This is a genomic window from Streptomyces sp. NPDC001941 (genome assembly GCF_040296945.1).
Classification (GTDB): domain Bacteria; phylum Actinomycetota; class Actinomycetes; order Streptomycetales; family Streptomycetaceae; genus Streptomyces.
In genome coordinates, this window is sequence record NZ_JBEOYE010000049.1 from 1 (window position 1) to 56,165 (window position 56,165).

Consider the following 56,165-nt stretch of genomic DNA (forward strand, 5'->3'; position numbering starts at 1 on the left):
GAACAGCTCCCACAACTCGTCCGGCACCAGCCGTTCAACGATCCCCACCATGACCGACACCCTATCCGCAAAGGCCAAATGAGATGATCTCTAAGCCCGGCGACCAGGGTGCGGACGAAGTTGGGCCGGTTGCTCGTGATGGACTCGGCGCGGTCGATCATCAGGTGCAGGGCCATCTCTTCCGCCGTGCACCGGGGCGTGAGATCCATTTCGGGTTGCTGGCCGAGGTCGCCGGCCAGGTCGTCGAACGTGCGCGCCATCTGCCTGCGCCACTGGGTGTCGCGTCGCAGAGTGATCGGGGGGAGCATGCCGAACACGCCGCCCGCGCCGCGCTGCAGCGGCTCATCGCCCAGGGCGGCGACTTCCTGCCAGGCCAGGGTGGACAGTTCCTCGCCCGCCAGGCGCAGCACGGCCCGGGTGCGGGCAGTGAGGGGGCTTTCGTAGGTGTCCTCGTCCCAGGCGTCGTCTGCGTCGTCGTCCTGGTCGAGGTTCCAGTGGGGGTGCTGAATGCGGGTGGCCAGGCGTGAGCGGGCGTGTGCGGCGGCTTGTTCGGCGGCGGCGAGGCATGTGTCGATATCTGCAGGCCGCTGTCGCCAAACGCGTCGGCGGCCAGGTCCGTGGCGGCCTGGGACAGCAGGTGCTCGCAGGTGTCGGCGTCGGGGCTGGTGGCGTGCGGGACGATGACCGTATAGCCGTTGTCGCTCAGGCGGTCGATGACGTCGGCGACGACCACCGTGAGAGCTGTGCGGTCAACCAGGTCGTCGTGGATGCGGAGTTGGTCCAGGACCAGCAGGTTTCCGGGCTGTTCGACGGCGGCCTCGAAGTCGCGGGTGCTGTGGCCGTCGGGGGTGAGGAGTGCGCGGGCGGCGTGGGCGCAGAGGCCGCCGTGATCGGTCATTCGCTCGGCCAGGTTGTCGGCGCCGTAGTACTGGCAGCGTGCCGCGCGCAGGCTGCCCACTTCCCGTTCTGCGTCCAGGATGCGGATGTGCCAGTCCTGCAGGCCTTGTTCCAGGTCGGCGAGGCGATGGCGGTGGACCAGCTCGAGGGTCAGGCTGGCCAGCGTGGGGCGGATGTCGGCAGAGGCGTTCATGGCTGGGGCGAGTCCTCCCGGCCGCGTTATCGCAGCCCATGTGTGGGGCTTGCGGTGGGTCGTGGCGGCACCCTCAACACCATGCTACAGAGCGAAAATCCACCGAACTTACCACATGTCGAGAATGGTGGAACGGGTCTGGTGTGCGCACCCGTGAATGAGCAGCGGGCGGTAGCCGATTGCCATCAGAACGGAAGCTCTTCGCCGTCGCCCCAGAGGTGGGTTGGGGGCGGCAATGTGGCTGCGGGGACGGTCTCTTGCGGATCGCAGACCATGAACGCGTCGCGTCCCGTGCTGAGGCCAGTGGTGTCCTCGCCCCAGGCTTGGAGTGTCTCGATCGCCCGTTCGCGGTACTGCCAGAGCTCGCTGACCGCCAGCGGATCCCGCAGCAGGGGCACCAGCATGGTCCGATGCTGGTCCAGCCTGCGGTCGTCCAGCAGCGGAATGCAGGCAGCGATGGCCGCTTCACGCACGTGCCGGTCAGGATCGTCGAGGAAGGCTGCGACGGCGTAGTAGAGCAAGGGCCGGACCTGGCAGGTCTGCACGAAGGGAGGGTAGTCCTGCGGTGGGAAGCCCATGCGGCGGCTGACCGCGGCGGCCTCGTCACCGGCCGCGTCGGCGACCGATCCCAGCCAGCCCAGCAGCGCGGCCCGCACCGGGCCGGGGAAGTCCTGGTGCTGCTTGTCGTAGCACCAGCCGGCCCGCGAGTCGGCGAGTATCGCGGCCACGTAGAGCGCGGCAGGGACCGTCACGCCATACAGCGTGTTCTGGTGGTGCACGACGTGGTGCAGGTACTCCAAGGCCTCCGTCCTGACGCGCTGGTCGGCATCGAGGAGTCTGGTGAGCATGCGGGGCGTATCCCCGGCCGGTCCCCACGCGTGTTCCAGGGCACCCCAGTCGGTACCTGTCAGCACTTCGGCAGGATCCGGCAGATCTGCGGGTTCGCCCACGGCATCGTTCGTCATCTGCGGATTGTGGCAGGGCAGGCCGCAGCCGGCAGCAGGGGCTGTAGACCACCACGATCTGTGGGGGTCGGGGCCCGCTCGCGTGAAAGGGCGCGGGGGCCGTCATCCGTCTCAGATCCCTCCGGCCCGCGCTGCCTGACCGGCCGAAAAGCAGAGGACCTCCGAGCCTCGTGCACGCTATGGTCTGGGTCCCTGACCTGCCATAACAGGAGGGTGGTGCAATGTGAACCCGTTGTGCTTCCTCGACGTCGACGGCCCTCTCAATCCGTGGCTGGCCAAACCCGAGAGGCGCCCCGCCGGCTACACCACCCACCGGATGCTCCCGCCGAGCTGGATCGCCCAGCACCCGGGAAAGCCCCGGGCCTACGTCAAGCCCCTGCGGGTCTGGCTGCGCCCCGACCACGGGCCCGCCCTCCTCGGCCTGGGCATGGACCTGGTGTGGGCCACGACCTGGATGGGCGAGGCCCGCACCTTCATCGCCCCCGTCCTGGGCCTGCCCGACCTGCCCTACGTCGACTTCGGCGACACGGCCCAGACCCCGCCGGGCGACGGCCTGCACTGGAAGACCAGGCCGCTGCTGGCCTACGCGGGCGAGCGGCCCTTCTGCTGGGTCGACGACGAGCTCACCGACCGCGACCGCGCCTACGTCGCCGCGCACCACCGAGCTTCCCTGATGCTTGAGCGAGTTCAAGCACCAGGAGAGGCAGCAGTTGAACACGTGGCATGTGGTGCGGGTACCGGATCCAGGCGGGTGGGGAACGTCCGCGTCTGAGGGGGTTCTGGGGGTACGGGACCTGCCGAAGGCAGTGGCCCAGATCGGTCTTAAGCCGGGGGATCCGGTTTTCGTGAGACCGAACGGCATGGTCGATGCGAGTCTTCTGGATTTCGTCCGGTCTCACTCGTTCCGGAGTCTGGAACGTGAGTCCAAGCGGAATTACTCGACGGATATACGGCTGTTGCTGGACTTCCTGTCGTCGAGGAATGTCGAGTGGCGACGGGCAACGCAGCAGGATCTGGACGATTTCCGGGACTGGCGCTGTGACGCACCGGAGAACCCGGGGCGGATCAGTGGGGCGAAGTGGAACCGTGAGGCGGCGGCCTTCACGAAGCTGTTCGAGTGGGGGAAGGTCTACCCGCTGCCGGTGGATGTCTCGCGGCGCGGGGACCGGGCGGCGGACTCGGTGAGTTCGCGGGTCTCGTGGTTGACGCCGCGGACCTGGGGCTTGTGGTCGGATGTGGGCCTGCGCGGTCACAGCCGCAGCGGGATTCCCGGGCCGGAGTGGGACTCGCGGACGGAGATGCGGAACACCAGCTTCGTGCAGTTGACGCTGTCGTCGGCCCTGCGGCGCCAGGAGAGCGGATCGCTGCTGGTCTTCGAACTGCCGGACCGACGTCTTCGGCACGGCCGGTACTGCCACGGGCGGATCGCGGGGGCGGTGACGCGGTCGAAGAACAGCCGCGTGTTCTACGCGTCGGTGGATGCGGTCGGCCAGGCCGAGGCTTACGTCGAGTCCGAACGGGCCTGGGCTGTCAAAAGGGCCCAGGCGGCGGGACGTTACGAGCGACTGCCGCAGATGAGGCTGGTCACGCGTGTGACGGGCGGGCTGAAGCCGAAGGTTGAATGGGTCGACCGGAACGGCGTAATCGGTGAGAGAGAGCTGAGCCGGCTGGGTTGGTTGGAACGGCAGTCGTTGTTCCTGGAGGGGCCGGAGGGGCCGGAGCCCGCGTATCTTTGGCTGACCGAGCAGGGGCTGCCGATGGTGCCCAGCGGGTGGAACGCGGTGTTCAGGGCGGCGAATCAGCGATGCGAGCGCGTCCTGCTCTCGGAGAAGGAGCGGTCGGTCACCCGGGATTTGCGCCTGGCGGAGGTGCGGGGAAAGAGTCCGTACGCCACCCCGCACTCGGCCCGGCACTCGGCGGCGCTCTACTTGTTGATCGTGCTGAACCAGCTGATGGAAACGCGTTTTGGGCTGTCGAGGGCCGAGCGACGGGACTTCGCCTTGCTGTTCGGTGATCCGTGGTGGCTGGTGAAGACGATCCTCGGGCACGCGGACGTGGAGACGACGAAGCGGCACTACCTCGCGCCCGTGGCTCACCTGCAGTTGGAGTCGATCCTGGCGATGGCGGACACAGCCGACGACCGGGAAGGACCGGTCGAGGATCTGGACGGCGTCTTCGCCCGGCTGGCTCAGGAGACCGCGGGGATCCAGGACATCGACGCCCTCGTCGAGGGGGTGGCGTCGTGAGCGGGCGGGGACGCACGGCGGTCCTGCCGCCGGCCGCTCACCGGGCCGAGCCCGCGCTCGCGCCCGACGGGCTCAGGGTGACGGTCACCAACAAGGCGGGATACAAGAAGGAGTTCGACTTCTCGACGCTGTCGACGTCCAGGGCGATGCAGCACTCGCTCGCTGTCGTGTTCGCTGCCCAGTCCCGCGGCTGGACCAGCCACCTGACTGCCCGGAACTTCTGGACGAAGATCGAATTGTTCGTGGGCTTCCTCGCCAAGCTGGACCGTCCGCCGGGCGACCTGGACGGTCTGACCGCGGCCATGCTCCGCAGCTGGCGGAACGAGCACATCGGCAGCAACACCGGCAAGAGCACCCTGCGGGTGATCCGCACCTTGCTCCGGTGCGATCCCCGGGTGGTCAACGGGCCAGCGGCGGAGGAACTTGCCCGGCGCATCCCTCAGGTCAAGCCCGGCGGGCAGTCCTACGAGGAGGCCGAGTGGAACAGGGTGATGCAGACCGCTCAACGCCAGTTCCGGGCGGCGTGGTTGCGGATCTGCGAGAACACACGCCTGCTGAACGAGTGGCGGGCAGGCACCGTCGTTGACGGCAGCCGGGAATGGCGCATCGGCCAGCTCCTTGATCACTTGGCTCGCACCGGCGATGCTCACCGCACCCTCCACCCCAGCGGGCAGACCTCGGTGACGAGCTACCGGCTGCTGGGCGGCACCAACGCGGAAAAGACGTGGGGCCGACTGTTCTTGACCCGCAACGAGCTCGCCTCTCTGGCGGTCCTACTGACCGGCCGGTTCGGATGGAACCTGTCCGTCTTCGACCGCTTGCCGGCGCCGACCACAGCGCCTTCGGCCGGAGAGACGTCCTCGGTCACCTATCAAGTGCAGGTCGAGAAGCGGCGGGCGGGCAACGGATGGTGGTTCTCCACCGAGAACATCACGGACTCCGGAGCCGACTCGGCAGGACGGCTGATCACCCAGGCGCTTCAGGCGACCGCACCCGCACGGAAGCTGGCTGGTCAACTCGCACCGGGAACCGCTCTGTTGATGGTCGCTCGCGACTATCGGCTCAAACCGGTGCACTCGGACCTGGACCGGCCCGCGCCGGTGGGCCCCTTGGTCTTCGGTGTTTCCACCGGCATGGGCAGAACCTGGGCCCGCGCTCATGGGCTGCCGGGATCGCCGTTCCGGCGCTCTCGCCGGACCACGGTGACCTCCGGGGGGCGTCCCCTGCAACACACCCAGGGCACCCACGAGAGCGTCTACGTGCTGCCTGACGCCCGGGTCCAGCGCGAGTCCCGTGAGGTGTTTGAAGCCGGCGCCCGCGAGGCCCTGGAACAGGCCCGCGCCGCTTTCAACGGGAAGATCACAAGCCAGCCGGACCCTGCCCACCAGGAGACCGCGACGGTGGACTGCCAGGACGAGGAGAGCAGTCCCTGGCCAGCCCCCGGAGGCGGTTGCGAAGCGGACTTCCTGCTCTGCCTGGCCTGCACGAACGCTCACGTCCACCCCGGCCACCATCCTCGGCTCTCCCACCTGCACCAGCAGATCGTGAGCCTGCGGTCCGTCCTGGACGACGGCGCCTTCCACGACCGCTGGAACGATGACCTGGCACGGCTGGAGGACTTGCGGGACAAGATCGGCCCGGCCGCTTGGTCCGCGGCCCTGGACCGCGTCACCGACACCGACCGCACCCTCGTCCAGCTCCTGGTGAAGAAAGACTTGATCCCGTGACCAGCCTCGCCGTTGAGAACGATCCGTACATCCTGCCCCTTTCCGGCCCGGACACTCCCGTGGTACTGCCCCAGTGGATCCGCGCCGGCAACACGCACCCGAACGCTCGCTACAGCGACCCCGTCTGGCCCATGGGCCCCCTCATCGACAACCCCGGCATCGACCGGGTCAAGATCCATTGGAAACACTGCCCGGTGCCTCTGCTCGGTCAGGTGAAACGGGTGGCCTGGACGATGATCAACGGCCAGCTCAGGCCCACCTACCTGCAAAACCAAGGGGTTTCGGCCCGTTCCCGGTCATCGGCCGTGGATATGAAGGACGCTTCCTACGAGTGGATGCGGCTGGCTCGCTGGCTGCACGACTGTCGCCTCACCAGTCTCGGCAGCTGCACCGAGGACGTGTGGCGGGCCTACATCGCCGAGCGCTGGCACAACGGGGTGAGCCGCGGCCGCGCGGAGAAGATCTGCTCATGGTTGACGCACCTGTGGGCGTTCGACCAGCTCAGTGCCCAACCCGCGGGCATCGCCCGGCCTCCGTGGGATGTTGAGGGGGTTGATGACTTTCTCCCCGCGGCCGACGGCTCGGCGCACGGGGAAAACAGCACCGAGCCGCTGGACCCGCAGGTCCTCGGCCCATTGCTGGTCTGGGCGATTCGGTTCGTCGACGACTTCGCCGAAGACATTCTGGCCGCCTGGGCAGAAAGGCAGCGCTTGTTCTCGGTGGCCGCGGCCGCCAAGGCCACCTTGGAAAGCCAGGCAGCCCTTGAGGATCTTCTGCTGCGGATGCGGTCGGGTGAGGGCTTGCCGTCCATCCGATGGCAGGGACAGCAACGAGTGGCCCGCACCTATATTTCCGCCCTCACCGGTGCCAGTTCTTCCCAGCTCGGCGAGTTCGTCCAGCAACACCAGTTGTCGGCCCTGGTTGTCGAACAACCAGGGCCGTGTCCTTTGGATGTGCCGGTGGCAGGGCGGATCGGCGCGAGTCCGTGGCGGGAGTGCTTTGAGTTCGACGAGCCCCGGGAGCTGATGCGGCATCTCGGCACGGCCGCGGCGGTGATTTGTCTCTACCTGACCGGCATGCGGCCGCAAGAGGTTCAGGGCCTGCGGTCCGGGTGCTGCCCTGATCCGGAGCCTCGCGCCGACGGGACACCCGGGCGACATCTGATCCGCAGCCATCACTACAAGAACGTCACCGACGACGACGGCAACCACATCTCCGCAGGTGAAGAGCGTGAGGTTCCCTGGGTCGCCATCGTCCCCGTCGTCAACGCTATCCGCGTTCTTGAACGGATGGTCCCCGAGGGCGAGTTCCTTTTCAGCTCCGCTCACCACGACTTCATGGCGCAGCGCCACCACCGCGGAGTGCTGAAGAATGGCGCCCTGAACAGACGGATCAAGGACTTCGTGGCCTGGGCAAACCGCGAAGCAGCGGCACGAGACCTGCCCGATCAGGCCATCCCCGAGGACCCGCACGGAGCGATCGGGATGGCCCGGTTCAGGCGGAGTCTCGCCTGGCACATCGCCCGCCGCCCTGGGGGCCTGGTCGCGCTCGCGATCCAATACGGACACATGCGCACGGTCCTGGACGCCCGGGTCTCCAGCGGATATGGCTCTCGCAGTCGCCGCGGTATTCACTCCGTCCTCGACGTCGAGACCGCCCTCGCGGCGGCCGACACCGCCGCGAGGCTCCGCGACCGGATCGCGGCCGGGGAGAAGATTTCTGGGCCAGCCAGCCGCCGAGCCGTGACGGCCGCAGCAACAACTCCCCGCTTCGAGGGCCGGATCGTCCCCAAGAACTTCGCGAAGAAGGCCGCCGCATTTCTCGCCCGGGACGGCGCCGTCCTGTTTGACAACCCCGATGGGCTGTTGATCTGCGCGTTCAAGCACGACAAAGCACTTTGCGAGCCCGGTCCGCGAGAGACTGCTCCACGGCAGTACGACTGCCGACCCGGCTGCGGGAACGCCATCCGCACCGACACCCACGCCCGCCTCCTCCGCGCACGCGCAGACGAGATCGACGAACTCGCTGCCGCAGCACCCGGGCCACTTGGCCGGCGTCTCAGGGCCAATGCCGACAGGCTCCGCGACGCCGCCACCACCCACGAGACGACCGGACAACCCGCCGAGGCCATCGCATGACCCCTTCCCGCAAGCACGACGACGAGCGCACCCGCATCCGCAAGGCCATGGACCGGCTGTTGAACGGGCAGCCCTCTGCCTCCGACGGAGGTCTCACTGTCGTCGCTCTCGCCGCCGAGGCCAATGTCCATCGCATGGCCCTCATGAAGCGGCATGCAGATTTGAAGAACGACTTCTACGAACGCGTCCGCGTCGAGACCCAGCAGGTCCCAGAGCCAGAAAAGCGGCTGCGCGAGACCGTCACCAAACTCAAGAAGACCATCGCCAATCAGAGACAAGAGATCGAAGAACTACGGCAGCTGGTGACGAACCTGACGATGGCCAGTGCCGTTCTCCTCCAGGAGCAAAACAGTCCTGCAGAACCCAGCCCCACCCCCGACAACGTCATCGCCTTGCACCCGCCCACCGCCCCATGACCTCCTCCAGAGCCCCCCGCAAGAATCCCCCAACCTGAACACATGAACTTGACAGGGAACCGCGCCCCGGCACTGCTGCACCATGTCGATCCCCGGCGCGGCCTGCGCGAGGACGACTTCGCGATACTCGCCGACTTCGCCCGCAGCACGCCCATCCGCTGATCCCGGGCATCGCTCTGAACGAATACGGCCTAACGCGACGCGATGCCCCTCAGGACCTCTACCATCCGAGTGTCAGGTGATCGAGATGAACATCATCCCTATGTGTCTGGCGCTGCAGGTGATTCGCGACGGCGATGGCCTGTGGGATACGAGAACAATCGACCTAGAGCTTGGAAGGCGCGGCGCCTGCATCGAGGGATCAGTTCTCCCCGGTCTCCGCCAGCTTGCGGAGCGGCTATTGATTCAGGAAGACAGCAGTGAGCCCCGCGGAACGGGTCCACGCTGGCGCTTGACTGCATTGGGTGCCGCATGGCTTGAATCCAATACAGGAGATGGTGATTGATCATCGAGACTGCGTAAGCCGATTCTCCCGCTGGCCCGCGCATTCATGGAAGTGAATGCGCGGGGATAGCACCTGTCCGATATTGAGTGTTATTCCGACACCTGACGGCAGCGTCAGGGGCCGCAGAGGGGCGAGACGTCTCCGTCGTGTGACAGACCGCCTTCCGGGCCGTGGAGTGCGACGCTGGACGTGTTGGTGGCTTGAGGTTGGCGGCGGAGGCGGGGTGTAGACGGTGGCGGCGATGCCGAAGTGGGCATTTGAGCTCTTGATCGCGCAGAAGTTGACCGGGCTGTGATCAGCGAGTCCCGGATCCCGACTGTGCGGCAGACCTCGGGACCGCATCAATCCTCCGCCCGCGGCCCATCGGCATCCCGCCACGCACGGCAAAGACGCGCACAGAAAAGCCGGTCACGGCCACCGTCAACCATCAGCTGGGCCCGGAACCGGACAAGGCTGTCGGTGGGCGAGTTGTCCAGAGTTTCTTTACCTGATCAAGGCGGTCCGCTGGCGCGGCCCGCGCGCGCTCCGGACCGGCGGGGCCGCCGCCCGCTCCTGTCTCCGCCCCGCTGGCGGCGGCCCCGCCGGTCCGGGCGCGCAACAGCCAGCGCAGCCGCTTCACCACCGGCGTCCCGGCCTCCGACGCCCTGCGCCCACGGTGTGACCCGGACACTCCGGAGCTGGACAAGGATGCCGAAGACGAGGAGCGAGGGGCGCCGCAACCGACCTGTCGGACCGTTCGTTGGGGATGCAGAGACCCTGCGCAGATGCCCGGGGCTGAGAGGAGAAGAGTCACCATGGCCCGCACGAAGGTCCGGCCGGTCAGGACGAGTTGGGGCGGCGGGCGAAGCGTCAAGGGGCAGTCAGGGGGCGGCATGGGGCCGGGACGCGAGCTACTGGCGCGCGGCACTCCCGTGTGATTCGCCGATTCCCCACCCGCGCGGGGCGCCCGGGCCCTCCATTATCCGCAGCCCGGCAACGAAGCCTGTCGGAACGGACTTGGAGCAGAAACGAGGCAGCTGAGCAGCCTCTAGCTCATGCTGCTTTCGACCGCGTCGCGGACGTCGGGATCAGGGTCGTGCGCCAGGCTCGTCAGTACGTCTGCGACGCCGGGGGTTGCCCTTAACTAGCTGATGCCTTCTGATGTTGATCCAGGCGAACTTGGGGAGGTTATTCGTACTCCTTGGAAACGAACTGCCCTGTCGAGTTCATCAAGCTTTCTCATTTTCCCGGATCGAGTCGGAAGGGTTGAGGGACGTCAATCCAGGTGCCGTTTCGTGCCGCAATCAGAGAGATTAGATTCCTAACCGCCGCGACTTCTCCATGACCTTCGACGAAAGGCGTCACAATAGGTGCTGTTGTCATGATGCAACTCCCGGCAGAAGTTGATCATTCCGCAGTAGCCCGCCAGGGGTGTACTGGTGTTGCCTCAGAGCCAATGAGCCAGCCGCGTCCAGCTCTCCGATACGGGTTTCTCCGGCGATCGACCGAACGGCGCGAATCTCGCTCAGGGTGAAGTCATTTCGGTCGAGGAGGTCGGGGCTGTGGCTGGCGACGATCACTTGACGCCGTTCGCTGGCGTCTCGGAGGGCGTCAAGGAGAACGCCCGCTGCGGCCGGATGCAATGCGCTCTCGGGCTCCTCAATTCCCACAGTGCTGAGTGTTGAGCCTGTTCCGGCAAAAAGGGAAACGAGTACGCCGAGAGCGCGGAGGGTTCCGTCGGAAACAGATTGAGCTTGGAAACGCCATGGATTCCTTGCGCCCGGTACATCCTGGCTAAATACGAGCGTCTCCCAGTTGCCCAGCTCAGATCGTGAAACGCTACGCATTCCGGGGACAATATTTTGCAAGTATCCCTCGATTCTGGATTTATCCTCCTGACCTTGCTTGCTGCGCTGGAGACGGTGAAGGACGCTAGCGATGTTTACTCCGTCGCGATGCAGAAAGTCACCAGCATCTGGAGTCTGCGGCTTCCTTATTACGTCAGGGTTGAGGCTGAAAACGCCGATTCCGACCAGGCCATCAAAGACTGGTCGAAATACTTCAAGTCCTGCCGCCGATACGAGGTACAGACGTTGCTCGCTCGCTGGCGGCATTACGGGTTCGCTTTGTTCTACTAGCTTCCCATTCGATACGTTAAATCGGGCTACTTCTGATTCTGCGGTCTCGATCTTGTGAGGAGAGTTCCATACTGTGCAGTACTCGTTGGAGATCCTGTAGCCAAGCCCTTTAACGGCTCCGACTTTGAATCCATATTCACCAGTGAAGTCCGGGGACTTGAATTTAAGATCGATTGAGAAATGTGTCGGGTGTCCCGTGGAGCGACGTCGAACCCCGGACACTCCTCCCCGTGTTCGTAGGGCTTGGTCGAGGGAGGTCTGCAGAGACTCAGAAACCAGGCGGAGGGCATCCAGGAAGTTGCTCTTGCCTGAACCGTTTGGCCCGACGAGCAAGAGAAGCCGTCCGAGGTCAACGTTGGCCGTCGCGATGCTTCTGTAGTGCCGTAGGCGGACGTTGGTGAGTGCGAAGAAGCTGTCCTGCATGTAGTCAGTCTTGCATCGCGTTGGTAGAGGAGACGAGTACCTGCTCAGAATCAGCCGTAGGCGACATTCCGCAACACAAGCGCCCGGCGGGCCGGCAGGGCGCGCGGCGCCGGGGCCCGGGCGCCGGGCGGGAGATGGGGCGTGGTGACGGGCAGGGGAAGGCACCTGTGTGAGCGCCTCCCGCACCCTCTGACGCGGCAGCCGAAGCACGTGCGCGGGCGGACGCCGTGCACGTCCGGCCGGTACCGCCAACCCGCCACCTGCGGCGCACTGCGGAACCAGTGCGCCCCGCGTTCGAGCTGACGACGTCCCGGTGCTTCGCCTCGCCGTCCCAGCTCCGGCACACCGCCCAGCCCGACCCGCCCAGCTCCCAGCTGAAGTGCAGGCTTCCCGAAACCGCCATCGTGTTTCTCCCTCGTGGTTCTTGAGGGACCGTACAGTCGCGCGACGGCCGGGTACTCGTGGCGCATGCGCACCCGGCCGGCCGAACGACCGCTGGGCTGGGCTGACGAGCACAGCAGCGCCGCAGGGAGTCGTCTGGTCCCTCGACGGATTCAGCGAGCGGGACGAGTTCTCGCGCACGAGCCGCCCGATCAGCCAGAACCAGATCCGCCGACCGCGCGAAGTCACCACCCCCGAGAAGACAACCCTGGCGACAGTACGGGCGTGGGAAGGCGTGCGTGGTAGCGTCGCTCTCTTCTCCGGCCCGTCCGGACGGAGTCCTGGCAGGCACCTCATGATCGACCCGACTCAGCAGCTCAAGCACGCGCTCGCCGCCATGGACTTGGCCTTCGCCCCGCTCGGCGGTCCGTCCAACTTCGTGGGCGGCTGCACCCACTGCTACATCCCCGCCGACCTCGAATCCCTGGCCGGTCCCGTTCACCAGGTTCTCGACGAGCTGGTCGTCTCCGTCGCGCACAAGACGCCCGACCACTGGGACGACTTCCCCCACCTCTACCGGCGGCTGACGCCCCGGATCATTCGCCTGCTGACCGCGAACGAGCTCGACCACAGCCTGGTCGCCTCCCGCCTGCTCGCCGCCGGCTGGCAGGCCTGGCCCGCTCCAGAGCGCACAGCCCTGGACGGGTTCTGGCGGGCCTGGTGGCGCTCCGCCCTGCACATCCACCCCGGTACCGGCCACGTCTGCGACGTCCTGGAGGTGCTCGCGGTCACCTCGGGCACGCTCGCCCCCTGGCTGGACATGTGGGCGCGGACCCGTACCCGGGCGGCGGACCTGCACCTCGCCGATGCGCTGGAGCACTGGCTCATCGAGGACGAACTGGCAAACCTGCGGCTCGGCTTCTACGAGGAACTGCACGCCTCACCCCAACTGCTGCCCTGGCTGCTGTCCCTGGAGCCGGGCCGCATCAGCGCCGCCCAGCAGAGCGCGGTCGAACAGCTCACGTACGGCTGAACCGGCCCACAGAGGGGCCAGCCCACACCTGGGCCGCCGCCTGGCCCTGGCACGCGTCCCAGCAGGAGCCTCTGGCGCTCGGCGTCGGGGACGTGCTGGTCGTGGTCGCCGAAGCCGTCCTCCTCCTCTTCCGTCACTGCTAGCAGGTGTTGTGTTCACGCACGGGGTGGCATGGTTCCAGCCAAAGATCTCTGGGGTTCGAGCCGTGCGCATGCCGCGGTGTCCGGACGTCGTGGTTCCCGCTGTAGGCATGTGCAGTTCACTCAAGGACGGCGAACAGCCACCGCTGATCTACCATCAACGCCCGCGGGGGACATGGTGAAACTCACGAACAGGTACGGGGCGGAGCGTCAGCTCCGACTATCGCAAGTACAGCCGAGACTGTTCGAAGATCAACGCACGAGTCCTGTGCGTCGGCATGGGTGGAGAGTCGTGAAGGGATCGCGGAGCATCGCCACCATGGCTGTCGTCGGCCTGGCGGTCGCAGTTCTCACCGCGTGCAGCGGCGCCCCTTCACCCGAGTCCACCACCCAGGGTGCCAAGGACGAACGGGGCGCGGTCGATGCGTACATCGCCGCGCTGAACGCCGTTGACTCCGCCGGGCTCGCCGCCCTTGCCCCTCCGGGGAACGACGCGACAGCGGACGTCGCGTCACGGCTCAAGAGCCGGGGCGGTCGGGTACTCAAGGTGACGGAGGTCAAGATCGAGCATGGCTTCGGGCCCGACGTCGCTTCCGCGGAGGTGCACGTCACTGACAAGGCCGGAGTCAAGTCGCAGGAGTACCTGACCCTTTCACGGTTCGACGACGGATGGCACGTCACTCTGGGCAGCAACCCCAACGTCACGAAGAAGCCGAGCAGCTCCACGCAGAGGCCCTGAACACGGCAGGCTCGCAAAGAGCCTGATCACGACGTCGACCGGTCGCCGTCCGAGCCGCCGGGATCGGGCGACGCGGCCCGGAGCCAGACCTGCGAGGAACGCCTGGAAGTCCGCGGCCAGCGGGAGTTCCGTACCGTCGTCCACGTCGAACCACGTCACGGACGATTCGCCGCGCTTCCCGCACTCCGGGTATTCCAGGGCGATCCAGCAGTGCCCCTCACCAGACAGCAGCACCGGAGGAGACGGAAAGACCCCACTCGTCGACCAGATACGCCGTGTCCAGCAACGACACCTGGCCGTCGCGGCGGCCGATGCCCAGCATCTCGGTGAAGGGAACGTGGTTCTCCCTCCATGACGTCGACACATCGGTCGGGAACGCGTGCACCCGCAGGACCGACAGCAACGAAGCGGGCAGATGCACACCGAGCTCACGCTCGGCGTCCTCGATCACCACGTCGGTCAACAGCGGCTGGACCCCGTACGACCCCTGCCCCTAAAAGGCCGCCTTGGCCTTATCGAACGTCGCCACGGAGATCACCAGGAGACCGACCGGGATGGCCACCCGGGCCAGGGCGGTGGTGAGCGCGTCATCGACTCGCATGCCGCCAGTGTGGGGAGCCGTGCGACGATGGCCGAGCGGCACAAGGCTGCGGGCTGCTCTGTGCCGGGGCCTGCCGGGCATGGGGAACGTGAGCGGCGAAGGGTGGAACGGCCTGTGGGCGATGCACAGCGTCTGCGCAGCGCGGCGCAGCGAGTGATCGACCTCGTCCACGATGACGACCTGATCTACCTGGACGCTCTGCCCTACCGGGTGCAGATCGAGCTGAGTACGCCGCTGGCGATGATGGGCGAGGTCTTGGAGGAGGGCGGCTCCGACGGAGAGCTCAGGCGGGCCGTGGACATCCTGCACAGCGCGGCTGCCCTGGTACGTGCCGAACTGCCTGAGGAGCTGGCCGGTCTGCTGGAAGAGCTCCGCTTCGCCGGACGGGCAGCGCGATCGTGACGCGGTACTGCTGAAGGGGCGCTCCCGACGGTCCGTGCCGTCGTCTCCGTCTCAGGGAACGCCCGGTCCGCGGCCTTCTTGTTCGCGGGATGACACGTCGTACATGGCTCTGAGCTGCGGCTACGCTGGCGGGATGGATCAACGCGACGAGATCGCCGTGCTGGAGTGGTGGGCCAACCCCTCCACCTGCGTGGCGCGGATCCTGGTCAGGACGTCGGCTACCGCGACCGCGGGTGAGTGGATCGCCCACCTCATGCCCTCCCCGGGTTCTGGTGACCGCGCGAGGCTGGACCCTCTGATCGAGGCCGACCCCTGCTGCACCCTCCGCTTCGACACCTCAGTCGTCCTCGTGGAAGCACACGCGGTGGTCGGGAAGGCGTCGTCGCCGTCGGGATACTGCGGGCCCGTCAAGTGCACGGGAGGAAGGCAGGGTCGATGCCCAGCGTGGTGACGCCCTCGCGTACCGACTGGTCGAAGCCCTTGATCGCGGCCGCGAGGACATCCCAGGTGACGGGCGAGGTCCAAAAGGCGGGGGTGAGGCGGGAGCCGACCCGCCAGCCCTGGCCGGAACCCGTAATGCGGATCAGTCCCGTACCCGCCTGCATCGAGTCGAGCGCGAACCCTTCCCGGGCGCTGGCCGGGTTCTGGAACCAGAGGGCCACGTGGTAGGCCAGCTCGGCGACGGGGAACGCCTCCTGGGACCACACCACCCTCCCCTGCTCCCAGATCGACAACTCGGCCTCGATGTCGAGGAGAAGCACCTCCAGGGGCGCCTCTTCTGGGGCGAGACCACGCCGTGGCAGGTCCGACAGTGCGAAGTTACGGCAAACGAACCGCACCCCTCATCCTCCATGAAATCCAGGCCCGGTACATGCGCGGGCCATCCACATTCAGGCAACCCGACCAAATTATACGTAAGCACTCGAAGCGGATGAAATAGCCGTCAGGAGTGCGTTCCTCAGGGCGTGGCGGGTCGACGAAGTGCCCGCGCTGTTGCCGGAGCGGGTCAGAGGCCGGCCGGGTGGGACGAGTGCCAGGCGGTGTCGGTTTCCACACGAGCTGCTGCGCCAGGCCGCGGATCCGGCCCAGGCCTGGTGTTCCACACGCCGGGGCTCAGCGCGCAGCCCGGTTCTTCGCCATCTGCCGCTCGCGCGCGAACATCAGCTCATCGCGCTGGGCGGCATGCGTTACGGCCCGGAAGCGTGCGCTGCCCATCGCGAACAGCAGGCTCCCCAGCGTGGCCAGGGGCATGCCGATCAGCGTCGTCGCCAGCAGGCCGGGCAGGGAGCGGGCCTCGCTGCAGGACTTGCCGTTGTCGTATGCGTACGCGGCCGTGGACCCGTCGAAGAGGGCGGGCGAGTCGCACTCGAGCGTGTAGCGGCCCGAGTGCACCTCGAAGGGCACGAAGAGCAGCCACGCCACCCTGGCCCACAGCCCCAGGGCGATGAGGAGCAGTACGCATCCCACGATGCGGAAACGGTCGGCGCGACGACGCTCCGTCCGGTCGTGCGTCACGATCACGCTCGCGTCCACGGTCGCGCACTCCCCTTCACGTACGAGCCCGTCGTACCGGCCCGCCCTCCCTTGAACCACCTCGAGCGGTGGATCGCCTCCCGAGAACCTATCAAGCACCCACGATCAGTCGGCCTGCACGCCCGTGCCGCAAGGCAAGACCGGCGGGCAGCGGAGGTTCACGGGCGTGTGGCGCGCCGGGTTCGTGCCTCGGTGATGATCCAGCCGGTCGTCAGGGCCAGTCCCGCACCGCCTGCGAGTGCGGCCAGTGCCATGGTCGGGAAGACGTCGTCCCCGCCGGGATAGTGCTGCCCGCAGCGGCGGACGGTGTCCGGATCGGTGGCCGCGGCTTCCAGGCAGAGCCGTGTGCCCCGCTCGACGCCGGTGCCCGCGGTCTGGCGTATATCCCATGTCGCGTAGGAGCGGCCGTCGACGGTGTACTGCAGGTGTACCTTCACTCCGCCCTTGACTTGCACCACCCGTGCCACGACGGCCTGGACGGTGACGGGGGCGGCATCGATGCGCGCCGCTCCCCGGATGTCGCCGGCGATGCGCAGGCTGGCCCACAAGGTCAGCGCGAGCAGCGCGCACGCGATTCCTGCCGGCGCCCAGCGTCGGGCACGGCCATTCACAGATCCCCCGGTCATGCCTCCAGTGTGCCCGGCCGCCCCGGCAAGCCGTCTCCCGGGCCTTGCTGTTGGTCCGGCTTGTGCTCATGCGGGCTTCGGGGTGGTTCCGGTGCGGCGGGCGAAGGCCGTCAGGCCCGGCAGGTCCGGGCGCCGGGTAGCGACGGTCGTGGTCAGGGCCCGTACGGAGGGGCGGCGGGCGTCCTGCGGCGCGGCCTGCTCGAGGTGTTGCAGCTGGGCGAAGGCGGCAGGAACATCGCCGGCAGCGAGGTAGGCGCGGGCGGTGTCGGTGGCGGCCCGGGCCCGGCGCTCCGCCGTCGGCAAGGCCGCGGCGTTGAGGCGCTCCGCGCAGGCGAGCGCGCGGTCGGCGTCGCCCAGAGTGCGTTCGATGCCGATCCGGTAGAGCAGGACCTGCGCCGGGGACAGCTCCAGGCGGGCACTGCGTACGGGGGCGGACCAGGCGTCGGTGAGGCGTGCCAGGTGAGCCGCGTGCTCGGCGGCCAGCGCGGCGAACTCCCGCGCTGTGGTGGGCTGGTCGGCTGCGGCGGCGGTGTAGGCGGCGGTCAGTGCGAGCATGCCGTGCGCGTTGAGGACGGCCGGGGACCGTGGGGTGGCTTGGAGGGTGTGGTGTGCGTCGGCGAGCAGGTGCAGGGCCTGGCTGGTGTGCCCGGTGCGCCGCAGGGGTGTCGCGGCGGCCCGGACCGCGGCCGCGAAGAGCGCCGGACTGCCGCAGGCGCGCGCGGCGGTCATCGCACGCTCGGCGTGGGCGGCCGCCGCGGGCAGGTCGGCGTCTTTGACCGCGAGTTGGGAGGCGAGGACCCAGACGGCCGCTGCCCGGCCAGCCGCGCCTGGTCCTGAGTCTGCCGTCTCCTGCGCGCAGGAGAGCAGGCCGGGCAGCGCCTGGCGCAGGCGCCCGTACTGGCCGGCGGCGTACAGGCGACGCGCGGCTGTGACCTCGGTGTCCGTGAGTCCCTGGCCCAGCCCGTCCCAGCTGCGGGCTTGGACGGGCACCGCCGCTGCCGCGATCCATGCCGCTCCCGCGCCCAGGCTCATGGTCAGCACTGTCCTGCGTTCCACCGGTCACCGTCCCGCCTCGTCGCCCGCCTTCGGCCACACCCCGAGAACACCGGGGCCCCGCTCGACGACGGTAGGGCCGCGCTTCGGCTGCTGCCAGGGCGCACGCCCGCCCGGCGCACGCCCTGGCGGCGCGGGTCCTCCCGCTCACTACCCCCTTGCGCATCTGCGCGCGGCTGACTGGGGCGGGGCCGAGTTACGGCGTGTTGGACCGGGCACCGCGGATATTGGCCACCTGGTGCGTGGGCACAGATCAGGACTTGCGGGCGCTTGCAGGGGTAACAAGCCGACGGCTAGCTTCCACGAGAATCCCCGGTAAGGCCGCCCCGGCCTTCTCACCACGCGCCACCCACCCTTTGTAGGAGTCCACGCCATGCCCGAGCCTGGTCAGGTCTACCGCAGTCTGAGCACACGCCACCACCCGTGCGACGGGCCCACCCGGATCAAGATCGTCGGAAATCCCGGCACGGTCCCCGGCGGGGGCATCCCCTTCGGCACGGTCCAGGTCGTCACCCTCACCACCGACGGCCGGGAGACCCGTAAGCGCGCCGTCTCCCTCGCCCAGCTCCACGACAGCCCCACCGCCGCTGACGGGCAGCCCCGGCGCACCGGCTGGGTCCTGGAGACTCCCTGAGCGCTCCGCTCGTACGCAGCCCCAGTCGACGGCGATGACGGGTCCGGTCAGGCGCGATGCTCGCCCCGCGTGTCGCCGCCCTGGGTCTCATGAGCCCCGCGCCTCGGTCCCGGCGTGCGCACCCGTCCGCTGCTGCGGTGTCGGAATCTGGCCGCATTCCGGTGTGTGGGCGACGGTCGCCGACTGCGGCCTCTAGGCTGCCGGAGGTGAGCAGCGTCGAGGCCAAGAAGCCACCTCGGGCTCCGGTCACGCCCACCCCTCGCGGCCGGCCGCCGGGTCCAGTCACCCCGGACAAGAACCCTCCCCTGCCTCCCAATCCGCCCGCTCCTCCCCTACCGGACGAGACGTGATCGGGCGCATCACCTGGCAGGAACTCCCCCCGGCAGCCCTCTCCGCTGTGCGCGCGAAGATCGAAGTAGCTTTCGCTTCTGAGGACGTTGAGCACTCCGCGGCGGCTGGGCTGGCCACACTCCTCACGCTCGATTCAGGCGGAGCCGTGTTCGTCAAAGGACAGCGCGCGCGTGCCACGCCTGCGGCGGACACCGTCGACTGCGAGGGCGAGGACTGGTGGGGCCCCGACTGGTCGCCTGTCAACGAGCTCGACCTCGAGCAGGCGGTGAACCCTCACCTGCCCCGCAGTGCTCCCCGGGTGCTGTGGCGCGTGGACGTTGCGGGCTGGAGTCTGCTGGCCTTCCAGGGGCTGCCGGGCCGGAACGCGGACTACACCCCCGGATCGCCCGACCTCGCGCCGGTAGCCGACGCGCTCGCCGAACTGGGCAAACTTTCCGCTCCAGGGGGCGTGCGACTGCCCACGGCCTGGGACCGGTGGGGCTACTACTGCGACGACACCGACCAGGAACTCCTCACCGGGGCTCGCCTGCTGCACACCGATCCCGCCTCCACCAACGTCCTCGTCGACGCGGAACGCGCCTGCCTGATCGACTGGTCCTGGGCGGCCAGCGGCCCGACCTGGATCGACGCGACGCTGTGGGGCATGCGGCTGATCTCCACCGGCGGACACTCGGCCGAGGAAGCGGGCACATGGGCATCCCGCATCCCGGGCTGGAGCACTGCCGACCCGCGCGCCGTGGCAGTCTTCGCCCGAGCCGAGGCACGCCGCTGGCGTGATCTCGCCGCCGAGCGTGTGGAGACTGCGGACTCCATCGCACGGTGCGCCACCGCGTGGGCTGACTTCCTCGCTGCGCGCAGTCCCGGGGGATGACCTGGAAGGCGGGTCCCGGTCAGGGAGCGGCGAGTCGACTAGCGCTGCCGCGCGGGTTCCGGGGTGGGTCGGCTGCTACAGAATGCTCCACTGAAACGATCGGTCACCACGTTGGAGACCTTCAATGCGCCGTTCGATCTCGGTGAGAGAAGCCGGGGCGTGTGTCGGGACTTTCCGGGCGTTCGTCGAGATCATCCGGAGTTCACGGATGCTGGTGAGGGTCTGGTATCCGGGCCAGGTGGTCACGTCCCAGCCGTAGGCTTCAGCGAAGGCGGCATAGTGGCCTTCGCCGTATCCGAAGCGCCGGCAGTGAACCTCGACGGTCACCAGGTCCCATTCCGGTTGCCCGAGGGCGACCGTGTCCCAGTCACACAGAACGACATCTTGGTCGGCAGTGTGGAGAGCATTGCGATGCTGAGGGTCGCCTTGAATGACCCCCGGGGCGAGAAAGAATTCTACTTCCGCGAGTTCCTGGGCGAGCTGGTCTGCTTGGGCGGTAAGGAATTCGAGAGTCCCGTCCGGCAGGCAGGTGATTGCCTTGATGGATCTGCGGATGGCTGAGAGGTTGTCGTGGGCGGGCAGGTCTATGGGCGGTACCGGCAGCGTATGGAGCGCGTACAGGGGCTTGGCGAGCTCGGCTGCGGTGATCGCTGCCGCTGTCTGTGGAAGGTAGGTCCAGAAGCTGACGGCGTGACCGTCGATCGAGACGGGCTGCTGGACCGGGTGAAGCGGTGCGGTGGGGAAGCCGGTGTCCATCAGCCATCGTACGAAGGCCACGGTGCGTGCGACCTCCTCGGCCCGTGGCCCCTTCCGGGCGACCTTGACCACGACGTGTTCGTCTTCCAGCAGAATGACCGCATTGGTGTGGCCGCGCAGCAGGCGGGCGTGTGCAGGGCTGAGGCCCACCGTCTGGCACGCCTGGTGAAGGATCCGGGACAGCTCGTACTCGTCGAACCCGCCGGGGGTCGGCGCCGCGTGTGTCATGAGGTCAAGGCTCGCCGACAGGATGCGTGTTGTCACATCTGGCCGGTGGGGAGCGCGAGGAGCTCGCGCAGCTGAAGGGCGGCGGGCTGGCGGTGGAGTCCTGGGGGCAGGGCGTTGATGACCTCTTGGGCGCGCTCACGCACGATAGGTGTCAGGTGCTGGGGTGGGACGTTGAGTAGCGTGGCGCCGGCCAGCTGGCACGCTTCGGCGGGGCTGCGGTCGTGGACGAAGCAGATCGCGGCTTCCAGGGCGAGCAGGGCGGGGTCGATCCCGGTCCGTGTCGGGTAGAGACGCAGGGCCGCTTGCTGAGCGGCTCGTGCCTGGGCTGTTCTCCCGAGTGCGGTGAGGGTGCCGCTCTCGTAGAGGCGCAGGCGGCGCTCGGGGAAGGCCCAGGCGTCGTTGTCGCTGAGTCCGGCGGTGCCGCGGTGTTCGAACGCGGCGGCCGCGAGCCTCAGCGCGTTGGTGGCACCTTCGGCGTCGCCGAGCTTGGCCAGCGCGCGGGCCTCGGCGGCCGAGGCGAAAGCTGCTGTGGCGCCGGGGCGCCCGCGGCACAGGGTTCGTGCTTCACGGGCCAGCGCCACGGCTGCTTCCAGCGGCCCGTAGTAGAAAGGCAGCATGGCGGCCTGGGCCCGTACTCGTGCCCGCAGTTCTCGGTTTCCGCTGTCGTCGGCGGCGCCGCGTGCGGTCGCGTACCAGGACTGAGAGCGGACCAGGTGTCCCATCTTCATCAGGGCATCGGCGATGAGAGTGGCGAGCATCGCGGTCAGCTCGGAGAGGCGGACCTGCACAGCTGCGGGTTGCCGCTGCGCGGCCAGGTTCTGGACCTCGCCAAGATGCTCCAGGAGGACTCGGAGCATGGGGTCCGGCGCGGTGTAGACGTACTGCTGGCGGGCCCAGAGGATCTGCTCGTCGAGCATGTCGAGCTGGGTGGGACTCACGGTGCCCGATGCGAGCGTGCGGTCTACCGCACGACGGGCGTCATCCAGCACGTCCAGCGCCGAAGCCCCAGACGTGGGTGTGCCCGTGGACGATGCTGGAGCCAGCCGGTGGGCCGGGAGAGCAGCGGTGTCGTGCGCGCCGGCCTCGGCGGTGCTGAGGCCGAGTTCGGTCGGCGAACACTGGTAGAAGGTGCACAGCAGCGTGCTCGCCTTCGCTCGCGGCGTCCTGCCGGTCTCCCAGTGGCCCAGCTGGTCGCCGTCGACCCGAGGCCCTGCAGGCCGCTGCTGGCCCAAGGCGGTCAGGGCAGCAGCAGCCTCCCGCAACGTGATGCCCCGGGCCATGCGCGCCGCACGCAGTTTCGACACCAAGCAGTGCTCATGGATGAGTTGCGCGATCTCATTCACCGTCTGCCCTTGACGCAAGGCCTGCTGGCGTAACTGCCGTGCGCAAGAGGGCCGGTGCGCCTCGTATGCCATCAGGGCTCCTCTCCCCAAAGTGCTCAAGACGAGCGTAATGACGAACTGGGGGTGGTGCCTGAAATCAGCAACTTCGGCATCTTCGCAGTGACGGAAACAGTCACTCAACCCGGCGCCAGTCACTGTTTCGCCAGTCACTGTTGTCTGCCCGGGCCGTGCCGGTGAGTCTCCTCCTGGTCAGCATGCAGCGCTCCGCAGGTTCGGACTCGCACGAGCGGCGCATCACCTACCTCTGCTGCGGCACCCTCACCCCGGTTGTCACCCCACCGCCCTGAGCGGAATGCTCGTCTGATCACGCCAGGAGTCTTGATGATCATTGCCTTGGGAGGTCACCCGCTCGCCGGGAAGACCAGCCTGGCGCGCGAACTTGCTGTGGCACTGCCGGGAATCCATCTCGACAAAGCCGCACTCAAGAGTGTCCTGTTCCCCACGCGGCATGACGCCTCCCCCGAACAGCGAGATCGCCTCTACGAATGGATGCTCCAAGCGGCCGTCTGGCACTTGGAGACCGACCCCCGTGGCGCAGTCGTACTCGACGCCCGCACCTTGGTCCTGCCCCGCGACGTCGACGCTCTGCGTCGCTTCGCCGCAGGCATCGACCAGGATCTCCACGTCGTCGAATGCATCCGCTCAGGCATCGAGTGCGAACCATCTGGTTCCTTACGGATCCCCACGCTCACCCACGTACCCGGCGCGGACACCACGCCCAGCGAACCTCACGGTTCCATCTCCGGACCCAAGATCGTAGTAGACACGCGTCAGCCTCTGGGCACCGCCGTTCGGCATGTGCTGGAACGGATTCGCGGCCTGCGCATACCTGGCGACCAACGTCCTGAAACGCTCCGCCGCTCGAACTCTGCTTGCAGGAGCGGAACATGAAGACCGAGCGCCAAGGCGCCTCAGGAACGCACGTCAGCCGAGGCCCAGTAGTCGGGCAGCATCTCTTCGACCCAACCTGGGACGCGTACCGGGCCCTGGGGCCCCATCTGCGGGAACCACGGCGCCAGGACAAGGACCGGAGTGCCGCAAACTCCGGCGAGGTCATGGAGGTTTCTGGTCGCTCACACGTGGCTGGAGTGTGGAGCGCGGGCGGAAGGGGTGACGTCATGCACATGAAGGCACAGCGGGCAGCCACCACCGCACCTCGCGGCTGCACTGCATCATCCGTACCCCGCAGTACCGCGCTTTCGGCGCGCAGGGCACGCTCCGCGGACCCTCTCACCGGCCAGGGATTACGCGGCCATCTCCGCCCGCAGCTGCCTCAGGGCATCGCTGGCAGCGTCCCGCGTAGTGGGCAAAGAGTCGCCGACTGCCCGCACGATCCGCTGGAGCTGGTGTGGCAGGCGCTGGGCGCGCGCCTGCGTGGTGGCGTGGTGGAACTGCTCGGCTGCTCCGCTGGTGTCCCCCGCGAGCAGGCGGATGCGGCCGGTGGTGATGAGTTCGATGACGCGCCATTGCGGGGCGACGCTCGTCGTGAGGGCCGGGGCGTTGTGCTCGGCCCGCTGTATGGCGGCTCGCGTGCGCCCGGTGCCGATGAGTCCCCGCAGCTCGATCTCGTACAACGCGACAGGGTTGACGAGGCTGGTGTGCTCGACGACGTCGAGCAGTCTCGTGGCCTCCCGGATCGTGCGGTCGAACAGTCCCTCGTCTCCGAGGGCTCCGGCAGCTCGTGCGAGCAGCGGCAGGACTGCCGCCCTGGATTCACGGTTCGGCGCCAGTGCGGCAGCCTGCACGAGGCGGCTGACGGCCGCGCCGGTAGGTCCAGCCTTGCGCAGTTCGTTGCCGTGCATGCGCAGGGCGGTGGTTCTCAGGGCGTCGTCGGTGAAGAAGGTTGCCGCCGGCAGGCTCTTCGCTGTCCAGTGGGCTGCGGTGGCCAGGCGTTCTTCGGGCAGGACGTTGCCCAGGGCGGTTCCCAGTCCGAGCTGGGCGTCCGCCAGGAGGCGCAGTGCCTCGCGTTCGGTGTGGCCGGCTTGGGTTCGGGCTTCGAGGCGTGCGACCAGTGGCCACAGTTCGGCGACGGCTTCGGAGGCGTGGCCGGACTGCCGGGCGATCTCGGCCAGGCGCACGGTGGACTGGCCGAACTGGATCAGAGCGCGGAAGTCAGTGTCGGCCGGGTCCGTGACGCCCAGCACGTGCGCGGGAAGGGCGAGCTGGGCGGCGATGTGGCGCAGGGCGTGAGCGTCGGTGAGCCTGCGTTTGCCGAGTTCGAGGGCGGAGATGTAGGTCTTGTCGTAGCCCAGGAGTGTGCCGGTCTCGCTCTGGTTGTGTCCGTGCACGCGCCGGTGGTAGCGCAGGATGCGGCCCAGGTCGCGGGTGGCGAGCACGGTCTGCGCCTCCGGCGTTGCCCACCGCCATGCGGCGTGCCGGGGCGAGGGCCGCTGCGGGGCGGCTGTGCCGTCATCGGGCTGGGTCATCGCTCACGCCCGGTGCGCCGCTGTGTAGACCGCGGCGATGGATCGTTTGTAGCCCTGCGGCATGGTCAGGCCGGCGATCTCGGCTTCGTCGAAGAGGCCTACGCGAGCGTGTTCGTGGCTGATGACCGGGGTCTGGTGCGGGGTGAGGACCGTGCAGTCGTAGGTGACGATCAGTACGCGGCGGCCGGGCAGCGGCTCGTAGATCCAGGTGTCAAGTGGCTGTCCTGCCTTAATCGTCCAGCCGGTCTCCTCCAGGACCTCGCGTTCCACCGCCTGGCGCGGATCCTCATCGGCCGGGTGCGATCCGCTGGGCGGTCCGATCTCCAGCCTGCCGCCCGGCAGTTCCCACTCGCCACGTTCGTTGTGCAGCAGCAGGACCCGCTGACGACTGTCCAGGGCGACTGCCTTGACGGAGACGGGCCACAGCGACGGCTTGTAGGACATGCAGATTCCCGGGGGTTGTTCGGTGGAACGGGCCCTCGCAACGTACCGGCCCTCCCCCGCCATCCGTCACAGATTCCCGAAATGCCCGAGTCGACAATCTGTCGCTTTACCGGCGGCCGCCGCGATCCGACCCTGTGGGAAAACCGACCTGCCAAGGGAGCGCACCGATGCTGACCCGCGCGGACACACACTGGTTCACCGCTTTCCGCGCAAGCTCCCTAGGTCGGACGAGCCCGATCATGGCCCAAGTCGCCGAACGCGGACTCGTCACGGTCGACGGGCTCGTCTCGCGCGCAGCGGTACGGGCGTTCGCCCGGCGGATCATGGCGCTCACGCCGCACCCCGACAGCGACCGCGACGGCCTGACGACCATCCAGAACATTGGTGCGCCCTCCCGGCAGCCCGGGATGGCCGGTCTGGGGACCGGCGAGCTTGTGGCCCACACCGAGCGGTCCAGCATTCCCCGTCCGCCGCAGCTGATGCTTCTTGTCTGCCTGCGCCCCGCCGCCAGCGGAGGAGAGGTCCGCCTGACCGACGGCCGCGCGGTCACCGAGCACCTGGCTGCTCTCGCCCCCGAAGCACTTGAGGCAATGGCGCTGCGGGGTACCGCCTACTACGGCGACGGCGGCGGCCACCCCTCGCAGGTTTTCACCCCCGGCTCGAACGGACGCACGCTGCTGCGGTTCCGCCAGGACGAACTGAGCCGCTTCAGCCCCCTGGTCGACCGGTACCTGCCCGCTCTGCGCGAAGCAATCGCCGTCCACCAGCAGACCGCCCGGCTCACGGCCGGACAGGGCTACCTCCTGGACAACACCCGCTTCCTCCATGCCCGCACCGCATTCACGGGCGACCGGCTGTGCCTCAGGGCACTGGGCGAGCCCCTCACCCCGGCCCCCGCCGGAATACCCGCGCTCCGCAGCTGATCAACGCATCCACCTCAGCCCCGCGGCGGCCACGCCCGCCAACGCCGGACGCCACCGGCACCTCTTGAGCTATCCCCGCCCTCGTACCTGCAGAAAGAAACCACGATGACGCCCCCAGCATCTCCCCCCTGTTCAGGGGACTGCGTGAGGCCTGCCCTGCCCCTCCCAGGCCGGATCCCTGCGCCCCCGTTACGAGACCAGCGAGCAACGCCCCACGACTCAGGGACGCGCGTCAGCGTTGTTCCAGTAGTCGGGCAGCATGTCCTCGACCCAACGTGGGACGTGTACCGGGCCCTGGGGTCCCATCTGCGGGAACCAGGGCGCCAGGACAAGGACGGGACTGCCGTCGACGGCGTCGAGGTCGGTGACGTGGACATCTCGGCCGTCGACGTGCAGCAGGCGGGGGTGGGAGATGCCGACCTGGTCGGGCCTGCGGTGGTTGCGGTGGACGAATGTCCCCGTGGCCGGCCAGGCCGCGTTTCCGCGGGGGCTGCGGGCGTGCAGTTCGATGTCCGCAGGGTTGGCCAGGTGCATCTTCCACACGACCTGCACGTGCGAGAACTCCTCCAGCCCTTGCAGGGATTCGAGCGGGTAGTCGGGGTTCAGGCGGATGATCGAGGTGACGCCGCCCTGGTAGTCGTCGTGGACGCTGGTGTGGCCTCCGACGACCGTGCCGATCTGCGGCAGCTCGAACAGCATGCTCATCCTCCCCGGTCCTGTGACGCCCTGGTGACGCCGCGCGGGATCTCACCCTATGGCGGACAGCATCTCCTGGGCGCGGTGGGTGAGTTCGGTGACCTGGTGTCCGCCGCGCTGGCGGACCGGCGAGAGGTCGCGTTGCATGCGGTGGATGACGTCGCGGGCGCGGCCGGAGTGGACGCCGCTCATGGCGTCCAGGGCCTGGTTCCAGGTTCCGCAGGCCTCATCGAGGCGTCCTTGGCGGACCTGGACGGCGGCGAGGTAGCCCAGGGTGACGCTGTGGGTGCGGGTGTAGAGCTGGCGGCGGCGGGTGGCCACGGAGCGCTGGAAGTGGTGTTCGGCGTCCTTGGGGCTGCCGAGGTCACGCAGGGCGCAGGCGGTCTCGTGGGCGAGGGAGGCTTCGGCGAAGAAGGCGACCCGCTCGGGATGGTCGGTGCCCGCGCGGTTCAGGTCGCGTTCGGCGCGGCTGATGGCGGTGAGGGTGGCGGGGCGGTCGCCGGTGGCGGCCAGGGCGCGGGCGTGGACGATGCCCAGGAGTGCCTTCTCGCGCCAGGTTGCTTTGCCGTAGCGGGTGGGGTCCATGGAGGCGGTGGCGAGGTCGAGGGCGTGGCGGGGGTGGCCGAGGTCGACGGCCTGGTGGGCCATGGCGCGCAGGATGTGTCCGGCCAGTGGGCCGTCGCCTGCTTCGGCGGCGAGTTTGGTGGCGAGGGTGAAGTAACGCTGTGCGGTGCGGTGCTGGGAGGCGTCGAAGGCGGTCCAGCCGGCGAGGTAGGTCATCTCGGCGACGGCCGTGTGCAGGTCGCGGCGGGTGGTGTCGTCGGGGAAGCGGGCGTGAAGGAGCGGGGCTGCTTCGAGGGTGAGGTGGGCGACGAGGGCGGAGCGTCCGGCGGCGCCGCCGCGCTGCTGGTCGCGGGCGGAGTGGAAGGCGGTGAGCTGGCGCAGGTCGTCGATGTCGGCGCCGGTGACCGTGCGGCCACTGGCCGCGGGGCGGTTGCGGGCAGCGGCCCGGGTCTGGTTCCACCAGGCAGGGGCGGGCAGGGTGAGGGCGGCGACGGAGTAGGCGGCGCCGGTGAGCATCGTGCGGCGGTGCAGCATGTCGAGATCGTCTCTTCCCAGCGAGCCCAGCATGGTCAACGTGTCGGCGTTCCAGTCGGACGAGCCACTCGGCGTCTCCCCCGGTTCGAGTCCGATGTCGGCCGGTGTGATCGGGCGGCCGAGCTTGCGGGAGAGCGTCTCGCAGAGGATATGCGGCGCCCGGCCGCTGGGGCGTGTGCCCGCGATCCACATGGCGACGTGCGAGCGGCTGATCGCTCCCAGCTCGTGTGCCGCCATCTCTTGGGCGACGCGGCCGATGGCGGCGGCGAGTTTGGGCTGGGACCAGCCCGTCTCCGCCAGCAGCGCGGCAAGCCGTTCGTTGCGTGTTCGAGCCATCGCCGGTCCCTCACCAGAAAACGATCTTTGACGCCTTTGACGGGGTTCCCCGCACCCGGTCACTACCTGTCAGCAACCGTACGCGGTTGTCTCAACGTAGCCCGAACACAGCCCAGTTCGCACCCGCGCGTCAGCGCTCCGCCCTCGCCCACTTCCCGCCGGGCGCCGTCGGCGCCGTGTGGAGGCCCGTCCATGTGCCAGCAGAAGGTGACAACGATGACACCCCCAGCAGCACCCGCTCCCGAGACCACGTGCCGGATGGTGATCGCGATGCAGGCCACCCGGGCAGCCGTCCCCTGCGCACGCCAGACCCTGCGCGCCGGCCTGCGCCATTGGGCCCTGCCCCGGGACCTGACGGCAGATGTCCTCCTGGCCGCGAGCGAGGTCCTGGCCAACGCGGTCGTCCACGGCTGCGCGCTGGCAGGCCCCGCGAGCGAGGTGACGCTGACCGCGTCACGCGTGGGGCGGAGCGTACGCGTGGAAGTCCACGATCCCTCCCCCGTACTCCCGCTCGCCAAGCCGGTCCGGGTCGGCGACGACGCTGAGGAGGGCCGGGGGCTGGCCCTGGTGAGCGCGTTCACCGACCGCTGGGGCGTGAAGCTGGATGCGGACCGGGCGGGCAAGACGGTCTGGCTCGAGGCCGACCTACCCGCACCTGCGGCCACCGCTGCCGCCTCCGCTTCAGTGCCGTCGGCTGGACAGTCGGGGGGCCTGCGGTGAAGGCCACCGGCAAGGACGTCTACCGGCTCGCCGACGGGCGGCGGGTCCCGTACGTGACGTGCTGGTCAGCGGAGAAGGTGCTGCCCGGGCGGATCGTTCGCCATCCGCGCCGCGCCGGGATCGCCTACCCGGACGAGGTGCGTACCGACCGGGATATCGAGCGGGCCCTGTGGGTGCGCCAGGGCCTGGGGCGTGGCGGGGGCGAGCCGGTGATGGCTGGTGTGCATCCCCTGCGCCAGCGGCAGTGCATGGCGGACAACGCCTGCCAGGTGTGCGGTCATCCGGCCGTGCTCGATCAGCGGGGCTATGTGTTCTTGATGCGCTCGCCGTCCGGTGTGCCGGTGCGGGAGGGGGAGAGGACGGTGGCGCCGCCGGTGTGCGCGGGGTGTGTGCCGGAGGCGGTGCGGGACTGTCCGCCCCTGGCGCGCGGGTTCGTCGCCGCTCACGTCGGCTCCTACGAGTTCTGGGGCATCGCCGGGATCATCCACGACCCCCATACCCTGAGCCCGCTCCCCCACGATGTGGCCGAGCCGCTGCCGCAGGTGGCGTTCGAGGACCCCCGCTTCTGCTGGACGCTGGCCGCACGGGTCGTGGTGAGCCTGCGGGACGTGACCCCGCTCAGCGTCGAGGACCTGCTGTCCCTGTGCGCTGACCAGCCCCCGCGCACCGCATCGCCGGTCGACGAGGCGCTTGCGGCGCACCCGGCATTCAACGCCCCGCTGGACGACCCGCTCGCAGGGCCCCAGGCCGAGGCTCTGCTGGCCGACGCCATCTTCGGCCCCGGCACCGCACAGGTAATCGCCACACGTTCCGGGTCTTCGCGCGCCGCGGACCACTGCTCCGCGTCCACGCCCGAGGACATCGCATGACGCAGTACGGCCGTGTACAGGCCGCTCCCGCTCACCAGGCCCCGGGGCCCGCGTGCGCCACCGCGGCCGCCGCGGTGCCCGACCCGCTGGCGTGCCCCTGCCCCGCGCCGTGGCAGGACCGCCGGGTCGGCGTGGAGGTGTCCGTGCGGCCGGCGTCGTGGGCGGGGGAAGGCGTGGACCGGTACCTGCAGCTCCTGGCCGTCCCCGCTCTGGCGGGCCAGGGCGTGAGCGTGGTGGTCGGCGGGCAGCGGTTCCTGGCGGTCCCGGTCGGCGGCCCGCGCCGTGGCGGCGACCTGCCGGTCGCGTCCTGGCGCGAGGCGCGGGCGGTGGCCCGTGCGCTGCGCGGCCGCGACGGGTTTCCCCGGGTGCGGGTGCGCTACGCCTGGTACCGGGATACCTGCCACCTCGTGTCCTGGGGCGCCTGGCCCCCGCGGCGCTTCGACGACCACACGGCGCGGGGCCTGCACTACGGCTACCACCCCGACGTCATCAACGCGTTCGCTCCCCACCGCTCCCCCCGCTGACTCTGCTTCGGCCGCTGGGCCGTGACCCCGCCCGGCCCCTCGCGCAGCCGACCGTTCAACCCGCCCCCTCCTACAGGGGCCTTCAGGAGACCTTCTCGATGATCGCCTTACCAAGTCCCGCGGTGTTCCCGCCCGCCCCGCTGCAGCCCAGCGAGCACCCACACCCCGCACCCGTGCATGCCCACAACGCCGACGTGGTCCGGGCTCCTGCCGCGCTCGGGAAGATCGCGCTGAACCTGGTGTTCAGGGTTGGCCAGTTGGGTCCGGTGCTGTACTGCGCCGACGACCAGGTCCTGCTCATCCCCGTGCCGCACCGCACCGCACACTGGTGGTACGCCCCGCACTCGCAGTGCCGCCCCGGGCCCGCCTGGTGGTGCGACGACCTTCACGCCCCCCGGATCTCCCACCGGCCGTGCACCGGCCGCATCTGGATGCTGCACCAGCGCCAGGGCACCGAGGCGCTGACGGATCCGCGCGCGTTGTTCGACGCGCTGAGCTCGTCCCGGGCCACCTCCACCACCCCGACCCACCCTGTCGCGCAACTGCTGGCGGTGAGCGCATGACCGCCACCGCGATCCCCGCGCCCAGCATGGCCACGGCCTCCCCACCGGGCTGGGCGGCCAGCCGGACGGACGTGCCCCGCGGCCACCGCGTGTACGACTACCTGCTGGGCGGCAAGGACCACCTCACCCCCGACCGGGTCCTGGGCGAGCAGCTGCTGGGCGCCGCGCCGTGGCTGGCCACCGCCGCGCGCATCAACCGCGCTCACGGCGTGCGCGCCGTCCAGGAGATGTCCGGGTGGGGGATCGGTCAGTTCGTGGACCTGGGCTGTGGTCTGCCCTCCCCCGCGCACCTGCGCCTGCCCGCCCTCCTGGACGGCGTTGCAGTGGCGGGCGTCGGCGAGGACGCGCGGGTGGTGCATGTCGACGCCGACCCGGTCGTCATGGCCACCGCGCGCGCCCTGCTGCGCACCCCACACGGCACCAGCGCCTTCCTGCACGCCGACCTCACGACGGCCGCCGCGCTCATAGCGGGTCTGGCTACGGTCACCATCGAACGGGACCCTCGCCGTCCGGTGTTGGACCTGAGCCGTCCGGTCGGCGTGCTGCTGCACGACGTGCTGCCTTACCTGTCCGACGCACATGCCGCGGCCCTCATGGAGCGGCTGCGGGCCTGGCTGCCGTCGGGCAGTGTCCTGTCGGTCACCCACGCCACCGGCGACTTCGCCCCGCGCACCTCCCAGATCCTCGCCCGGCGCATGGCTGAGGCGGGCCTGCCCTACTTCCCCCGCTCTCGAGCCGCCATTAGGGCGCTGACGGGCTGGGAGCCGGTGACGCCGGGGCTGGTACCGACCGCGCGCTGGTCGCAGCAGGACGGCATTCGCGCGCTACCGGAGGCGGTCTCGGGCGCGTATGCCGTCTTCGCCGCGCAGCCTGGCCGTTCTCACCCTGGCAGGAGCGAGGATGCCTGAGTACCCGCCGTCCGTATCCCCCCGGCGTGCGCGCCGACGTCCTCCGGTCGTCGTAAACCAGTGGCTTGCGGCCGTTCCCGTGCTGGCCGCGTCCGGCACCATCAGCGCGGCCTGGGCCCTGCACGCCGACGGCCTGGTGCCGCTGACGATCTCCGTGCCCGCGGCCATCCTGGCCGCGGTCGGCGCCACCGTCAGCGCCCACCAGCACACATCTCTGTACCACCGGCGCGCCCATGAGCACCGGGCCCGGTCCGAGCGCGCGCTGCGCGAACTGGTCGCCCATGCCCGGCAGATGCGCCATGCCATGGACGCCACCGCCCAGCGCGTCGCCCACGGCGACCTGACCCCCGCACCACCCGCATCATCCTGGACCTCGCCACCCGTGGACGGCTTCGACGAGGTGCACCGGCTGCTGGCGACGACGACCGCCGAGATCAGCCGGGTCCTGGTGGACCGGGCACGCCAGCAGCAGGCGCAGCGGGCCACCGCGCATCTGCACGATGAACTGCTGCGCGTGGTGGCCTACCGCCAGCTGCCCTTGATGCAGGCCACTCTGGGACGGCTGAGCCGGGTGGAAGACCTGGTGGAGGACCCGGACCTGCTGTCCGAGCTGTACAAGATCGACCATTTGATCATGCAGGCGCTGCGGCGGGCGGAGGGGTATGCGCGGCTGGGCGGGCAGAAGTCCGCGCCCTGGAAGCAGGAGCCGCTGTCGGTGGTGACGGCCCTGAGGTCCGCGGAACAGGAATGCGAGCAGTACACGCGGGTGGTGGTGGCACCGGACTGCGACCACCTGGCATTCCACGGGCATGTGGCCCGCGATCTGGTGCACCTGCTGGCCGAACTGATCGAGAATGCCACCCAGTTCTCCCCGCAGACCACCCGGGTGCAGGTCAAGGCCACCCAGATCGCGGAAGGCCTGCACATCCTGGTCAGTGACCAGGGCCTGTCGATCCCCGACGCGAAGCTGCACCGGCTCAACGCCCACCTGGCGGCTCCCGGCGAGGAGCTGCTGCGGGAGGGGCTGCGCACCGGGCAGATCGGCCTGCTGGTCGTCGCCGTCATCGCCCGCCGCCTGCGGATCCGCGTGCAGCTGCACTCCACCCCGCACCACGGCAATCAGGCGCACGTCGTCGTCCCGCAGGCCCTGCTCACCCCGAGCAGAGCAGAAGAACCCCTCGCGCCCGTGCCCGGCGTGCCGTTGACGTCACCTCTGGGCCCGGGCCAGCTTCCCGGCCCGATGGGCGCGCCTCGGGCAACAGCGAGGCCACAGCCAGGGTCAGGGTCACCACAGGGCCCCGTCCGCGCGGCGCCTGCGGGCCCGTACGAGCAGCCGGCACCGCACCCGGTCCCGGTCCCGCGGGTGGACCCGTCGCTGCCCGCGCTGCCCCGGCGTGTGCGTACCTCCCCGGCGGCGGCCGCCCCGGCACGCCCCGCCCCGGCCGCTGACGGCCTGCCGCAGGGCTCGCTGATGGGCGCCTACCTCCAAGGGGTCCGCCGCGCCCAGCAGCCTCCGCCCTGACCTCCCCCTCTGTGCCCTGCGCAGGTCCCCTTCTCCCACCCCCGTTCCTTCTGACCGGAGTTGAGTGATGACGCTTCCCACCGACCCGCTGTCCACGATCAGTGACCGCCTCGAGCGGTTCGTCGCCCAGACGCCCGGCATCGTGCGCGCCGTGCTGTTCACCCCCGACGGCCTGCAGTGGCCCCCGCCGCAGGTCTGCGATGCGGACGCGGAGCGCTTCGCCGCCGCCTGCTCCATGCTCGCCTCGGTGGCCCAGAACCTGTTCCAGGACCGGTCGGGCGGGGTGCGGCAGAACGCCGTCGAGCACGACGACGGCTACCTGTTCATCATGCACACCCCGCACCAGGTGGGTGTCGGCACGCGTGCGGTAGCCCTGGCATTCGGTGTCGAGGCCAGCCGTGAGGCCGACCCCGGCACGCTGGGCGCCGTGATGAGCAAGTGGATCGCGGGGATCGCCGGGCACCTGACCGTCCAGGCCCGCGACCACACCGCCCCCGTCCGCTGACATGGCCGCGCATGCCGATCCCTCGCCTGGCGTGCCCGCGCAGCTGCGCCCCTACCTCCTGACCCGGGGCCGTACCCGGGCCACCCGTGATCTGGCCCCCACCACGCTGGTGACCGCCCGGCCCGCCGCCCAGGGGACGGATCTGGGCGTGGACGGGCCGCGGATTCAGCTGCTGTGTGCCGCGCCGACCTCGGTGGCGGAACTGGCCGGGCTCCTGGCCCAGCCGCTGCCCGTCGTCAAGATCCGGGTGGACGACCTCCTGACCGCCCATGCCCTGGTGATTACCCAGACCACCGATGTCGACCACCACCGTCTGCTGGAGGCCGTCCTTGCCGGACTTCGACGCGCCAAGTGAGCCCCGTCTCGCCCCGATGCGGGTCAAGGTCGTCGTCGCGGGCGGATTCGGCGCCGGCAAGACCACCTTCGTCGCATCCGTCAGCGAGATCGACCCCCTGACCACCGAGGAGGTGCTCACCGACCCCGGCAGCACCATCGACTCCCTTGACGGGGTGGCGGCCAAGACCACGACCACCGTGGCCCTCGACTTCGGCCGCATCACCCTGCCCAGCCCCGACCCCGCAGAGCAGCCGGTCGTGCTGATGCTGTTCGGTACCCCCGGACAGGACCGCTTCCGCCCGATGTGGGACAGCGTCGCCGACGGCGCGCACGGCGCGGTCGTCCTGGCCGACACCCGGCGCCTGGCCGACTGCTTCAACGCCATCGATTACTTCGAACGACACCAACTGCCGTTCATCGTCGCCGTCAACCGCTTCCCCGACACCGCCGCCTACCACCCGGACCAGATCCGCAGCGCACTCGCCCTGGACCCGGACCTGCCCCTGGTGGTGTGCGACGCGCGCGAGCGGGCCTCCTCACTCGACGCGCTCATCACCCTGGTCGTCCACGCCCTGCACCGCCTTCCCGCCCCGCCCGAACCCGCAGGAGCCCGCCCGTGACCCTCGCCCCGCCCCTCGACACTGCAGAGCACCTGCGGCTCCTGCACCGCCTCGGCCTCGACGCGGCCACCCCCGAACACGACGCGCACGCCGCCGAACTGCGCCACAAGGCCTGCCAGATCGACCCGGCAAGCGCCCACCGGCTCACCGCCCTGATCAACATCTTCCTGCCCGACGGGCGCCAGCACTTCATCGGCATGTCCCAGCCCGAGGACACCCAGGAACCGCTGGAACGCACCATGCAGCCCGGCTGGGGCTTCTGCAGTACCTTCCTCACCCGCCAGCTCGCCCTGGTCCTCGCCGACGTGCGGGACATGCCCCGCTCGGCCTCCAACCCGGTCGTCGCCCGCCTCGGCATCCTCACCTACTCCGGCGCCCCCCTCATCTACCGCCCCGACCACACCGGCCACGGGCTCGTCCTCGGCGCCGTCTGCTACGTCGGCCCCGCACCGATGGACGCCACCACCCGCCAGGAATCGCTCACCGTCATCAAAGCCTTCCGCGACCAGGTCATGACACGCGCCTACACCCACGCCGCCCGCGCCACGCCCTGACCCGCACCGCGTTCGCCCCCGCATGCCGACGCCCTCACCTGCCCGTGACCGCAGCCCCCTCATTGGAGGAATGAGCCGTGTCCGACCTGTTTCTCACCCCCGCCCACCACGAACTCCGCGCCCAGGTGCGTGCGTTCGCCCAGGAGCATGTCGCGCCCCGGGTCGAGGCGATGGAGGCCACTCAGGACGTCGAGGTGCCGCTCGCGCGCCTGATCGCGGAGCAGGGCTGGCTCGGCGCGACCATCGAAACCGCCTACGGCGGGATGGGCGCCGGGCACCTGGCCAAGACGCTCATCATCGAAGAGCTCTCCCGGGTCAGCGCGGCGATGGGCGCGATGGTGCAGGCCTCCCAGCTGGGCACCGCGAAGATCATCCACTACGGCAGCGACACTCAGAAGCGTCAGTGGCTGCCGAAGATAGCCGCCGGGACGTGCCTGCCGACCATCGCCGTCACCGAGCCCGGGTGCGGCAGCCACGTCGCCGGGATGACCACCACCGCCACCCGCGACGGCGACACCTACCTCCTCAACGGCGGCAAGGTGTACGTCGGCAACAGCCACATCGGCCACCTGCACGGCGTCATCGCCCGCACCGGCGACGGCCCGCGCGGTCTGACCGCGTTCCTCGTCGAACACGACACCCCCGGCCTGACCCTGCCCCCGCACGGGCGGACCCTGGGCCTGCACGGCTTCTCCTTCGGCGCGCTCCGCTTCGAGCAGTGCCGCATCCCCGCCGCCAACCGGCTCGGCACCGAAGGCCAGGGCCTGGACGTCGCGTACTCCTCCAGCCTGCTGTACGGACGGGCGAACCTGACCGCCGTCGCCCTCGGCATCCACCAGGCCATCCTGGAGGCCACCGTCGCCTTCTGCCGCGAACGTGAACGCTACGGGGCGAGCCTGGCCCGCCTGGGCACCGTGCAGGCGAAGATCGGGCAGATCCACGGCCGGCTGATCACCGCACGCACCGTCGCCTACCACGCCGCCAGCCTCCTCGACCACGGCCGGCCCTGCGACACCGAACTGATCAACGCCAAGCTCCAGAACGTCGAACTCGCCCTGGACTCGGCCCGCACCGCGATGGAACTCCACGCCGCCGCAGGCCTGTTCACCGACCGGCCCATCGAGCGGTTCCTGCGCGACGCCCACCACATCCTCGCCCCCGCCGGAACTTCTGACATCCAGGCCCTGCGCCTGGCCGAAGCCGCCCTCGGCGACGCCAAACCCCCCTACTCCGCCCGCCACATCCACCCCTTCCCCACCCCCCAGACCAGCCTCACGCCCCAGCCCGTCTGAAAGGTAGGACCAGCCCGTGCCCCGCGCACTCCTGCCCCCGCTCCCCCTGCAGCAGCAGAGGGTGGCCGCCCTGCTCCTGCAGGGTTGTTCCAACGCCCAGATAAGCGAGTACGCCTCTCTCGCTCCCGCCACCGTCACGTCCTACGTCAAAGGCATCCGGCAGCACGTGAGCGCGCCACCGCGCTGCTCGCGCGGCGTCCTGGCCCACCTGCTCCTGGCCGCCGGTTTCCTCACGCCGCCCGAGCCGCCGGTCCCCGGCATCACCCTGACCCGCGACGAGCAGCTCCTTGTGCACGCGATCGCCCGCTACAGCAAGCCCCTCGACCAGCGCGCCGCCTTCCCCGACACCAGCCGTCGCGCCTTCAGGGAACGCATCGTCGCGCTCATGGCGAAGGTCGGCGCCCGTGACCAGGGGCACCTCGTCGCCATCGTGCACGCCCTCGGCCAGCACGAGGCCGCCGCAGCCGGCAACGTCCGTGCCGCACCGAACTGACCAGCCCCACCAGCCGCACCCGGTCCTGCCCGGACGGCACCGGTCGGCCTCGTACCCCCCGCCGCTCACTCCAAGGAAGGTCCACGTGACCAGCCAGCCCGTCCTGCCCAGACTCACTGCGGCTGCGCCACCGCCGCAGATCTCCAAGTCCCACCGGCCCCTCGCCAAGGCCTACGCCCGCGGCCTGCCCCTGGCGCGCATCGCCCGCGAGGCAGGCCTGTCACGCAGCAGCCTGGCGCGCTGCCTCGCCCAGATGCGCGAGCAGATGCACTGTCCACCAGGGGCCAGCAGGGCCGTCCTCGTCCACGCCCTGCTCACCCACCAACAGGTCCCCCGCCCGTCCACACCACGACCCGACCTCATCCTCACCGTCGACGAAGTACGCCTGCTGCGCGCGATCAGCGAGCACTCCACCCACCAGAGCATCTGCAACGCAACCGGACTGAGCAGCCGGCGACGACGCAACGCGACCCGTGCCCTGCTGGCCAAGACCGGCGCCGTCGACAGCACCCACCTCGTCGTGATCGGACACGCGATGGGCATCCTGCGCCCTCAGGACGGCAGGCCCGCCGCCACGCCCCCGCCTGCCGGCGCTGCCCCGGAGAGCACCTCGTGACCCCCACGATCCTGAGCACAGCGGTGTCACCCGCCCGCAGACCGCGGCATGCTGTCGTGGCCGCACCGTTCCAGGTACGTCCGCTGGCAACGGGCGCCGAGCGTGCGGAAGCGTGCGCGCTGGTCCAGGACCGCATCCAGGACCTGGCCGCGCGCGGCATCCACCTGCCCGCCGCCCACACCTACGCGTTCCGCGACCCGTCGGCCAGCGCTATCGGACTGTACGAGGACGACCGGCTACGGGCCTGCCTCATCCTCAACCAGCAGCCCACACCAGGCCCCGGCCCCGGCCCCGGCGGGACGGCACCCTGCCTGGAGATCACCCACCTCTATACCGACCCCCAGCCCGACTCCGAACACTGGGGGCGGCTGGTCAGCTTGTGGGCGGCGGACTACGCCGCGCGCCGCCACGACCATACGGTCCGTATCACGGCCACCGCCGGGCTCCTGGACCCGCCCGAGCACACCGAGCGGCTCCTCACACACGCCCTCACCCTGGGCTGGCACCCCGGCGGAACCAGCCTCAACCCACACGCCCAGCACCAGCGCGCGCTCCACCTCACCCGGCCCGCCCAACCGCGCGCGGGCCTGAGCGCGTACATCAGGTGCCGCGTCCCCCTCGCCCTCCCGCCGGCCGCGCCCCGCACCGGCCACGCGCCATGACCGGCACCCCGCAGCCGCGCACGCTCCGCAAGCCGGAGCTGTCCGCCTCAAGCCCCGCCCGGCACGGACCGCGCCTGTCAGTGCTCAACCGCTGGCGGCTCGCCGTCCTGGCCACCAGCCTCGCCACGATCATCACGGCAGCCGAGCTTCCCCGCTGAGCTGCCAGATCATGCGGCTGCCCGTCCCGTCCTGCCCGCGCCCCGCACTGCCTTGACCCCGCAGGAGTTGATCCGATGCCCAGCAAGCCATCGCCTGCCGCCACGCTGCCGTCCCTGCCCAAACGGGACCGGATCACCGGAGCGGTCCGCGCCGCTGTGACAGAAGCCGTGGTCAACGCCTATCTGGGACCACGGCAGTTGAACGTGCAGCAGATCGCGGACGAGACGGGCCGTTCCTACTGCTTCATCTACGGCCTGCTCCGCGAAGCGGACACCCCGCTGCGCCCCAAGGGCGGCCTGCTCCCCCGCCTCCCGCAGGACACCGCCAGCGACCAGGCAACGACCCCACACGGCGCCGACGGCCGTATCAGCTCCGCGCACCAGCGCGTCGCCGCTCTTCTCCTGCTCGACTGGTCCAACCCTTCCATCGCCGCACACCTGGGCTTGCAGCTCACCACCATCAACGGACACCTCGCCGCGATGCGCCGGCGTCTGGGCTGCCCACCCCGCTCCACCCGGGCCGTCCTCGCCCACGCCCTACTCACCCACCAGCAGGTCCCGCCGCCCCGCCTCCCCCATCGGGACATCGAGCTGACCGGGCACGAACGGCGGCTCCTGCTCGCGATCGGTGAACACACCACCGCCTGCGCCATCGCCGCCACCCTCAGCCTGCCGGTGCAGGAAGTCGCCCACGCCGCTGCCGCACTGCGCACCAAGGCACAGGTGAGCTCGGACCTGGAGCTGATCGTCCGCGGCCACGCCCTGCACCTGATCGGGCCCTCGCACCAGCAAGACGACGACCACGCGGCGGATCATCCGCGTCCCCCGCCCGGAAGCGTCGCACCGCGAGGAACCGCATACGCGCCTCACCCTGTCTCCACGTCCCGCCGACACCGCACCTCAGGACCGCAGATGACAGCCGCTCCACCCACCCCAATCACCCCCCACCCACACGGAGACGTGCGCGGACCATCACCGCTGGCCACGTTCACCACGGGCGAGGCCACCAGTGCCGCCGGAACCGCGTGCACGGCTGTCGCCCTTCCCGTCATCGCCATCACCTTGCTGCACGCCACTCCGCTGCAGGTCGCGGTGCTGGGGCTGCTGGCGATGCTGCCCGCACTCGCCCTGTCCCTGCCCGCCGGGGCGATCGGCGATCGCTACCCCAAGCCCCGCATCATGGCCCTCGCCGACGTCGCCTCCGCCCTCACCGTGACCGCCGTACCCGCCTGCTGGGCGCTCGGCGCGCTGGGCATGCCGGTGCTGTATCTGACGGTGATCTTGCTGGGGGCGCTGCGGGTGCTGCACCAGGCCGCCGCCATCGCCGTCGTCCCCGAACTCGTCCCCGCCCACCGCGTCGCCCACGCCAACAGCACCGTGTCCGGGACCAGTTCGGCTACCGGCTCCGCCGGAACGTACCTGGCCGCCGTGCTCGTCAGCGTGCTCGGCGCGGCCCAGGCCCTGCTCCTCGACGCGGTCTCCTACCTCGTCGGCGCGCTGTGCGCGGCCCGCACCCGGCCGCCCCACACCTGCGCCCGCGCCGTCAAGGCACCCGTCCGCGACGGCATCGCGTTCATCTGGCAGCACCCGCTGCTGCGGCCGCTGTACGGGGCGCTGGGGCTGCATTCGTACGCGTACAGCATCATCACCACCTACGTCGCCTACCAGCTGCTCACCGTCCTGCACACGGGCAGCCTCGGGCTCGGCCTGATCATGGGCTCCGGCGCGGCAGGCGCCGTGGCGGGCGCGTTCCTCGCCCCGTGGGCGGAGCACCGCTTCGGCCTGTACGCCCTGTCCCAGGCCGCGTTCGTCCTCTACCTGCCCGCCGCAGTCCTGCTGCTTGCGGCATCGCCCGGCCCGTGGAGCGTGGCTCTCCTGTCCCTGGCGCAGGCGTTGCAGATGGTGGTGTCGGCGGCGGCCGGGCTGACGCAGCGTTCGGTGCGGCACCGGATCACACCGGCGCAGGTGCAGTCGCGGGTGCAGCAGACCGCGGTCTGGGTCGTCTCCGGCATCCGCCCGCTCGGCGTCGTCACCGCCGCACTCATCGCCACCACCCTCGACGTACGCACCGCTCTGTGGGCAGGCACGCTGCTGCTCCTTCTCCCGCCGCTGCTGCTCGCCGCCTCCCCCGTCCGCCGCCTGTCCCCCAGTGCCCCGCCGCGCTCTGCCCTGGCCTCGTGAGGAGAACCCACGATGACGATCCCAGCGCCCTACCTCGCCCGGCCTCTCACCCTGGCCGACACCACCCGGGCCGTTGACCTGGTGCGCGCCCGCTTTGACTGGGCGCGGCTGCGTCAGCTGTCCCTGCCCGACCAGGCCTACCGCCGCGCTCTGCGCGCCGGAACCGACGTCGTCGTGCTGTGCGACGGGGACGACCTGATCGGCCTGCTCCACCTCAATCACCAGCCCGAGCCCGACACGTGGTCGCGCCTCGAGCCCGGCCTGCCCACCCTGGCCGTCACCTTCGCTCTCACCCAGCCCGGGCGCGACGACCGCCCGGCACAACTGCTCACCGCGTGGGTGACGAACTACGCCTCGCTGTGCGGCTACCAGCGGGTGCGCACCCAGCTCCCCCACCGCCACGCCGCCCCCGAGCACCTGGTCGACTACCTCACCCGCACCTGCGGCTGGCAACACGTGCCCACGCCCGCCGGGGCGTCCGCCGCGCAGGCGCTGCTGGAGATCCCGGCCCGCTACCTCACCGGGCTGCACCTGCTGGTCCGCAACGACGTCCCGCTGCAGATCGCACCCCCGCCCCCGGCAGCACCATCGGGAGCCGAGGAGCACGTCCTTGCGCACGTCTCACACCAGCCCCAGCCCCCGCCCTCGCCCTACCTCCTTGGCACCCGTCAGCCGGGCGGGGCGTGCTGAGATGACCGGACTCCTCACCGACGTGCCCGTCCACGCACTCCACCTGCCCCGCCCCTGGCAGGAAGACCTCTGGATCCCCCGCTTCACGGCCTGCCAGATCACCCCGCACCAGCCCCTGGAAACGGCCCTGGCCGTCCACCGCCACCACCTCGCACGCTGGCAGCTCCTTGCCCCGCACGCCCAAGACGGCCTGGCCGGCCGGATCGAGCAGGCCTTCGCCGCGATGCTCGACCTCGCCTTCCCCGACGGACACCTCACTGCCTGCTGGAGCAGCCTCTCCTTCCACCCCATCCCGGCTGACCGGCCCGGGAAGTTCCTCTGGTGTGCTCTGGTCCTCCCCAGCGCACCAGCCCGCACTGTCCTGCCGCCCCGGCACGAGCGGCTCAGCGCGATCACCGAGTGCTGTCACTGGACCAGCCGTGGCGCTCCGCACGGCAGCGTCCTCCGCGCGCTGGTGCGCACCGACCGCGGAACCCCGTCCCGCCCGGCTGCGGACAACTGCCCCGCACAGCAGCCGGATGCGCACCAGCGTTCCGTGCCGACCGCCACGCCCGCCGCGCGACCGCTGCCCATCGTGCGAAAGGACCACCGGTCATGAGTACGTCCCCTTCCGCTCTGGTGCGGACGTGCGGAGTACGTATCCGCGTCCCCGAGACCTTGCAGCTCGCCCTGTGGGCCGCCCACGAAGAGCGCGGCATCGTCCGGCACTCGGTGCTCTGCGAGCTGGCCGAACACCTCGCGGAGCAGTGCCACGCAGGCGTCGGAAGGCTCCTTCATCATCGTCCTGACCAGGCCGTCTGGGTGCTGTGGGACGACGACCCGGACAGCGAACCGCAGTGCCTTGCCCTCAAGGACTGCGCGAACCGCGCTGACCCGCACGCCAGCCAAGACAGCTGCAACCTGTACACGGATCATCCCGGGCCGTGCGGGCACCAGCTGGACACCGTACGGCCCGACAGCCATCGCCTCGGACTCGTCGACGCGGCCCTGACCGTCCTGAAGGAACCCGACCGTCACAGCCCTCTGGCCCTCTCCCGCGCGGCCCATGACGCGGCCCTGCTGCCCTGGGACGAACTACGCGCCCGCCGCCTGTGGCCCAGGCTGTCCCCAGCCGACCAGGCGGCCGTCTATCACCACATCTCGCTGCCCGCCGGGCCCTATATCGGCCCGTTCCTCGCCCAGCGCATCGTCCAGAACGCACCGCGGATCACCGGCCTGTGGCAACCCGGAGCGGACACCCTGCGTGGAGGTGCCGAGCAGGCCGAGCAGCTCCTGGAAGCCCTGGAAAAGCTCCCGGATGAGTGGCGCAGCATGGTGCTGGGCCTGCAGCGCTACCCGAAGACCGCGTACACAGCACGGGGCCGGTGCGAGGACGGCCAGGCACGGACACCGCTGGATGTGGCCCTGTCGGCTGCCCAGCGTGACGCCGACGCCGGGCGGGCACTGCCTGCCCCCGCGGCGGACGCCTCCAGCCTCCAGGACCGCGCCGAGGACCGTCACCGGGGCGGGGAGCTGTGGCATGTCTTGCGAGAACTCCCCTACGGCTGGCAGGTCGAGGCCATCCACCGCATCCACCACGGAAAGTCCGCGCTCTCCGCGATCGGCTCCATGACCGAAGCCCTCGACCGCATCCGCAGCTACGGCATCAGCCTGGGCCGCTACGCCGCCCCAGACCTCGACCGCCGCACCCCCCGATAACCCCGCCCCGCTCGCGCACTCCCGCCAAGGACTCGGACCTCCTCATGCCTGGACCCACCTACACGGCCCTCACCACCTTCGGCGCCACCCTGGTCGACAGCGCCGTACGACAGCTCTGGCCCGACGACACGATCACCCGCCTCACGCCCGTGCCGTCGCTGAACAGCCTGCTCTACCGAGTCGACGTCGAGGACCGGCGGCTCGTGGCGAAGGTCCCCGTCATGGGCGTCCCCGTCGCCACCGCGCTGCGCGGCACCTATGGCCCTCTGGAGCAGCTGCAGTCCCGCATGCGCGCCCACCTGGCCACCACCGCCCCGCCCACCCACGCCCAGCACACCCACCTCAAGCACCTGACCGCAGCCGGACTACCCGCCGCGGGCGCGGCCGGCTATGCCCGCGGGGTGCTCTTCACCCCCGCATCCCCCGACACCGAACCACTCGCCGACCTGCTCCGCGAAGAGCCGTGCAGGGCAACGGACTTGCTGCCACGCGCCCTGGCCGCCGTCGCGCCGGTCAGCGGCGGGGCTCTGCCGCCGGTGACCGCGCCGGGCTGCCAGATCACCAACCGCCTCCTGCACGGCCTGTCCGCACAGAGCACCTGGCGCTACCACCTCCAGCGCACCGACCGCATCCCCACCAGCACCCTCGCCACCATCGAACCCGTGATCACTGCGAGCATGCGTACCCTGATCCCGCTGGTACGGGAACTGCCCGGCCGGCCGGTGCTCACCTTCGGTGCGCTGCAGCCCGACCACCTGCTCTACGACGACACCCGCGACCAGCTCACGCTGCTGAGCCCGGCCCTGCAGTGGTCGAACCCGTACGCCGACCTGGCCCGGCTGATCTCCCGCACCACCCTGCTGATCCTCACCGACTCCCCCGCCACCGCCGTCGGCCGCAAGTACGTCCTGACCGCACTGGCCCACCTCCTGGATGACCAGGCCGCCCGCCAGTCCCCGGAACGGGGCGCACAAATGCTGCGGGCCGTGCTCGCCCTGTGGGCGGCCGACACCGCCCATCACCTGGTCAGCATCCTCAGCACCCCGTCAGACCTGCCGCTCGGCGTCACCGACAGCGCCGTCGCCACGCACTGCCGGCTGATGTGCACGCTCCTGCACCGCGTGACCACCGCAGCCGCCCTCGACCCGCCCCACCCCCAGGCGGCATGGCACGACCTGTTCGCCACCCTCAACACCCTCCACTGATCGTCCACGGACACCCTCTCCCCGCTCGCCGGAGGGCACGATGCACCTCACGACCCATCCAGACTCCGTGAACCGCCCGCGTCGCCCTTCGGCCTCACGGCGGGCTCACCACCGGTGCGTGCGTGCCGGGTGCGTGATCCAGGCGCGCCGTGGCCCGCGCGTGTCCTGCTGGTGGAGGAGTGCGGGGCCTGTTCTACGCGGCGGCGTGCAGGAGTTCGGGCACGCCCTGGGCGGTGGGGAAGTCAGCGAAGGCGGGGCGCAGTTCGCGTACCAGCTGGACGCAGCGGGGTGCGTCGATGCGCTGGGCCAGGCGCAGGGCCTCCAGGGCCGCGGCTGCGGCGGCCTCCGGTTCCCGGCGGGTGAGGTGGCCCATGGCCGCGTAGGTCAGGAACACGCCGCGGGTCTTGTCGCGTGTGGCGGGCAGCAGGGCCTGGCCTTCGGCGATGAGTCGGTGTGCCTGGGTGGTGTCGCCGAGGTCCAGCAGGCAGCGACCGGAGTCCACGGCCAGGTCGGCAGGCGACATCCACGCGCACCAGGTGGGGATGTCGCCCATGTCAGCGGTGTTCAGCAGCCGCTCCGCAGCGCCCAGTGCCTGCAGGGTCGCGTGGCGTTCACCGAGCGCCGCCTGCGCGCGGGCCAGGCGCAGGTAGAGCAGCGAACTCGCGACCGGGTGGGTGGTGCGGCGCAGCGCCCGGGTGAGGATGCCCGCGGCGGTGCCCGGATCGTCGCGCCAGCCTGCCTGATAGGCCAGGTCGCTGAGGAGTGCGGCGCCCATGTCGCGGTCGGCTGTGGCGTGGGCGTTGTGCAGGCCGGCGATCCAGTAGCGGCTGGCTGCTTCGTGATGGCCGTTGTCGAACTGGATCCAGGCGCAGCTCTGGGCGAGGCTGGCGGCGAGCCGGTGCAGGCGCACGCCCAGGGGACGGGGGTAGCGGTGGGCGTCGATGAGGTCGGTGACGCGGGCCAGGTGGGCGTCGTAGAGCGGGGCGATGTGCTGGCGTTGCTCGGTGGCCAGGGCGTTGAGGCGGGCGCTGGTGTCTTCCAGCAGCGTGACGACGTCGTCGCCGACCGGCGTTCCGGGGCGCATGGGTGTGGCGGGGCTGGCGGCCGCGTCGGTTGCGGCCCAGGTGCCGGCCAGGGCGATGAGCGCGGATCCCGGGATGGCGCTGAGCAGGGTGCGACGGTCCATGGTGTTCAAAGCCTCTCGCAGGGCGGGAACGGTGCTGGCGTGTCCCAGGGGAACGACTCCTGCGTCGCTGGTGGGCAGCCAGTGCGGCCAGTTGGCCGGGTCGACCGCGGCGTCGGGTACCCCCAGGACCCGGGCGATGTACCGCTGCGATTCGGGGCTGGGCACGACGCCCTGTTCCCATTTGTGCACGCGCTGGCGGTCGACGCCCGAGCGCAGGCCCTCGGCTTGTGCCTCGGCCCGGATGAGGCGGGCCAGTTGCTCGCCCGACAGTCCCAGAGCGATGCGGGCGAGGGCCAGGGGATGGCGCTCTCGGCGAGGGTCCATGGGTCGATCCAAGCACGCGCGCGCGAGGTGAGGGGGTGGTTCGCGGGTGCGGGACTACACCGGGACTACATCCAACTCCTGTGCGAATAGGTGCCTTTGCTCGACACTCGGTCACTCAAGCGGCCGTGGCCGTTGTGCACGGCGCCGCCGGTGACACCGCAGGGTGCGCCGTCCGCCCGGTGGCCTGCGTCCCCTCGGTTGTGGATGCGGGGGTGTGCCGAGTGTGTTCACGTTCCCGGTCTGGTGGCCGGCTGCTGGAGAGGAGAGCAACATGCAGGCTTCGTTCACCGGGTGTGACGCGGTGCTGCCCGAGCCGTCGCCCGGGATCGGTGGGCCGGCGTGGCTGGTGACTCCGGGGATCTCGCCCGGGCGTTTTGCTACGGCAGTGGGCTGTGGCGCTCACGTGGTCTTGCTGGATCTTGAGGATGCGGTGCCCCCGGGATCGAAGGCCGCCGCGCGGGCTGCGGTTTTTGCGTTCGTCAGCGCGCGTGCGAGGGGTGCGGGCGGTCCCGTGCTCGGTGTGCGGATCAACGCGGTGGACAGCGCCGACGGGCAGCAGGACATCGCCGCGATGGCTGAGTGGAATGTGTGGCCGGACCTGGTGGTGGTGCCCAAGGCCGAGTCGGGCGGAGCGGTCGACGCCGTGATTCGGGCCGCGTGTGCCGCGCGGGCGGTGACGCGGGTGTGGGCTCTGATCGAGTCTCCCAGGGCGCTGGTCGCCCTGGAGGAGATCGTGAACATGCCCGGGCTCGCGGGGGTGTTGTTCGGGGCGGCCGACTATGCGGCGGCGGCCGGGTGCCGCCTGACCTCCAGGGCGTTGTGGTACCCGCGCTCGCAGCTGGTGACGGCCGCGGCCGCGGCCGGGATCGCGGCCGTGGACTCGCCCTTCTTCGCCCTCAACGATCGCGGCGGGCTGCGCCAGGACGCGGTGGAGGCGGCGGAACTGGGCTTCTGCGGCAAGGTCGCCGTTCATCCACAACAGGTTTCCGTCATCGCCGAAGCGTTTGCTCCCACGGCGCAGGAGCTGCGGGCCGCCCGCGCGGTGCTGCAGGCAGCTGATGCGGCCCACGGCAGCATCACGACCACCGGCGGCGCGATGGTGGGGCCGCCCGTGGTGGCAGCCGCCCGTGCCCTCATCCGCCGGGCCACCCCCGCCACCGACAACCGCGGCACGTCCCCTGTCCCCGCTCCGAAGGGCAACTGATGACGGACATCCAGCAACTGGCCGCAGTTCCGGCCGGATTCCGGCGCGTGCAGGGCGGCCGGATCCGCGAGGTCGTCGGCCTGGGCCTGACCGACCTCGTGCCCGGCCTGGTCATCGAGCACCGTCCGGGCAAGACCGTCACCGAAGCCGATCACGTGCAGGTCCTGGCGCTGATGGGCAATGAGGCGCCCGTCCACTGCGACACCGTCTACTGCCAGGCGGCAGGCCAGCCCCGTGTCCTGGTCTGCGGCATCCTCACGCTCACCCTCGTCCTGGGCATGACCGTCCGTACCACCAGCGGCCTGACCACCGGCAACCTCGCTCTGGACGACGTGCGCTGGAAGACACCCGTCCACATCGGCGACACCCTGTACGCGCGCAGCACCGTGCTGGCCGCCCGCCCCTCGGGCAGCCGTCCGGACCAGGGGATCGTCACCTGCCTCGTCGAGGGCGTCAACCAGCACGGCGAGCTGGTGATCACCGGCAGCCGCACGTTCTTCGTCCCCCTCGACGCCAGCGTCGTGCGTGACGCCACCGGCTACTAGCCGCACCTGGAAGCAGATATGGACGACGTGGAGTTCACCGCGGCCGACGACGGCCAGTGGAAGCAGTACCAGGCCCTGGCCACCCGTGCCTACGGCGAGACGGTGCCCGACATCGCGCTGCTGGGTGCGCACGGGGACCGGCGGGTGGCCCTGCGGGGCAGCCGGGTCGTCGCCGGGGGCCTGGGCGTGGTGGTCCCGCAGTGGTTCGGCGGGCGCGCGGTGCCCGCGGCGAGCCTGGGCTGTGGCGCTGTCGCCCCCGAGGAGCGCGGTGGCCGCCTGGCCGGCCAGCTGATGGCTCAGCGGGTGCGTGCGGTGCGGGAACAGGGCGCGGTCCTGGCCACCTTGTGGACGGCCTCCAGCCGCTATGTGCGGCGCCTGGGCTGGGAAGCTCCGGCACAGGTCCTGTCCTGGACCGTCCCCACCGCCGCCCTGCGCCGCGAGCAGGCCGCCACGGACACCCTGGAGATCACCCACGGGGACAGCGGCGCGCTGGCAGGCTTGCGTGAGCGGCTGGCCGGCCAGTGGAACGGGCCGTGGCAGCGCCCCACGTGGTGGGCCGCCTGGCAGCAGCAGGCCCACCCGGATGTGGCGACCTACGCGTTCGCCCCGCCCGGGCGGGAGGCGACCGGTGCCCTGGCGGTCGCCGTACGGCGCGCCCCGGGCGGCCGGGAGCTCGTCGTGTATGACTTCTGGGCCGCCGACGCGGCGACGTCCGATGGGATGCTCGCATTCCTGGGCGGCCACCACGGCAGGATCCCTAGTGTTCTGTTCGAACGCACGGCCCTGCCGCCCGGCCCGCTGCTGCCCCAGCGCCTGGCCCGTATCGGCGAGGCCCGGGCCCGCTCCTGGCATCCGTGGATGCTGCGTGTCCTGGACCCGGTGCGCGCCGTCGAACTGCGCGGCTGGCCCCCGCACCTGGATGACGAACTCGTCCTCGACATCGATCACGGCCATGCCGCGGCCGACGCGGACGCCGGCGGCGAGGCTGCTGGCGAGGCCGGTCGCCGGTTCACGCTGGCCATCGGCGGGGGCCGGGCCCGGCTGGATCCCGGCGGGCCCCGCGGCCGTGCTGCCGACGTCACGTTGAGCGGGGGCCAGTTCGCGGTCTGGTACGCGGGCGGCTACCGCAGCACGGCGGCCGCGGCACTGGCCGGGATCCGCGGAAACGCGGATGCCCTGGCCCGCCTGCTGGCCGCCACCACCGACCGGGAGGCCTGGCTCGCCGACTACTTCTGAGCTCCGCCGCACACCCCGGTCTCCTCCGGCGCCGTTGAACCCCACGACAGCACCCGGCCGGGGGACCGTCCGGGACAGCCTGGCCCACCGCCGTTCCTTCGCACGCACGGAGAGTTCCTGCCATGACGACCCACCAGAGCGCCAAGCCCTTTCCGCCCGTACTGCGTGACTGGGTCGCCCAGCACCTGCCCGGACTGGACTCTGGCGAGGACCGTTCCTGGCCGCGCGCCACCTCCCGGGTGTGGCGGGTCAGCGCGGGCAGCCGCAGCGCGTTCGTGAAGATCAGCCCCAGCACGGGTGACTTCGAGCGGGAAGTGGCCGCCTACGCGTTCACCGCCGCGCACCTGCACCCCAGCCAGGCACCGCGGATGCTGGCCTGCGACCCGCAGCTGCGCGCGATCCTCTCCTCTGCGCTGCCCGGACGCGTCGTGCGCGACCTGCCGCTGCAAACGGCTACCGAACTGCGCCTGCACGAGGACGCCGGGCGGCTGCTGCGCCGCTGGCACGACGCGTCCGCCCCCGCCACCAGCGCCGACCGGGCCGCCGTGCAGGCGGACATGGACGACCAGGAACGCGAGGCCGCCGACTGCGTGGAGCACGTCAGGCCCTACCTGGCAGCCGACCGGCTCGCCCTGGTCCAGGACGCCGCCAAGGAACTGAGCGGCCTGGCCCAGGCGCTGCCCCTGGTGTACCGGCACGGGGACTACGAGACCCGCAACTGGCTGTTCGACCAGGACAGCGGCCGCCACGGCGTGATCGACTTCGCGACGGCCGCGCCTGGGGTGGCCGCCTCCGAGTTCCGGTGGCTGTTCGGTGCCCTGTGGCCCAGGCGCCCGGACCTGCGTGCGGCGTACTTCACCGGCTACGGCCGCCCGCTGACCGCGGACGAGGAGCGGCTGCTGCAGCTGCTGACCGTCCGCCTGGGCGTGTCCTACCTGCGCAACGGCCTCGCCCAGGCCCGCGAGGACCTGGTGGCGCGCGGACACCTCGTCCTGGACCGGATGGCCGCCCACCGCCCCTGAGTTACCGCAGGACCCGCCCGGACTCCCGCACCCGCCCTTGCACCGCCCGCCCGCCACGGACCTGACCGCAGCGCCTTGCGCCCTCCCCCGCAGGAGACCTCGATGAACACCGTCCCGTTACGCCCGGTCATATCCCGGGTGTGGTGCAGTGTCCCGCCGTCTTTGCGGGGCGCCGTCGAGTCAGTTGCCGGCCCCGTCCGGGCTGCGGCCGAAACCGGCTGGGGCCGTAGGGCCGGACTGCGTCTGGCCCTGGACGTACCCGGCGGCCGGGTGTTCCTCAAGGCCATGCCCCGCGCCCACCGGCACGCGGGCACCCTGGACAGCGAGGCCTGCGTGGCGGGCGCCGTGGCGGCGCTGGCACCGCGGCTGCTGCACGAGGGAAGCGCCGGCGGCTGGCGGTGGCTGCTGTTCGAACACGTACCCGGCCGGACCTGTGACCTGTCTGCGGGCTCCGCGGACCGCGATGCCGCGGCGCGGGCGGTCCGGCATCTGGCCGCGCTGCCGGCTCCGCCCGGGGTGCGGCTGCGGGCCCAGACGCGGTGGGCGCACCTGGGCGCGGGTCTGGACCTGGGGCTGCTGGCCGGAGACCGGCTCGTGCACACCGATCTCAACGGCGGCAACATCCTCATCCAGGCCGGCGGCCGCGCGGTCCTGGTGGACTGGGCGCGGCCGGCCCAGGGAGCCGGGTGGCTCAGCAGCGGCTTCCTCCTGGCCCACATCATCGACGGCGGCACCCGGCCCGCCAAGGCCGAGTCCTGGGCCAGGCGAGCGCTGCCCGCCTGGGCAGGCGCCGCGCCCGAGGCCACCGACACCTTCGTGAGCGTGCTCGCCCGGCGCCGCGCCGAACAAGCGGCCACCTGCGCCCTCTCACGCCGCGCCGAGCGAGAAGGGCAACTGCGGTCCGCCCAGGCCTGGCAGCACCACCGCCTGCACACCTAGCCGCTCCCCAGCAGCCCTGCCCGCCCCGCTCCCTGCCTGCAACCGGAGGACGCATGTCCCGCACCCCCCTGCCGCGCGAGGAACCGCCCCCGGCCGATCCGGAACGTGTGCGCCTGGCCATCACCGACATCGAAGAACTGATGGCCGCCGCCTGCCGCGCAGCTCACGTCCCGGCCCCGGCGGCCCGTCAGGTGGCGGCGCACTTCCTGGAGGGCGAACTGCGCGGCAAGCCCTCGCACGGGCTGGCCAAGTTCGCCTTCGAGTCCCGCTTCTTCCCCGAGCGGCAGGCCGAGCCGGAAATCGTCCACCAGCACGGCGCGTTCACGGTCATCGACGCCCACCGCGAGATCGGACCGCTCAGCGCCTCCTTCGCCGCCCAGGTGGCCACCGACCGCGCCCGCCGCCTGGGCGTAGGCGTGGCCGGCGTCATCAACACCCAGCGCTACGGGATCCTCGCCACGTTCAGCGAACAGATAGCCGACCACGGCCTGCTCGCCATCGTGGCGAACACCTCCCGCCCCGAGGCAGTCGTGCACGGCGCCAGCGCCCCGCTCCTCGGCGTCAACCCGGTCAGCTTCGCCATCCCCACCACCGACGGCAGCATGTGCGCGGACATGTCGACCACGCTGGCACCCATGGGCGTGCTGTGGGAAGCCCGCCGCTCCGGCACGCCGCTGCCCGCCGACGCCTTCGTCGACGCCCACGGCGACTTCACCACCGACCCGGCGGCCGCGCACGCGGCGATGGTCTTCGGCGAGCACCGCGGCTTCGCCCTGTCCCTGCTCATCCAGGTCCTCACCGGGTCCCTGTTCGGCTTCCCCATGGGCACCCAGGTCGACTCGACGTGGAGCACCGGCTACGTCTTCCTCGCCCTCGACCCAGCCTTCGCAGGCCAAGGTGGCAGCTACCGGGAAGCCAACTCCCAACTCGCCACCGCCCTGTGCCCGCAAGGCGCAGGCATGCGTCTGCCCGGCCAGCGCAGTGCCGAACGCGCCCGCATGGCACGGCTTCGCGGTCACCTCGACGTGGACCGGGCCCTGCTCGGGCGGCTGCAGGCCCGCGCGGCAGGCGACTTCACCTCCGACTGACTCTCTTGCCCTTGTGGTTTCACCCCATTGGAGTGGGCGATGCGTTTTCACTGGTTCCTGCCGACCGCGAGCGACGGCCGGTCCCTGACCGTGGGCACCCGCGGCACCCACGGCCCCGAGCCCTTGGCCGGCGAACAGAAGCGGGTCAGCGCGGACCGGTTCCGCGCCCCCACCATCGGCTACCTGACACAGATCGCCCAGGCCGCCGAGGCGGCCGGCTTCGAGGCCGTTTTGACCCCCACCGGGACCTGGTGCGAAGACGCGTGGATCACCTGCGCCGCGCTCGCCCGGGAAACCGAGCGGCTGAAGTTCCTGGTCGCCTTCCGCCCCGGCCTCAGCTCCCCCACGCTGATAGCACAGCAGGCCAGCACCTTCCAGCGGCTCTCCAGGGGACGGCTCATGCTGAACGTCGTCACCGGAGGCGAACGCGAGGAGCAGGCCCGCTTCGGTGACCACCTGGACAAGGCCGAACGCTACGCGCGCACCGATGAGTTCCTCACCGTGCTGCGCGGCGCCCTGAGCGGCATGCCGCTCACCTTCAAGGGCGCCTACTACGACGTCGCCGGGGCGACGGTCCTCGCGCCGCCCGACCCGATGCCGCGCCTGTACTTCGGCGGCTCCTCTACCCCCGCCGGGCCTGTCGCGGCCCGGCACACCGACACCTACCTCACCTGGGGCGAGCCGCCCGAACAGGTCGCCAAGAAGGTCGCCTGGATCCAGGGCCTGGCCCGCCAGCAGGGCCGCACCGTGAGCTTCGGGATCCGCTTGCACATCATCACCCGTGACACCAGCGCCGAAGCGTGGACGGCCGCCGCGCGTCTCCTGGACGGTCTCGACCCCGCCCACGTGGCCCGGGTGCACAACGTCCTGGCCGCCAGCGAGTCCACCGGCCAGGCCCGCATGCAGGCGCTCACCGCACGGTTTCGCGACGGCTCCTGGAGCGCACCGGACCTGGAAGTCTCCCCGAACCTGTGGGCCGGGGTGGGGCTGCTGCGCGGCGGAGCGGGCACCGCACTGGTCGGCAGCCACAGCGAAGTCGCCGACCGGATCGCCCAGTACGCATCGCTGGGCATCGAGGAGTTCATCCTCTCCGGCTTCCCCCACCTGGAAGAGGCCTACATGGTCGGCGAAGGCCTCCTGCCCGAACTGCGCCGCCGCCAGCTCGCCCCGCCGATCAGCCGGTAATCACCACCCCTGCCGCACCGCGAAAGGAAAAGAGGGCTATGAAGAACGTGCTGGTGATCGGCGTCGGGCCGCACGCCCGCCGCTCCCATCTGCCCGCCCTGGCCGCAGGCCAGCGCCAGGGCCTGGTCGGCACCGTCAGTGCCGTGGACATCGTCACCGACAGGGGCGCCGCGCCTGAACTGGACGGCCAGGACGTTCCCGACGGCCTGACGCTCTGCCTGATCGAGCCGTTCGCCGCCGAAGTGCCTGAACTGCCGCGCCGTGTGCGCCGGGTCCTGGACGCGCTCGTGGCAAGCGCCCGTGTGGATGCGGTGGTGGTGGCCACCGAGCCCGCCTTCCACATGGTCTACGCCCGCTGGGCCCTGGAGTGCGGCCTGAGCGTCCTGGTGGACAAGCCGCTGGGCGCACGCGCGCACGCCTCCACCGACCCCGTGCAGGCCCGCGCCGCGCTGGCCGACGTCGATGACCTCCTGGAGCGCTACGCGCGGACCCGCCAGGCCCACCCGCACGTACTGGTGAGCGTGCAGGCCCAGCGCCGCTACCATCCGGCGTTCTGGCGGCTGCGCGACCTGATCGCCGACGTCGCCGAGACGACCGGCTGCCCCGTCACTGCCGTACAGTCCTTTCACAGTGATGGCCAGTGGCGCCTGCCCGACGAACTCCTCGAACTCGACTACCACGGCTACGACCGCGGCTACGGCAAGTGCGCCCACAGCGGCTACCACTTCTTCGACATCGTCCCCTGGCTGATGGCCGCCGCCGACGCCAGCGGCAAAACCCCCGACACCGTCCGTGTCCACGCGCACATCACCCGGCCCGCCGACCTCCTCGCACAGCTCACCGTCCAGGACTACGCGCGGCTCTTCAACGGCTTCAGCGCACGCAACCGCTACACCGACGCCGAGCTGGAAGCCGGCCTGCACGGCTTCGGCGACGTGGACGCCACCATCAGCGCCGCGTTCACCAGCGCCGGGCGCACCCTCACCCTGGCCTCCCTCAACCTCTTCCACAACGGCTTCTCCCAGCGCGGCACCCTCACCCCCGCCAGCGCCCTGTACAAGGGCAACGGCCGGGTACGGCAGGAAACGCACATCGTCCAGCAGGGCCCCTTCCAGGCCCTGCACCTGCACTGCCTGCAGACCCTGCCCGACCCCCACGCCACCGGCGACCGGCACGCGCCGGGCGGGGACCGGCACATCGAGCTGCACGTCTTTCGCAACAACCGCTTCCAGCACGCCTGGAAGCCCTACGCGCGCCTGGACCACGCCGCGCTGAGCACCACCGTGGACGGCCAGCTCGCGACCCCGACCCAGACCTCCTCACGGCGGCGCAGCATGGAAGAGTTCCTGCTCTACCTCAACAACCGGCGCAGCCGCCACCAGATGCGCTCGGACCTTTCCACCCACCACACGGCCGCCACTCTCATGGCCGGCAGCTACCTGTCCATGGCCCACCGCTTCAGTGGCCGCCCGCCCGAGGTCACCCTCCCCCTGAACACGCCGCACCCCACGACCATCCCACCGATGCCCAGCGCGAAGGTGATCTCCCGGTGAGCGCCCCTACGCTCCCGAGCCTGCCGACGCTGGAGGACCTCCTGGGCCCGGACGTGCCGCGCGTCCTGGCCGACTGCCTCCCCCACACCGGCACCCCCCACACCATCGAACGCATCACCGGCGGCAACGTCGCCCACGTCTTCGCCGTACGCGGACCGGCCCGCCGCGTGATCATCAAGATCCGCCGGGAGCACTTCGCCCGCATCCCCGCACTGCGCAGCGACCCTGCCCTCATCACCCGCGAACGCCACCTGCTGCAGCACTACCACGCCGCGGCGCCCGGCATCCTGCCCCGCGTGCTCGCCTTCCACCCCGCCGCGCACACCCTGGTCCTCAGCGACGTGTTCCCCCACCAGCGCACCTACCACCAGCACCTCCAGACACACAACGCGACCCCGGCACAGATGACCCGGCTGGGCCGCGCCCTGCGCCGCATCCACCGCGCCGGCCACAACATTCCCCTGCCCCAGCCGCAGCCCGACCCCCGATTCCCTCTCTACCAGCACGACTTCGCACTGCGCTCGCTCAGCCACCCCACCGTCGACGCAGCCCTGGCACAGATGGCCACGCGCCCCGGACACCAGCTCATCCACGGCGACCTGGCCCCCAAGAACATCAGCATCACCCCGGCCCGGATCGGCCTGTGCGACCTGGACAACGCCCACCACGGCTGGCCGCTGTACGACATCGGCTACTTCACCGCACACCTGCTCATCCACCACCTCAGCCAGCCCGCACAACTGCGCGCCCTGCTCACGGCGCTGCTCCTGGCCTACCAGGCAGGCAAGCCCCTCACCCGCGCAGACGCGGAACTGACCGCGACCGTGGCCGCGGCGGTGGTCCTCTACCGGCTGGGCACCAGCACCACCCCCTACCCCCTGGACCAGCCGGCCCCCCTCACCGACCACTACCGCGACCAGACACACACGCTCCTCGACCACGGCCCCGTCACCTTCAAAGACCTCCTGCACGCCGCCCGGACCGGGACGGTGCACCCATGACCGCGCCCCACGCGGCCACCTCGGGAACCGAAGAGCGCGAGGCGATGAAGACGCTGCGCTCCTACGGCTATGACGTCCGCGGCATCCAGCACCTCGCACGCGACCAACGTGCCTTCGCCGTACGCGCCGCCGGGCGGGACCTTCTCCTCGCGCCGGGCGCCCATCTGCGTACCCGCAGCGTGGACCTGGGCGCGGGATGCTTCACCAACACCCACACGCTCACCCTGGACCTGCACCGCATCCACGCCCAAGTCCACTCCGCCGCCCGCCCCTTCTACCTGCCCGACCTGATCAGCGGCCGGGGTCGGGCGGTGGCCGCGGTGAGCGGCACCTTCGCGTTCATCTCCGACGACGGCGCCTACCAGCCAGACGAGCCGCGCCTGGACCTGTGCTGTCACCACGGCGCCGTCGCCAGCCTGCCCATCGCCGACAAGCCCGCGCTGCTGCTGCGCGACGGCCTTCCCA

At 70.5% G+C, this 56,165-nt stretch carries 58 protein-coding genes (1 of these 58 running past the window's edge); 42 read left to right on the forward strand and 16 right to left on the reverse strand.

Going from position 1 to position 56,165, the window contains the following annotated elements:
- Positions 1-160: 160 nt before the first annotated feature.
- Positions 161-1,090 (reverse strand): hypothetical protein, encoded by a 930-nt coding sequence (locus ABT160_RS28325; RefSeq protein WP_351650683.1) that lies wholly within the window; start codon positions 1,088-1,090, stop codon positions 161-163.
- Between the two features lie 185 nt (positions 1,091-1,275).
- Entirely contained in the window at positions 1,276-2,055 is a 780-nt protein-coding gene (locus tag ABT160_RS28330; protein ID WP_351650684.1) for a hypothetical protein, read from the reverse strand.
- 223 nt (positions 2,056-2,278) lie between these two features.
- On the opposite strand from ABT160_RS28330, the gene ABT160_RS28335 reads away from it, so the two are divergent.
- The 6 genes from ABT160_RS28335 to ABT160_RS28360 all read left to right on the forward strand — a co-directional run bounded on the left by ABT160_RS28335 (position 2,279) and on the right by ABT160_RS28360 (position 9,087).
- Entirely contained in the window at positions 2,279-2,827 is a 549-nt protein-coding gene (locus tag ABT160_RS28335) for an HAD domain-containing protein (RefSeq protein ID WP_351650685.1), read from the forward strand.
- A complete protein-coding gene (locus ABT160_RS28340) occupies positions 2,766-4,301 on the forward strand; it encodes an integrase (RefSeq protein WP_351650749.1) in 1,536 nt (511 codons plus the stop codon). Before ABT160_RS28335 ends, ABT160_RS28340 begins: the two co-directional genes overlap by 62 nt.
- A complete protein-coding gene (locus ABT160_RS28345; RefSeq protein ID WP_351650686.1) occupies positions 4,298-6,028 on the forward strand; it encodes a hypothetical protein in 1,731 nt (576 codons plus the stop codon). The genes ABT160_RS28340 and ABT160_RS28345 overlap by 4 nt, the downstream gene beginning before the upstream one ends.
- Positions 6,025-8,166, forward strand: a complete 2,142-nt coding sequence (locus ABT160_RS28350; RefSeq protein ID WP_351650687.1) for an integrase — start codon at positions 6,025-6,027, stop codon at positions 8,164-8,166. Before ABT160_RS28345 ends, ABT160_RS28350 begins: the two co-directional genes overlap by 4 nt.
- On the forward strand, positions 8,163-8,582 hold the full coding sequence (locus tag ABT160_RS28355; RefSeq protein ID WP_351650688.1) for a hypothetical protein: 420 nt from the start codon (positions 8,163-8,165) through the stop codon (positions 8,580-8,582). Before ABT160_RS28350 ends, ABT160_RS28355 begins: the two co-directional genes overlap by 4 nt.
- A gap of 238 nt (positions 8,583-8,820) precedes the next feature.
- Positions 8,821-9,087, forward strand: coding sequence for a hypothetical protein (locus ABT160_RS28360; protein ID WP_351650689.1), 267 nt, complete (start codon positions 8,821-8,823; stop codon positions 9,085-9,087).
- Positions 9,088-10,445: 1,358 nt separating this feature from the next.
- Here the strand turns inward: ABT160_RS28360 and ABT160_RS28365 are convergent.
- Complete coding sequence (locus tag ABT160_RS28365; protein ID WP_351650690.1) at positions 10,446-11,627, reverse strand: AAA family ATPase; 1,182 nt, start codon at positions 11,625-11,627, stop codon at positions 10,446-10,448.
- A gap of 736 nt (positions 11,628-12,363) precedes the next feature.
- Between ABT160_RS28365 and ABT160_RS28375 the strand changes: the two genes are divergently transcribed.
- Positions 12,364-13,041: a hypothetical protein gene (locus ABT160_RS28375; RefSeq protein WP_351650691.1), complete on the forward strand. Its 678-nt coding sequence runs from the start codon at positions 12,364-12,366 to the stop codon at positions 13,039-13,041.
- Between the two features lie 459 nt (positions 13,042-13,500).
- The gene (locus tag ABT160_RS28380; protein ID WP_351650692.1) at positions 13,501-13,920 is read left to right on the forward strand and encodes a hypothetical protein; all 420 of its coding nucleotides are present in this window, start codon (positions 13,501-13,503) and stop codon (positions 13,918-13,920) included.
- Between the two features lie 217 nt (positions 13,921-14,137).
- Here ABT160_RS28380 and ABT160_RS28385 read toward each other — a convergent pair whose 3' ends face one another.
- The gene (locus tag ABT160_RS28385) at positions 14,138-14,383 is read right to left on the reverse strand and encodes an SMI1/KNR4 family protein (protein ID WP_351650693.1); all 246 of its coding nucleotides are present in this window, start codon (positions 14,381-14,383) and stop codon (positions 14,138-14,140) included.
- A 252-nt stretch (positions 14,384-14,635) separates the two neighbouring features.
- On the opposite strand from ABT160_RS28385, the gene ABT160_RS28390 reads away from it, so the two are divergent.
- Positions 14,636-14,923 carry a hypothetical protein gene (locus ABT160_RS28390; RefSeq protein WP_351650694.1) on the forward strand — a complete coding sequence of 96 codons (288 nt, stop codon included), beginning with the start codon at positions 14,636-14,638 and terminating at the stop codon, positions 14,921-14,923.
- Positions 14,924-15,330: 407 nt separating this feature from the next.
- Here the strand turns inward: ABT160_RS28390 and ABT160_RS28395 are convergent, their stop codons facing one another.
- From ABT160_RS28395 to ABT160_RS28410, 4 genes are all read right to left on the reverse strand, one after another.
- Positions 15,331-15,684 carry a DUF7878 domain-containing protein gene (locus ABT160_RS28395; protein ID WP_351650695.1) on the reverse strand — a complete coding sequence of 118 codons (354 nt, stop codon included), beginning with the start codon at positions 15,682-15,684 and terminating at the stop codon, positions 15,331-15,333.
- Positions 15,685-16,036: 352 nt separating this feature from the next.
- A complete protein-coding gene (locus tag ABT160_RS28400) occupies positions 16,037-16,444 on the reverse strand; it encodes a hypothetical protein (RefSeq protein WP_351650696.1) in 408 nt (135 codons plus the stop codon).
- A 170-nt stretch (positions 16,445-16,614) separates the two neighbouring features.
- On the reverse strand, positions 16,615-17,082 hold the full coding sequence (locus ABT160_RS28405; RefSeq protein WP_351650697.1) for a hypothetical protein: 468 nt from the start codon (positions 17,080-17,082) through the stop codon (positions 16,615-16,617).
- A 66-nt stretch (positions 17,083-17,148) separates the two neighbouring features.
- Complete coding sequence (locus ABT160_RS28410; RefSeq protein ID WP_351650698.1) at positions 17,149-18,114, reverse strand: transcriptional regulator; 966 nt, start codon at positions 18,112-18,114, stop codon at positions 17,149-17,151.
- 394 nt (positions 18,115-18,508) lie between these two features.
- On the opposite strand from ABT160_RS28410, the gene ABT160_RS28415 reads away from it, so the two are divergent.
- Together ABT160_RS28415 and ABT160_RS28420 are read left to right on the forward strand one after the other, a co-directional pair.
- The gene (locus tag ABT160_RS28415) at positions 18,509-18,769 is read left to right on the forward strand and encodes a hypothetical protein (protein ID WP_351650699.1); all 261 of its coding nucleotides are present in this window, start codon (positions 18,509-18,511) and stop codon (positions 18,767-18,769) included.
- Between the two features lie 397 nt (positions 18,770-19,166).
- Entirely contained in the window at positions 19,167-19,991 is an 825-nt protein-coding gene (locus ABT160_RS28420) for an aminoglycoside phosphotransferase (protein WP_351650750.1), read from the forward strand.
- Between the two features lie 75 nt (positions 19,992-20,066).
- Here the strand turns inward: ABT160_RS28420 and ABT160_RS28425 are convergent, their stop codons facing one another.
- From ABT160_RS28425 to ABT160_RS28445, 5 genes are all read right to left on the reverse strand, one after another.
- A complete protein-coding gene (locus ABT160_RS28425; protein WP_351650700.1) occupies positions 20,067-21,011 on the reverse strand; it encodes a phosphotransferase family protein in 945 nt (314 codons plus the stop codon).
- Positions 21,008-22,390: a helix-turn-helix domain-containing protein gene (locus ABT160_RS28430; protein ID WP_351650701.1), complete on the reverse strand. Its 1,383-nt coding sequence runs from the start codon at positions 22,388-22,390 to the stop codon at positions 21,008-21,010. Before ABT160_RS28430 ends, ABT160_RS28425 begins: the two co-directional genes overlap by 4 nt.
- A 258-nt stretch (positions 22,391-22,648) precedes the next feature.
- On the reverse strand, positions 22,649-23,002 hold the full coding sequence (locus ABT160_RS28435; RefSeq protein WP_351650702.1) for a hypothetical protein: 354 nt from the start codon (positions 23,000-23,002) through the stop codon (positions 22,649-22,651).
- A 620-nt stretch (positions 23,003-23,622) separates the two neighbouring features.
- Positions 23,623-24,804, reverse strand: a complete 1,182-nt coding sequence (locus ABT160_RS28440; protein ID WP_351650703.1) for a helix-turn-helix transcriptional regulator — start codon at positions 24,802-24,804, stop codon at positions 23,623-23,625.
- 3 nt (positions 24,805-24,807) lie between these two features.
- Entirely contained in the window at positions 24,808-25,248 is a 441-nt protein-coding gene (locus ABT160_RS28445; protein WP_351650704.1) for an NUDIX hydrolase, read from the reverse strand.
- Positions 25,249-25,487: 239 nt separating this feature from the next.
- Here ABT160_RS28445 and ABT160_RS28450 point away from each other — a divergent pair, with 239 nt between their 5' ends.
- Positions 25,488-26,171 carry a TauD/TfdA family dioxygenase gene (locus ABT160_RS28450; RefSeq protein WP_351650705.1) on the forward strand — a complete coding sequence of 228 codons (684 nt, stop codon included), beginning with the start codon at positions 25,488-25,490 and terminating at the stop codon, positions 26,169-26,171.
- Positions 26,172-26,390: 219 nt separating this feature from the next.
- On the opposite strand, the gene ABT160_RS28455 is transcribed toward ABT160_RS28450, so the two are convergent.
- Complete coding sequence (locus ABT160_RS28455) at positions 26,391-26,870, reverse strand: TrmO family methyltransferase domain-containing protein (protein ID WP_502984318.1); 480 nt, start codon at positions 26,868-26,870, stop codon at positions 26,391-26,393.
- 48 nt (positions 26,871-26,918) lie between these two features.
- Complete coding sequence (locus ABT160_RS28460) at positions 26,919-28,301, reverse strand: NsdA family TPR-like regulatory protein (protein WP_351650707.1); 1,383 nt, start codon at positions 28,299-28,301, stop codon at positions 26,919-26,921.
- Between the two features lie 216 nt (positions 28,302-28,517).
- On the opposite strand from ABT160_RS28460, the gene ABT160_RS28465 reads away from it, so the two are divergent.
- From ABT160_RS28465 to ABT160_RS28560, 20 genes are all read left to right on the forward strand, one after another.
- A complete protein-coding gene (locus tag ABT160_RS28465) occupies positions 28,518-29,021 on the forward strand; it encodes an ATP-binding protein (protein ID WP_351650708.1) in 504 nt (167 codons plus the stop codon).
- Positions 29,018-29,890: a hypothetical protein gene (locus ABT160_RS28470; RefSeq protein WP_351650709.1), complete on the forward strand. Its 873-nt coding sequence runs from the start codon at positions 29,018-29,020 to the stop codon at positions 29,888-29,890. The genes ABT160_RS28465 and ABT160_RS28470 overlap by 4 nt, the downstream gene beginning before the upstream one ends.
- Positions 29,887-30,414, forward strand: a complete 528-nt coding sequence (locus tag ABT160_RS28475) for a DUF6302 family protein (protein ID WP_351650710.1) — start codon at positions 29,887-29,889, stop codon at positions 30,412-30,414. Before ABT160_RS28470 ends, ABT160_RS28475 begins: the two co-directional genes overlap by 4 nt.
- Before the next feature lie 173 nt (positions 30,415-30,587).
- On the forward strand, positions 30,588-30,977 hold the full coding sequence (locus ABT160_RS28480) for a hypothetical protein (protein ID WP_351650711.1): 390 nt from the start codon (positions 30,588-30,590) through the stop codon (positions 30,975-30,977).
- Positions 30,974-31,885 (forward strand): SAM-dependent methyltransferase, encoded by a 912-nt coding sequence (locus ABT160_RS28485; RefSeq protein WP_351650712.1) that lies wholly within the window; start codon positions 30,974-30,976, stop codon positions 31,883-31,885. The genes ABT160_RS28480 and ABT160_RS28485 overlap by 4 nt, the downstream gene beginning before the upstream one ends.
- Before the next feature lie 79 nt (positions 31,886-31,964).
- Complete coding sequence (locus ABT160_RS28490) at positions 31,965-33,407, forward strand: sensor histidine kinase (RefSeq protein ID WP_351650713.1); 1,443 nt, start codon at positions 31,965-31,967, stop codon at positions 33,405-33,407.
- A gap of 67 nt (positions 33,408-33,474) precedes the next feature.
- Positions 33,475-33,912, forward strand: coding sequence for a roadblock/LC7 domain-containing protein (locus ABT160_RS28495; RefSeq protein WP_351650714.1), 438 nt, complete (start codon positions 33,475-33,477; stop codon positions 33,910-33,912).
- A 31-nt stretch (positions 33,913-33,943) separates the two neighbouring features.
- Entirely contained in the window at positions 33,944-34,267 is a 324-nt protein-coding gene (locus tag ABT160_RS28500; protein ID WP_351650715.1) for a DUF742 domain-containing protein, read from the forward strand.
- A 16-nt stretch (positions 34,268-34,283) separates the two neighbouring features.
- Entirely contained in the window at positions 34,284-34,868 is a 585-nt protein-coding gene (locus ABT160_RS28505) for a GTP-binding protein (protein ID WP_351650751.1), read from the forward strand.
- Positions 34,865-35,422, forward strand: a complete 558-nt coding sequence (locus tag ABT160_RS28510; RefSeq protein WP_351650716.1) for a hypothetical protein — start codon at positions 34,865-34,867, stop codon at positions 35,420-35,422. The genes ABT160_RS28505 and ABT160_RS28510 overlap by 4 nt, the downstream gene beginning before the upstream one ends.
- A 77-nt stretch (positions 35,423-35,499) precedes the next feature.
- Positions 35,500-36,714 carry an acyl-CoA dehydrogenase family protein gene (locus ABT160_RS28515; RefSeq protein WP_351650717.1) on the forward strand — a complete coding sequence of 405 codons (1,215 nt, stop codon included), beginning with the start codon at positions 35,500-35,502 and terminating at the stop codon, positions 36,712-36,714.
- Positions 36,715-36,730: 16 nt separating this feature from the next.
- The gene (locus ABT160_RS28520; RefSeq protein WP_351650718.1) at positions 36,731-37,207 is read left to right on the forward strand and encodes a hypothetical protein; all 477 of its coding nucleotides are present in this window, start codon (positions 36,731-36,733) and stop codon (positions 37,205-37,207) included.
- A gap of 85 nt (positions 37,208-37,292) precedes the next feature.
- Positions 37,293-37,823 (forward strand): helix-turn-helix domain-containing protein, encoded by a 531-nt coding sequence (locus tag ABT160_RS28525; RefSeq protein WP_351650719.1) that lies wholly within the window; start codon positions 37,293-37,295, stop codon positions 37,821-37,823.
- A 56-nt stretch (positions 37,824-37,879) separates the two neighbouring features.
- Complete coding sequence (locus ABT160_RS28530; protein WP_351650720.1) at positions 37,880-38,485, forward strand: hypothetical protein; 606 nt, start codon at positions 37,880-37,882, stop codon at positions 38,483-38,485.
- Positions 38,482-38,643, forward strand: coding sequence for a hypothetical protein (locus ABT160_RS28535; protein WP_351650721.1), 162 nt, complete (start codon positions 38,482-38,484; stop codon positions 38,641-38,643). The genes ABT160_RS28530 and ABT160_RS28535 overlap by 4 nt, the downstream gene beginning before the upstream one ends.
- Before the next feature lie 75 nt (positions 38,644-38,718).
- A complete protein-coding gene (locus tag ABT160_RS28540) occupies positions 38,719-40,824 on the forward strand; it encodes an MFS transporter (RefSeq protein ID WP_351650722.1) in 2,106 nt (701 codons plus the stop codon).
- A 12-nt stretch (positions 40,825-40,836) separates the two neighbouring features.
- Complete coding sequence (locus ABT160_RS28545; RefSeq protein ID WP_351650723.1) at positions 40,837-41,514, forward strand: hypothetical protein; 678 nt, start codon at positions 40,837-40,839, stop codon at positions 41,512-41,514.
- Position 41,515: 1 nt separating this feature from the next.
- Positions 41,516-42,112, forward strand: coding sequence for a hypothetical protein (locus ABT160_RS28550; RefSeq protein ID WP_351650724.1), 597 nt, complete (start codon positions 41,516-41,518; stop codon positions 42,110-42,112).
- On the forward strand, positions 42,109-43,212 hold the full coding sequence (locus tag ABT160_RS28555; protein WP_351650725.1) for a hypothetical protein: 1,104 nt from the start codon (positions 42,109-42,111) through the stop codon (positions 43,210-43,212). The genes ABT160_RS28550 and ABT160_RS28555 overlap by 4 nt, the downstream gene beginning before the upstream one ends.
- A 44-nt stretch (positions 43,213-43,256) precedes the next feature.
- Positions 43,257-44,417 carry a hypothetical protein gene (locus tag ABT160_RS28560; RefSeq protein ID WP_351650727.1) on the forward strand — a complete coding sequence of 387 codons (1,161 nt, stop codon included), beginning with the start codon at positions 43,257-43,259 and terminating at the stop codon, positions 44,415-44,417.
- Between the two features lie 193 nt (positions 44,418-44,610).
- On the opposite strand, the gene ABT160_RS28565 is transcribed toward ABT160_RS28560, so the two are convergent.
- Positions 44,611-45,927: a helix-turn-helix transcriptional regulator gene (locus ABT160_RS28565; protein WP_351650728.1), complete on the reverse strand. Its 1,317-nt coding sequence runs from the start codon at positions 45,925-45,927 to the stop codon at positions 44,611-44,613.
- Positions 45,928-46,198: 271 nt separating this feature from the next.
- On the opposite strand from ABT160_RS28565, the gene ABT160_RS28570 reads away from it, so the two are divergent.
- From ABT160_RS28570 to ABT160_RS28615, 10 genes are all read left to right on the forward strand, one after another.
- The gene (locus tag ABT160_RS28570) at positions 46,199-47,131 is read left to right on the forward strand and encodes an HpcH/HpaI aldolase/citrate lyase family protein (RefSeq protein WP_351650729.1); all 933 of its coding nucleotides are present in this window, start codon (positions 46,199-46,201) and stop codon (positions 47,129-47,131) included.
- Positions 47,131-47,676 carry a MaoC family dehydratase gene (locus tag ABT160_RS28575; protein ID WP_351650730.1) on the forward strand — a complete coding sequence of 182 codons (546 nt, stop codon included), beginning with the start codon at positions 47,131-47,133 and terminating at the stop codon, positions 47,674-47,676. Before ABT160_RS28570 ends, ABT160_RS28575 begins: the two co-directional genes overlap by 1 nt.
- A gap of 18 nt (positions 47,677-47,694) precedes the next feature.
- The gene (locus ABT160_RS28580) at positions 47,695-48,912 is read left to right on the forward strand and encodes a GNAT family N-acetyltransferase (RefSeq protein WP_351650731.1); all 1,218 of its coding nucleotides are present in this window, start codon (positions 47,695-47,697) and stop codon (positions 48,910-48,912) included.
- A gap of 122 nt (positions 48,913-49,034) precedes the next feature.
- Positions 49,035-49,934 (forward strand): aminoglycoside phosphotransferase family protein, encoded by a 900-nt coding sequence (locus ABT160_RS28585; protein WP_351650732.1) that lies wholly within the window; start codon positions 49,035-49,037, stop codon positions 49,932-49,934.
- Positions 49,935-50,036: 102 nt separating this feature from the next.
- Positions 50,037-50,873: a protein kinase family protein gene (locus ABT160_RS28590; RefSeq protein ID WP_351650733.1), complete on the forward strand. Its 837-nt coding sequence runs from the start codon at positions 50,037-50,039 to the stop codon at positions 50,871-50,873.
- Positions 50,874-50,926: 53 nt separating this feature from the next.
- A complete protein-coding gene (locus tag ABT160_RS28595; RefSeq protein ID WP_351650734.1) occupies positions 50,927-51,961 on the forward strand; it encodes an Ldh family oxidoreductase in 1,035 nt (344 codons plus the stop codon).
- A 39-nt stretch (positions 51,962-52,000) separates the two neighbouring features.
- The gene (locus tag ABT160_RS28600; protein ID WP_351650735.1) at positions 52,001-53,146 is read left to right on the forward strand and encodes an LLM class flavin-dependent oxidoreductase; all 1,146 of its coding nucleotides are present in this window, start codon (positions 52,001-52,003) and stop codon (positions 53,144-53,146) included.
- 38 nt (positions 53,147-53,184) lie between these two features.
- Positions 53,185-54,699: a Gfo/Idh/MocA family protein gene (locus ABT160_RS28605; RefSeq protein ID WP_351650736.1), complete on the forward strand. Its 1,515-nt coding sequence runs from the start codon at positions 53,185-53,187 to the stop codon at positions 54,697-54,699.
- Entirely contained in the window at positions 54,696-55,700 is a 1,005-nt protein-coding gene (locus ABT160_RS28610; protein WP_351650737.1) for an aminoglycoside phosphotransferase family protein, read from the forward strand. The genes ABT160_RS28605 and ABT160_RS28610 overlap by 4 nt, the downstream gene beginning before the upstream one ends.
- Positions 55,697-56,165: the start of a phosphodiester glycosidase family protein gene (locus tag ABT160_RS28615; protein ID WP_351650738.1), read on the forward strand. It continues 839 nt past the right edge of the window; the window shows 469 of its 1,308 coding nt (coding positions 1-469); the start codon lies at positions 55,697-55,699; its stop codon lies off the right edge, out of view. Before ABT160_RS28610 ends, ABT160_RS28615 begins: the two co-directional genes overlap by 4 nt.

What these genes read in the sequence shown, in the direction of transcription:
- ABT160_RS28325 (WP_351650683.1), bottom strand. Translation starts at nt 1,090, where the DNA reads ATGAACGCCTCTGCCGACATCCGCCCCACGCTGGCCAGCCTGACCCTC.
- ABT160_RS28330 (WP_351650684.1), bottom strand. Translation starts at nt 2,055, where the DNA reads ATGACGAACGATGCCGTGGGCGAACCCGCAGATCTGCCGGATCCTGCC.
- ABT160_RS28355 (WP_351650688.1), top strand. Translation starts at nt 8,163, where the DNA reads ATGACCCCTTCCCGCAAGCACGACGACGAGCGCACCCGCATCCGCAAG.
- ABT160_RS28365 (WP_351650690.1), bottom strand. Translation starts at nt 11,627, where the DNA reads ATGCAGGACAGCTTCTTCGCACTCACCAACGTCCGCCTACGGCACTAC.
- ABT160_RS28375 (WP_351650691.1), top strand. Translation starts at nt 12,364, where the DNA reads ATGATCGACCCGACTCAGCAGCTCAAGCACGCGCTCGCCGCCATGGAC.
- ABT160_RS28380 (WP_351650692.1), top strand. Translation starts at nt 13,501, where the DNA reads ATGGCTGTCGTCGGCCTGGCGGTCGCAGTTCTCACCGCGTGCAGCGGC.
- ABT160_RS28405 (WP_351650697.1), bottom strand. Translation starts at nt 17,082, where the DNA reads ATGACCGGGGGATCTGTGAATGGCCGTGCCCGACGCTGGGCGCCGGCA.
- ABT160_RS28410 (WP_351650698.1), bottom strand. Translation starts at nt 18,114, where the DNA reads ATGAGCCTGGGCGCGGGAGCGGCATGGATCGCGGCAGCGGCGGTGCCC.
- ABT160_RS28415 (WP_351650699.1), top strand. Translation starts at nt 18,509, where the DNA reads ATGCCCGAGCCTGGTCAGGTCTACCGCAGTCTGAGCACACGCCACCAC.
- ABT160_RS28430 (WP_351650701.1), bottom strand. Translation starts at nt 22,390, where the DNA reads ATGGCATACGAGGCGCACCGGCCCTCTTGCGCACGGCAGTTACGCCAG.
- ABT160_RS28440 (WP_351650703.1), bottom strand. Translation starts at nt 24,804, where the DNA reads ATGACCCAGCCCGATGACGGCACAGCCGCCCCGCAGCGGCCCTCGCCC.
- ABT160_RS28445 (WP_351650704.1), bottom strand. Translation starts at nt 25,248, where the DNA reads ATGTCCTACAAGCCGTCGCTGTGGCCCGTCTCCGTCAAGGCAGTCGCC.
- ABT160_RS28450 (WP_351650705.1), top strand. Translation starts at nt 25,488, where the DNA reads ATGGCCCAAGTCGCCGAACGCGGACTCGTCACGGTCGACGGGCTCGTC.
- ABT160_RS28455 (WP_502984318.1), bottom strand. Translation starts at nt 26,870, where the DNA reads ATGCTGTTCGAGCTGCCGCAGATCGGCACGGTCGTCGGAGGCCACACC.
- ABT160_RS28460 (WP_351650707.1), bottom strand. Translation starts at nt 28,301, where the DNA reads ATGGCTCGAACACGCAACGAACGGCTTGCCGCGCTGCTGGCGGAGACG.
- ABT160_RS28465 (WP_351650708.1), top strand. Translation starts at nt 28,518, where the DNA reads ATGACACCCCCAGCAGCACCCGCTCCCGAGACCACGTGCCGGATGGTG.
- ABT160_RS28475 (WP_351650710.1), top strand. Translation starts at nt 29,887, where the DNA reads ATGACGCAGTACGGCCGTGTACAGGCCGCTCCCGCTCACCAGGCCCCG.
- ABT160_RS28485 (WP_351650712.1), top strand. Translation starts at nt 30,974, where the DNA reads ATGACCGCCACCGCGATCCCCGCGCCCAGCATGGCCACGGCCTCCCCA.
- ABT160_RS28495 (WP_351650714.1), top strand. Translation starts at nt 33,475, where the DNA reads ATGACGCTTCCCACCGACCCGCTGTCCACGATCAGTGACCGCCTCGAG.
- ABT160_RS28505 (WP_351650751.1), top strand. Translation starts at nt 34,284, where the DNA reads ATGCGGGTCAAGGTCGTCGTCGCGGGCGGATTCGGCGCCGGCAAGACC.
- ABT160_RS28535 (WP_351650721.1), top strand. Translation starts at nt 38,482, where the DNA reads ATGACCGGCACCCCGCAGCCGCGCACGCTCCGCAAGCCGGAGCTGTCC.
- ABT160_RS28540 (WP_351650722.1), top strand. Translation starts at nt 38,719, where the DNA reads ATGCCCAGCAAGCCATCGCCTGCCGCCACGCTGCCGTCCCTGCCCAAA.
- ABT160_RS28545 (WP_351650723.1), top strand. Translation starts at nt 40,837, where the DNA reads ATGACGATCCCAGCGCCCTACCTCGCCCGGCCTCTCACCCTGGCCGAC.
- ABT160_RS28550 (WP_351650724.1), top strand. Translation starts at nt 41,516, where the DNA reads ATGACCGGACTCCTCACCGACGTGCCCGTCCACGCACTCCACCTGCCC.
- ABT160_RS28555 (WP_351650725.1), top strand. Translation starts at nt 42,109, where the DNA reads ATGAGTACGTCCCCTTCCGCTCTGGTGCGGACGTGCGGAGTACGTATC.
- ABT160_RS28560 (WP_351650727.1), top strand. Translation starts at nt 43,257, where the DNA reads ATGCCTGGACCCACCTACACGGCCCTCACCACCTTCGGCGCCACCCTG.
- ABT160_RS28565 (WP_351650728.1), bottom strand. Translation starts at nt 45,927, where the DNA reads ATGGACCCTCGCCGAGAGCGCCATCCCCTGGCCCTCGCCCGCATCGCT.
- ABT160_RS28570 (WP_351650729.1), top strand. Translation starts at nt 46,199, where the DNA reads ATGCAGGCTTCGTTCACCGGGTGTGACGCGGTGCTGCCCGAGCCGTCG.
- ABT160_RS28575 (WP_351650730.1), top strand. Translation starts at nt 47,131, where the DNA reads ATGACGGACATCCAGCAACTGGCCGCAGTTCCGGCCGGATTCCGGCGC.
- ABT160_RS28580 (WP_351650731.1), top strand. Translation starts at nt 47,695, where the DNA reads ATGGACGACGTGGAGTTCACCGCGGCCGACGACGGCCAGTGGAAGCAG.
- ABT160_RS28585 (WP_351650732.1), top strand. Translation starts at nt 49,035, where the DNA reads ATGACGACCCACCAGAGCGCCAAGCCCTTTCCGCCCGTACTGCGTGAC.
- ABT160_RS28590 (WP_351650733.1), top strand. Translation starts at nt 50,037, where the DNA reads ATGAACACCGTCCCGTTACGCCCGGTCATATCCCGGGTGTGGTGCAGT.
- ABT160_RS28595 (WP_351650734.1), top strand. Translation starts at nt 50,927, where the DNA reads ATGTCCCGCACCCCCCTGCCGCGCGAGGAACCGCCCCCGGCCGATCCG.
- ABT160_RS28600 (WP_351650735.1), top strand. Translation starts at nt 52,001, where the DNA reads ATGCGTTTTCACTGGTTCCTGCCGACCGCGAGCGACGGCCGGTCCCTG.
- ABT160_RS28605 (WP_351650736.1), top strand. Translation starts at nt 53,185, where the DNA reads ATGAAGAACGTGCTGGTGATCGGCGTCGGGCCGCACGCCCGCCGCTCC.